Source organism: Achromobacter mucicolens (assembly GCF_902859725.1).
Taxonomy (GTDB): Bacteria; Pseudomonadota; Gammaproteobacteria; order Burkholderiales; family Burkholderiaceae_B; genus Achromobacter; species Achromobacter mucicolens.
In genome coordinates this window covers 1-53,378 of record NZ_CADIJP010000029.1, presented here as the reverse complement: position 1 = coordinate 53,378, position 53,378 = coordinate 1, and the positions used below count along the sequence as shown (strand labels likewise).

At 66.0% G+C, this 53,378-nt stretch carries 44 protein-coding genes and 1 pseudogene; 21 read left to right on the top strand and 24 right to left on the bottom strand.

The features are described 5' to 3' along the window. The 7 genes and pseudogenes from HV786_RS25765 to panD form a co-directional block, all read right to left on the bottom strand. Positions 1–220 (bottom strand): annotated as a pseudogene (locus HV786_RS25765) (hypothetical protein); the annotation flags it as partial. 2 nt (positions 221–222) lie between these two features. Next, positions 223–1,848, bottom strand: a complete 1,626-nt coding sequence (locus HV786_RS25760) for a hypothetical protein (protein WP_128830185.1) — start codon at positions 1,846–1,848, stop codon at positions 223–225. Beyond that, positions 1,845–2,756: a TrbG/VirB9 family P-type conjugative transfer protein gene (locus tag HV786_RS25755; RefSeq protein WP_175212018.1), complete on the bottom strand. Its 912-nt coding sequence runs from the start codon at positions 2,754–2,756 to the stop codon at positions 1,845–1,847. Before HV786_RS25755 ends, HV786_RS25760 begins: the two co-directional genes overlap by 4 nt. Positions 2,757–2,966: 210 nt before the next feature. After that, positions 2,967–4,307 (bottom strand): extracellular solute-binding protein, encoded by a 1,341-nt coding sequence (locus tag HV786_RS25750; RefSeq protein WP_056315647.1) that lies wholly within the window; start codon positions 4,305–4,307, stop codon positions 2,967–2,969. Positions 4,308–4,311: 4 nt separating this feature from the next. After that, positions 4,312–5,568, bottom strand: a complete 1,257-nt coding sequence (locus tag HV786_RS25745) for a D-amino acid dehydrogenase (protein WP_128827931.1) — start codon at positions 5,566–5,568, stop codon at positions 4,312–4,314. Positions 5,569–5,695: 127 nt separating this feature from the next. Beyond that, on the bottom strand, positions 5,696–6,742 hold the full coding sequence (locus HV786_RS25740; protein WP_128827930.1) for a CDP-6-deoxy-delta-3,4-glucoseen reductase: 1,047 nt from the start codon (positions 6,740–6,742) through the stop codon (positions 5,696–5,698). A 69-nt stretch (positions 6,743–6,811) separates the two neighbouring features. Beyond that, positions 6,812–7,180, bottom strand: coding sequence for an aspartate 1-decarboxylase (gene panD, locus HV786_RS25735; protein WP_050446262.1), 369 nt, complete (start codon positions 7,178–7,180; stop codon positions 6,812–6,814). 207 nt (positions 7,181–7,387) lie between these two features. On the opposite strand from panD, the gene sugE reads away from it, so the two are divergent. Next, the gene (gene sugE, locus HV786_RS25730) at positions 7,388–7,705 is read left to right on the top strand and encodes a quaternary ammonium compound efflux SMR transporter SugE (RefSeq protein ID WP_128827929.1); all 318 of its coding nucleotides are present in this window, start codon (positions 7,388–7,390) and stop codon (positions 7,703–7,705) included. A 58-nt stretch (positions 7,706–7,763) separates the two neighbouring features. Here sugE and HV786_RS25725 read toward each other — a convergent pair whose 3' ends face one another. The 6 genes from HV786_RS25725 to HV786_RS25700 all read right to left on the bottom strand — a co-directional run bounded on the left by HV786_RS25725 (position 7,764) and on the right by HV786_RS25700 (position 12,631). Then, a complete protein-coding gene (locus HV786_RS25725; protein WP_128827928.1) occupies positions 7,764–8,636 on the bottom strand; it encodes an MOSC domain-containing protein in 873 nt (290 codons plus the stop codon). Positions 8,637–8,758: 122 nt separating this feature from the next. Beyond that, positions 8,759–9,685 (bottom strand): ectoine hydroxylase, encoded by a 927-nt coding sequence (thpD, locus tag HV786_RS25720; RefSeq protein ID WP_056315639.1) that lies wholly within the window; start codon positions 9,683–9,685, stop codon positions 8,759–8,761. Positions 9,686–9,699: 14 nt separating this feature from the next. Continuing rightward, entirely contained in the window at positions 9,700–10,098 is a 399-nt protein-coding gene (locus HV786_RS25715; protein ID WP_008165124.1) for an ectoine synthase, read from the bottom strand. Continuing rightward, positions 10,095–11,402 carry a diaminobutyrate--2-oxoglutarate transaminase gene (gene ectB, locus HV786_RS25710; protein ID WP_128827927.1) on the bottom strand — a complete coding sequence of 436 codons (1,308 nt, stop codon included), beginning with the start codon at positions 11,400–11,402 and terminating at the stop codon, positions 10,095–10,097. Before ectB ends, HV786_RS25715 begins: the two co-directional genes overlap by 4 nt. A 123-nt stretch (positions 11,403–11,525) precedes the next feature. Then, on the bottom strand, positions 11,526–12,086 hold the full coding sequence (ectA, locus tag HV786_RS25705) for a diaminobutyrate acetyltransferase (RefSeq protein ID WP_056315633.1): 561 nt from the start codon (positions 12,084–12,086) through the stop codon (positions 11,526–11,528). Beyond that, positions 12,083–12,631 carry a MarR family winged helix-turn-helix transcriptional regulator gene (locus HV786_RS25700; protein ID WP_062842049.1) on the bottom strand — a complete coding sequence of 183 codons (549 nt, stop codon included), beginning with the start codon at positions 12,629–12,631 and terminating at the stop codon, positions 12,083–12,085. Before HV786_RS25700 ends, ectA begins: the two co-directional genes overlap by 4 nt. Positions 12,632–12,840: 209 nt before the next feature. Here HV786_RS25700 and HV786_RS25695 point away from each other — a divergent pair, with 209 nt between their 5' ends. Beyond that, complete coding sequence (locus tag HV786_RS25695) at positions 12,841–13,869, top strand: MurR/RpiR family transcriptional regulator (protein ID WP_420809661.1); 1,029 nt, start codon at positions 12,841–12,843, stop codon at positions 13,867–13,869. A gap of 17 nt (positions 13,870–13,886) precedes the next feature. Beyond that, positions 13,887–15,227, top strand: coding sequence for an aspartate aminotransferase family protein (locus HV786_RS25690; protein ID WP_128827926.1), 1,341 nt, complete (start codon positions 13,887–13,889; stop codon positions 15,225–15,227). Between the two features lie 49 nt (positions 15,228–15,276). Here HV786_RS25690 and HV786_RS25685 read toward each other — a convergent pair whose 3' ends face one another. The 4 genes from HV786_RS25685 to parE all read right to left on the bottom strand — a co-directional run bounded on the left by HV786_RS25685 (position 15,277) and on the right by parE (position 21,495). Further along, the gene (locus HV786_RS25685) at positions 15,277–16,479 is read right to left on the bottom strand and encodes a DUF418 domain-containing protein (RefSeq protein ID WP_175212016.1); all 1,203 of its coding nucleotides are present in this window, start codon (positions 16,477–16,479) and stop codon (positions 15,277–15,279) included. A 79-nt stretch (positions 16,480–16,558) separates the two neighbouring features. After that, positions 16,559–18,889, bottom strand: coding sequence for a DNA topoisomerase IV subunit A (gene parC / locus HV786_RS25680; RefSeq protein ID WP_128827925.1), 2,331 nt, complete (start codon positions 18,887–18,889; stop codon positions 16,559–16,561). 45 nt (positions 18,890–18,934) lie between these two features. Continuing rightward, positions 18,935–19,534 (bottom strand): YcxB family protein, encoded by a 600-nt coding sequence (locus HV786_RS25675; protein ID WP_128827924.1) that lies wholly within the window; start codon positions 19,532–19,534, stop codon positions 18,935–18,937. Further along, a complete protein-coding gene (parE, locus tag HV786_RS25670; RefSeq protein ID WP_128827923.1) occupies positions 19,534–21,495 on the bottom strand; it encodes a DNA topoisomerase IV subunit B in 1,962 nt (653 codons plus the stop codon). Before parE ends, HV786_RS25675 begins: the two co-directional genes overlap by 1 nt. A 324-nt stretch (positions 21,496–21,819) precedes the next feature. On the opposite strand from parE, the gene trxA reads away from it, so the two are divergent. Together trxA and rho are read left to right on the top strand one after the other, a co-directional pair. Further along, positions 21,820–22,146, top strand: coding sequence for a thioredoxin TrxA (gene trxA, locus HV786_RS25665; protein WP_056315616.1), 327 nt, complete (start codon positions 21,820–21,822; stop codon positions 22,144–22,146). A 116-nt stretch (positions 22,147–22,262) separates the two neighbouring features. Next, a complete protein-coding gene (gene rho / locus HV786_RS25660; RefSeq protein ID WP_043541410.1) occupies positions 22,263–23,522 on the top strand; it encodes a transcription termination factor Rho in 1,260 nt (419 codons plus the stop codon). A gap of 61 nt (positions 23,523–23,583) precedes the next feature. Here rho and HV786_RS25655 read toward each other — a convergent pair whose 3' ends face one another. Further along, positions 23,584–27,219: a YhdP family protein gene (locus tag HV786_RS25655; protein WP_128827922.1), complete on the bottom strand. Its 3,636-nt coding sequence runs from the start codon at positions 27,217–27,219 to the stop codon at positions 23,584–23,586. Between the two features lie 103 nt (positions 27,220–27,322). Here HV786_RS25655 and glnE point away from each other — a divergent pair, with 103 nt between their 5' ends. Together glnE and HV786_RS25645 are read left to right on the top strand one after the other, a co-directional pair. Next, complete coding sequence (gene glnE / locus HV786_RS25650; protein ID WP_175212015.1) at positions 27,323–30,100, top strand: bifunctional [glutamate--ammonia ligase]-adenylyl-L-tyrosine phosphorylase/[glutamate--ammonia-ligase] adenylyltransferase; 2,778 nt, start codon at positions 27,323–27,325, stop codon at positions 30,098–30,100. Positions 30,101–30,148: 48 nt separating this feature from the next. Then, entirely contained in the window at positions 30,149–30,823 is a 675-nt protein-coding gene (locus HV786_RS25645) for an epoxyqueuosine reductase QueH (RefSeq protein WP_128827921.1), read from the top strand. 109 nt (positions 30,824–30,932) lie between these two features. Here HV786_RS25645 and HV786_RS25640 read toward each other — a convergent pair whose 3' ends face one another. After that, the gene (locus tag HV786_RS25640; RefSeq protein ID WP_128827920.1) at positions 30,933–31,922 is read right to left on the bottom strand and encodes a quinone oxidoreductase family protein; all 990 of its coding nucleotides are present in this window, start codon (positions 31,920–31,922) and stop codon (positions 30,933–30,935) included. 50 nt (positions 31,923–31,972) lie between these two features. Beyond that, entirely contained in the window at positions 31,973–32,950 is a 978-nt protein-coding gene (locus HV786_RS25635) for a DMT family transporter (protein ID WP_128827919.1), read from the bottom strand. A 69-nt stretch (positions 32,951–33,019) separates the two neighbouring features. Between HV786_RS25635 and HV786_RS25630 the strand changes: the two genes are divergently transcribed. The 5 genes from HV786_RS25630 (at position 33,020) to HV786_RS25610 (ending at position 38,798) form a co-directional block, all read left to right on the top strand. Beyond that, positions 33,020–33,907 carry a DMT family transporter gene (locus HV786_RS25630; RefSeq protein WP_128828390.1) on the top strand — a complete coding sequence of 296 codons (888 nt, stop codon included), beginning with the start codon at positions 33,020–33,022 and terminating at the stop codon, positions 33,905–33,907. Between the two features lie 31 nt (positions 33,908–33,938). Continuing rightward, entirely contained in the window at positions 33,939–34,463 is a 525-nt protein-coding gene (locus tag HV786_RS25625) for a MarR family winged helix-turn-helix transcriptional regulator (RefSeq protein WP_128827918.1), read from the top strand. Positions 34,464–34,557: 94 nt separating this feature from the next. Next, entirely contained in the window at positions 34,558–35,973 is a 1,416-nt protein-coding gene (locus tag HV786_RS25620; RefSeq protein WP_175212014.1) for an efflux transporter outer membrane subunit, read from the top strand. A gap of 21 nt (positions 35,974–35,994) precedes the next feature. Further along, on the top strand, positions 35,995–37,188 hold the full coding sequence (locus HV786_RS25615; RefSeq protein WP_175212013.1) for an HlyD/EmrA/EmrK family protein: 1,194 nt from the start codon (positions 35,995–35,997) through the stop codon (positions 37,186–37,188). Continuing rightward, on the top strand, positions 37,185–38,798 hold the full coding sequence (locus tag HV786_RS25610) for a DHA2 family efflux MFS transporter permease subunit (RefSeq protein ID WP_254599519.1): 1,614 nt from the start codon (positions 37,185–37,187) through the stop codon (positions 38,796–38,798). The genes HV786_RS25615 and HV786_RS25610 overlap by 4 nt, the downstream gene beginning before the upstream one ends. Positions 38,799–38,861: 63 nt before the next feature. Here HV786_RS25610 and HV786_RS25605 read toward each other — a convergent pair whose 3' ends face one another. The 3 genes from HV786_RS25605 to HV786_RS25595 form a co-directional block, all read right to left on the bottom strand. Continuing rightward, complete coding sequence (locus HV786_RS25605; protein WP_128827916.1) at positions 38,862–39,821, bottom strand: hypothetical protein; 960 nt, start codon at positions 39,819–39,821, stop codon at positions 38,862–38,864. A gap of 33 nt (positions 39,822–39,854) precedes the next feature. Then, complete coding sequence (locus HV786_RS25600; protein ID WP_056315592.1) at positions 39,855–40,922, bottom strand: tartrate dehydrogenase; 1,068 nt, start codon at positions 40,920–40,922, stop codon at positions 39,855–39,857. Positions 40,923–41,053: 131 nt separating this feature from the next. Continuing rightward, positions 41,054–42,592 (bottom strand): helicase HerA-like C-terminal domain-containing protein, encoded by a 1,539-nt coding sequence (locus HV786_RS25595; RefSeq protein WP_175212012.1) that lies wholly within the window; start codon positions 42,590–42,592, stop codon positions 41,054–41,056. Positions 42,593–42,751: 159 nt separating this feature from the next. On the opposite strand from HV786_RS25595, the gene HV786_RS25590 reads away from it, so the two are divergent. From HV786_RS25590 to HV786_RS25560, 7 genes are all read left to right on the top strand, one after another. After that, entirely contained in the window at positions 42,752–43,483 is a 732-nt protein-coding gene (locus HV786_RS25590; protein ID WP_063956957.1) for a YebC/PmpR family DNA-binding transcriptional regulator, read from the top strand. 63 nt (positions 43,484–43,546) lie between these two features. Beyond that, a complete protein-coding gene (gene purD / locus HV786_RS25585; RefSeq protein ID WP_175212011.1) occupies positions 43,547–44,854 on the top strand; it encodes a phosphoribosylamine--glycine ligase in 1,308 nt (435 codons plus the stop codon). A 12-nt stretch (positions 44,855–44,866) separates the two neighbouring features. Further along, positions 44,867–45,778, top strand: coding sequence for an oxygen-dependent coproporphyrinogen oxidase (gene hemF / locus HV786_RS25580; protein ID WP_128827914.1), 912 nt, complete (start codon positions 44,867–44,869; stop codon positions 45,776–45,778). Continuing rightward, positions 45,775–46,362 (top strand): nicotinate (nicotinamide) nucleotide adenylyltransferase, encoded by a 588-nt coding sequence (gene nadD, locus HV786_RS25575; RefSeq protein WP_128827913.1) that lies wholly within the window; start codon positions 45,775–45,777, stop codon positions 46,360–46,362. Before hemF ends, nadD begins: the two co-directional genes overlap by 4 nt. A 64-nt stretch (positions 46,363–46,426) precedes the next feature. Continuing rightward, positions 46,427–46,837 carry a ribosome silencing factor gene (rsfS, locus tag HV786_RS25570; RefSeq protein ID WP_056315579.1) on the top strand — a complete coding sequence of 137 codons (411 nt, stop codon included), beginning with the start codon at positions 46,427–46,429 and terminating at the stop codon, positions 46,835–46,837. A gap of 7 nt (positions 46,838–46,844) precedes the next feature. After that, positions 46,845–47,315, top strand: coding sequence for a 23S rRNA (pseudouridine(1915)-N(3))-methyltransferase RlmH (rlmH, locus tag HV786_RS25565; RefSeq protein WP_128827912.1), 471 nt, complete (start codon positions 46,845–46,847; stop codon positions 47,313–47,315). A gap of 31 nt (positions 47,316–47,346) precedes the next feature. Further along, a complete protein-coding gene (locus tag HV786_RS25560) occupies positions 47,347–47,973 on the top strand; it encodes a Maf family protein (protein WP_175212010.1) in 627 nt (208 codons plus the stop codon). Between the two features lie 133 nt (positions 47,974–48,106). On the opposite strand, the gene HV786_RS25555 is transcribed toward HV786_RS25560, so the two are convergent. Next, positions 48,107–49,447, bottom strand: a complete 1,341-nt coding sequence (locus HV786_RS25555) for a dicarboxylate/amino acid:cation symporter (RefSeq protein ID WP_128827910.1) — start codon at positions 49,445–49,447, stop codon at positions 48,107–48,109. 294 nt (positions 49,448–49,741) lie between these two features. On the opposite strand from HV786_RS25555, the gene HV786_RS25550 reads away from it, so the two are divergent. After that, positions 49,742–51,676, top strand: a complete 1,935-nt coding sequence (locus HV786_RS25550; protein WP_252870075.1) for a sensor histidine kinase — start codon at positions 49,742–49,744, stop codon at positions 51,674–51,676. Between the two features lie 50 nt (positions 51,677–51,726). After that, positions 51,727–53,097: a sigma-54-dependent transcriptional regulator gene (locus tag HV786_RS25545; protein ID WP_128828387.1), complete on the top strand. Its 1,371-nt coding sequence runs from the start codon at positions 51,727–51,729 to the stop codon at positions 53,095–53,097. Positions 53,098–53,378: the final 281 nt, after the last annotated feature.

The window sequence follows — 53,378 nt, the reverse complement described above, 5'->3', positions numbered from 1 at the left end:
AGGGCCGCGCCGCCCGCAGGCCCGGCCGCGCCCGCCCATACCCCGCGACCATCGCCGGCGAGCCGCCCACGACGTAGTGCGTGGCGCGCAGGCGGCGCCCGCGGGATCGCGCGAGCTTGGGGACGTTGGAGCCGATGAGCGCAAACCAACGCAGGCCGAACGCCAGCATGCGGTCCGCACCAGGGCATTCGATCAGCAGAAATTGAGGGGCCCGGTTCACGATCAATACCCTTCCTCGACCTGGGCTGTCACAAGGATGAGGGTGGTATGGCGTTCGGTGGCCGCGCTGTCCAGCCCGCCGGCCACGAGCGGCAAGCCGGGCGCCAGCCGTTGGCGATCATGCTGATCCTGCTTGCGGTCAAAGCCGGCCACGATCATGGGTTGCCCCGGGCGCAGTTCGATCTGCTGCACCGTGCCACTGCCATCGATGGTGATCTGCTGCACCTGAACCTGATTGGCGCTTTCACCGAATGTGATCGTCTTCAGGGGCTGCGCGACCGCGTTGTCATATGCGATCGAAAGCAGGATCTGCCCGTCTTCCTGGATGTCCGGCACCAGCGTGAGGAATGAACCGACGGTTTCTTCCTTTTGGCTGATGGACACCGCAGGCAGCGACCCATTTGCGCCAGTGGACGTCATGCCGGGCATTGCCGTGCTCTGCACGCGATCGATGTACGAGAACGTGGTCCGCACGGCGTGCGAGACCGGCCGGCGGTTCAAGGTAAGAACCGGGATCTTGCTGTGCCGCACGACCGCCCCCATTGTGCTGAGCGCGGAGACGATGGCCTGCGATCCCTGGAATGGCCCTTGGGCCGATGCGGCCTGAAGCAGGCCTGCGCCGGTGACGGGCACGCCCGGCATGGCCAGTCGTGCCGTTGCGCCCGCGGCCGCATACAGCACGTTCCAGTCCAGGCCGCCGGCGGCCTCGGAGCTGGCAATGAGGGTGATCTCCTCGAAAAGGAGGCGGACGCGGCGGGTCAGCGCCTTGTTTTCGCGGTCGAGGTAGCGCGCGACCCGGTCCAGCGCGTCGGGCGTATCGGTGACCACCAGCGCAGCCGCGCCTTCCACTGGCTCTGCGATCACGCCGGATCGCGTGAGGAATGGCAGGATGTTTGCGCGCAGGATGGCGAGCGCGTTGTGCTCGCCTGCGGATAGCGTGGTGTTGGATGTGCTTTCGAATCCCTCGCCTTCCGCGCTGCCAGACCGGCCGAGCCGCACGTCGACCTTGCTGGCCAACGTTAGCGCGCGCAGGTCGAAGACGCGCGTTTCGGTGCGGTAGAACTCGAGCGCGTTGTGTTCGTAACGCCAGTGCACCGAGAAGCGTGCGGCCAGCGCATCGAGCAGATCGGCGAGCGGTTGCGGATCCGCGCGCACTTCGATGCGCGCGGGCGCGGCCAAGGCCACTGAGCCGCTGACGGCCAGACGTGGCAGGAAATGGTCTGGGGCAAGCAACGCGTCCGGACGCACGCGCACTGCGATGCCGGTAGCGGCGGTCAGGCGCTGAGCCAGCGTGGGCAGGTCCGCGTCGTCAGCCAGCATGAGCGTGGTTTTCACGTTTTCACGCAATGCGGGCGGTAGCACGACCTCGCGCGCAAGCGGTTGCGGCTTGCCCGCAAGCCAGGGTGTGGCGACTTCCTGTGCGGCGATGCGGGCCTGACGATCGGTCAAGCCATCGGCATAGGCCGCGTGTCGGGACGCTGCATCCGCATGCTGGGCGCTGGCCGCGCGCCGCATGTCCGTGACCCGTTCAGATACCGAGCATCCGGCGAGGACGCACGAGAGAGACACGCAAGCGAGAGCCCGGCATTTGCGCAAACGAGCGGTGCGGGCACACAGGCTGAGGATCATGCCGCGGCTCCTTTAGGCGTGGCCGCGCGCGAGCACGATTGCGCAAGCGGCACCACACGCAGAACGCGGTTGCCGTAGAAGCAAGGTTGCAGGGGCCGGTCCGCCAGTTCGGTTGCGCCAAGCAGGCCGCGCACGGCGGTCTTGAAGTCACCGGGAAATTCGGCCGTGGCAGCCAGCGGAATGTCGACGTCCACCGCCCAATGCTGCGGTTGGAACGTCCAACCGGCCGAATCGGCCCAGCGCGCAAGGACGGCGCGCAGCGTGGCATCGGGCGGCGCCGCGCGGAACGGGGCCGCGTGCGGGGACACCTGTGCGCCGGCGTTCCCGGCCTCGTGCGCGGTCGGCGGCGCGATGCCCACGGCTTGGGAATTCTGCGTCTGCGGGCCGGCCGGCACGTGCCCGTCCGATCGCGCGGGCGTGTCCGCCGAAAGTGTGATGGACGCGCTGGCATCGCGCGGCAGACGCTGCGATTGATCGGGTCCTGCCGCCGTGGCCAGCGCCAGGCGGGAGGCGGATGCCGGTTCGCGCGCCGGGTTGGCCGCGGCATGCGCGCGCCGCGCCCGCGCGGTCAACCTGCCGCCGCGAAAGGAAAGCCCTTTCCATGCGCCAGCAACCACGACGTAGGGGTCGCGCCGTACGTACGACAAGGGGTGCTCGCCCCCGTCGCCCATGCCGAAGATGGCCGGCAACGGTTGGCCCGGCAAGAACTGCAACCAGGTCTCGCGGCCGTCGTCGAAGACCTGTAGCGGCGCAACGGCGGGATCGCCGGACAGTTGCCAATCGAAGCGGAACCCCTGAGAAGACGGGATGCCGGACTGCCAGGAAGATCCGCCCGCCGGACCGGGGCCCGACCACGAGCATGCGCCAAGGCAAGACAGCCCGGCCGCCAGGAAAAAGATTCGTACCATGCCTCACCGCGAACAAAGGGCGCATCGGAAGCGACACGCATGAGCGGCATGGTGGCCGAGCGCGGAAGGCGCCGCCAGACTGGCATGTACGTAGGGATGGATTCATCCGCCCGTCGGGGCTACGAATTCAGGCGCAAAAAAAACCCGGTCCGAAGACCGGGCTTTGCTTGCTGCGCGTGGCGTGCGGCTTTGCTTGCCGCACGGTTGCGATCAGCGCTGCGTGGCGATGGTGCGGGCCTGCGCGGCAGCGTTGTTCAGTGCGGCAACGGGCGGCACCTTGCCGTCAAAGGCGTCGGTAAGCTCCTTGTTCAGCACGGGCTCGATGCGATCGTAGTTGGCCATGCGGAAGCCGCGGCTGTTCTGGACGGGCTTGGCGCTCATCGAGGCGACAACAGCCTGCGCGCCCGGGATCTTGCTGTAGAACGACACGTCGGAAGCGCGGAACGCGGCTTCCGTCAGCGGCAGGTAACCCGTGCGCTGGTGCCATTCGGCTGCGACGACCGGCTTGGAAAGCCATGCCAGGAACTGCGCGGTGGCTTTTTCCTGCGCCTGCGGGTGGCCTTCCAGCGCCCACAATGCCGAACCGCTGACGAACGGCTTGCCGCCTTCCTTGGTGACTTGCTCGTAGTAGGGCAGCGGCGCGACGCCGAAGTTCAGCGACTTGGTGGCCAGGAACTGGCCAAACGCGCCCGAATTGGCCGTCAGCACTGCGCATTCGCCCTTGGCGAACAGCTTGTCGTTGGTGTTGTCGCCGGAGTAGGCAGTGAACAGCAGCGAACGCTTCCAGCTCACCATCAGCGAGATGTGGCGCATGTACAGCGTGTCGAACTGCATGGCGGGGGCAGCGGACTTCTTGGTGACCGCATCCAGGCCGTTGTTGTTGCTTGTGAACTGCTGGTTGTTGATGGGCGCCAGGTTTTCAAGGTGGACCGCGACCTGGTCGCTGGACGCGTAGGGGCAGTCGATGTCGGCCACGTCGCGCAGCTTCAGCAGTTCAGCCTGCAGCGCGGTCCACGTGCGCGCCGGCTTGTTGGGATCGAGACCGGCCTTCTTGTAGGCGGCGGTGTTGTAGAACATCACGGGCACTTCGGCCATCCAGGGGAAAGCCAGCAGACGGCCCTTGCTGTCGCGCGTGAAATTGCTGGTGGCCGGGATGAACCAGTTCAGGTCCTTGATCGGATACTTGGCCAGCAGTTCGTACAGCGGCAGCACCGCCTTGTGCTGAGCCACGATCTCGGGCGAATGGTTATCGGACAGTTGCAGCAGGTTCGGGCCCTTCTTGGCCTTTACCGCGGACACGGCCTCTTGTTCCAGGGCGGACGGCGAGGCGAAGCCGCGCAGCGTCACTTTGACGTCGTCCTGTTCCTTGTTGTATTGCTTGGCGAGCTTTTCGAACTCGGCCTTGTTTGCGTCTGTCAGGGTGTGCCAGACCTGGATCTCGACGGGTGCGGCATTTGCCACGCCGGCCATCGCCATCGCGGCGCCAAACACCCATGCACGCCGGCTGGCGAACATCGCGCGGGCAACGCCCGCCAATTGCAGTTTCTTCATAGGTTCACAGACCAAGAAAAGGGAATTCCGGTTCTGGCCGCCGTCCACTGATCAGATCGGCCAATGCCCGGCCCGAGCCAACACCCATCGTCCAGCCAAGCGTACCGTGTCCTGTATTGATATACAAATTCGGAATGCGGCTGCGGCCAATGATGGGTACGTTCGAGGGGGTGGACGGGCGCAAGCCCGACCAATAGCTGACGCGCCCGAAATCGAGCGCGTCGGGAAAGAGTTCTTTGGCGAGGCGGGTCAAGGCCTCGCAACGGCCGGTATTCAGACTGCGGGAATAGCCGGACAGTTCCGCCGTGCCCGCCATGCGCAGCCGATCGCCCAAGCGCGAGAAGACGATCTTGTGGCTGCTGTCGGTCAGGCTGACAGTGGGGGTGGCAGCCGGGTTCAGCACCGGAAAGGTGGCCGAATAGCCCTTTGCCGGATAAACGTTGCATGGGATTCCGAGGGGTCGCAGCATCGCGGGGCTGAAGCTGCCCATGGCGACGACATAGGCGTCGGCCGACAGGCTGCCATAGCGGCCGTCGGGTTCGATGAGCTCGACGCCGGTGACGGCGCCGCCGGTGGTCAGGAGCCGGGTTGCGCGTGTGCTGTAGCGGAATTCGACGCCGGCGCGCTCGCAATGCTGGGCGAGCGCGACGGTAAAGAGGTGTACGTCCCCGCTTTCGTCCTCGGGGGTGTAATCGCCGCCCACGATGGTGGCGCGATGCGGCGCCAGCGCGGGCTCGATGGCGATGACTTCGTCGGTAGTCACGACACGGCGTTCCACGCCGAAGTCGCGCATCAGGCCGGCGGCGCGCTGCGAGTTTTCGAATTCGTGGGGATCGCGGTAGAAATTCAGGATGCCGCGCTCGAGGTGGTCGTACTGGATGCCGAGTTCGGCGCGCATCCCACGCAGCGTGGCGCGGCTGTATTCGGCCATGCGAACCATCGCCCGGATGTTGGGAGCGAGCCGGCTGGGAAGGCATTCGCGCAGGAAAGCCAGCCCCCACATCCATTGCCGCCAGTCGAGTTGCGGGCGGAACAGCAGCGGCGCGTCGTCGCGGAACATCCACCTGAGCAGCTTCATCGGCGCCTGGGGATTGGCCCAGGGTTCGGCGTAGGACACGGAAATCTGCGCGCCATTGGCAAGGCTGGTTTCCTGTGCGGGACCGGTGCAGCGGTCAATGACCACGACGTCATGACCCGCCTGGCTGAGCCACCAGGCGCTGGAGATGCCGATAATGCCGCTACCCAATACCGCTACTTTCATGCCTGCATCGCTCCTTGCATGCCGGTTGCGTGCGCGGACCCGATGTCCGCGTACCCCCGGCAGGCCGCTGCCAAAGCAGTTTACCTTGCCGTTTTGCAGCCGCCTAAGTAATAAAAAAACATATTACTTACGACCCGGCCTTCGCCAGATCGGCCTCGGACGTGAACGCGTCCGCGTAGAACTCTTCGGGTGGCAGGCCGTTCTGCGCGCTGAACTCACGGCGCGCGGCATCGACCATCAGCGGGGTGCCGCAGGCATAGACCTGATGCCCGGACAGGTCCGCGATGTCTTGCATCACGGCTTCGTGGACAAAGCCGGTGCGGCCGGTCCAATTGTCTTCCTGCAGCGAGTTGGACACCACCGGGACGTAACGCAAGTTCGGCAGCTGGGCCGACCAGGACTGCGCCAGCGCGTCCATGTAGAGGTCTTGCGGACGGCGGCCGCCCCAATACAGCGCGACGGGCCGGGTGATGTTCTTGTGGATCATGTGTTCGACGATCGCCTTGACCGGCGCAAAGCCCGTGCCGCTGGCCAGCAGCACGATGGGCTTGTCGCTGTCTTCGCGCAGGAAGAACGATCCGAAGGGCCCTTCCAGGCGCAGGATCTCGCGTTCCTTCATCTGCGTGTCGCCGGCGCCGAAGACGTGATCGGTGAAGAGCCCGCCCGGCATGTGCCGGATGTGCAGCTCCAGCGGGCTGCCGGTGTGCGGCGCGCCGGCCATCGAATAGCTACGGCGGCGGCCGTCCTTCAGAATGATTTCGACGTACTGCCCGGCGTAGTAGCGGAACTGCTCGGAGGCCGGCAGTTGCAGCTTCAGCACCGTGACGTCCGGCGCCACGCGCTCCATGCTCTGGACACGCGACGGCAGCTTGCGGATCTGGATGTCGCTGGCCAGCCGGACTTCGGTGGACTCGACCACGAGGTCGGACTCGGGACGAGCCTGGCAGAACAGCGTGTAGCCGTCGGCCAGTTCCTCGGGCGACAGGATCTGCGCGGGGTACTGGCCGGCGTCGAACTCCCCGGAAACCACTTTGCCCTTGCACGTGGAGCACGCGCCGTTGCGACAGCTGTAAGGCAGGACGATGCCCGCCGCCAATGCGGCGTCGAGCACGGTCTGGCCGGGCTCGACCGGGAATTGATGCTTGCTGGGTTGAATGATGACCTGGAAGCTCATGATGAAACGGTTCAGAGGCGACGAAGCGCTATCCGGGTATGCCGGAAAGGCGCCTCGCCCGGCCCGGCGTCATGCCGGGAACTTGCGGATTTCCTTGACGCGGTTGGCGTCGTCCACCAGCACCACCTGGGGCTTGTGCGTGGCCGAATCTTCTTCGGACATGGGGCCGTACGTGCAGATGATCAGCAGGTCGCCCACCTGTGCCCGGCGCGCCGCCGCGCCGTTCAGCGAGATGGCGCCGCTGCCGCGCGCGGCCTTGATGATGTAGGTGTCGAAGCGTTCGCCATTCGTCACGTTGTAGAGTTCGATGCGTTCGAACTCGCGCATGCCGGCAGCGTCGAGGAGGTCTTCGTCGATGCCGCAAGACCCTTCGTAGTGAAGGTCGGCTTCGGTGACCGTGACGCGGTGCAGCTTTGCCCGCAGCATGATGCGTTGCATAAAAAATTCCTGGTTCCGCGGCCCGGACCGCGAAGTGTTGCATGGTTGATGCCCGGCATCCGGATTTGCCGTCGAAAGCCGGTATTCTATAATTTTTGCCGCAACGGGACGGCCCGTTGCTGCGCACAGTCAAACGGCTGGCGCGTTTTCCGGGGACGACCCCATTTATGCCGGCGGCTTGCCGGCAGCGTAACTTGGGAGTCGTGAATGACCTGGATCATCCTGGTATTGGCCGGCCTGTTCGAAATCGTCTGGGCCGTCGGCTTGAAATACACGCACGGATTCACCCGGCTGTGGCCGTCCGTTGGCACCGTGGCCGGCATGCTGGCCAGTTTCTGGCTGCTGGCCTTGGCCATGAAAACCCTGCCCCTGGGCACCGCCTACGCGGTATGGGTAGGGATCGGCACGATCGGCGCCTTCGTGGCAGGCATCGTGCTGTTCGGGGAATCGGCGAGCTGGCTGCGCATTGCCAGCGTCGCGTTGATCGTGCTGGGTCTGGTTGGCCTGAAGCTGTCCACGCCATAAGGCTCGGGCCGCTCAAGGCATAAGGCCTGGCCTGGCGCAGGCCCCTCGGGGCGGCGCGTCAGAAATCCAGTTCGATCTCGACCGCGTCGCCCACCTTCAGCCGCGCGCCCGCCGGCGCATCCAGAATGGCGTTCTGGCCGAACACCACGCCGATGTCCAGATTGCGGTAACCCGCCAACGTGCGGCCCGGCTCCTCGTATTGCTTGGCCGTGCGCTGGTCGATGTCGGGAATCGAGCAACGCGTGCACGGCTTGACGAACGCCATGCGCACGCCAGCCGCCGTGATCATGGCGGTGTGGTCTTCCTCGAAGGCTTCCCATTCGCCTTCGACCACGATATTGGGACGGAAGCGGTCCATCGGCACCGGATCTGCCCCCTTGGCCTTCAGGCGGCCATTCAGGTCGTCCAGCGACGCCTGGTTGGCGATCAGCAGCGGAAACCCGTCGGCAAAACCAAAGCAGTGCTCGCCGACGAAAGCGTCGGCCAGGTCGGGATGCGCATCCACCCAGCGTGACACCCAATCGGGCTTGGCGTCGCGGCGCGCCGCGGCGTCCACCTTGAGCAGGCCGCACGGAGTCTGCAGGAACTGGGACAGCCACTGGGCGGCAGCCTCGCTTTCGCGCCGGGCCGTGGTGGTGTCGCTCCAGACGCCAACCGAGCGTGCCTCGCCGTGCAGACCCGACCCGTCCAGCGCGACGTCCAGGTCTGCCATGCCGGGCGCCGACAGCCGCAGCGCGTGCGCGGTGAGCGCCGTGCGGATGAGCGCCATGGCTGGCCATTGCCGCTGCGTCATGAACTGGCCCGCCGCGTCCACCACCATCCAGCGCCGGTCATTGGCCAGCCCCGCCCGGTCGATCGGCGATTCGGTCAGGTCGATGCCCGCGCAGGATTTGACGGGATAGATATGCAGGCTGAGGATACGTGCGGACATGGCGGCGATGGATCAACGGGTGACGGATGCCGCAGAGAATACAAGAAATGCGGCACGCCGGGCCGCCTGAAAGAGACAAAAAAAGCCCGGGACAAGCCCGGGCCAGATCAGGTGGCGGTTGCTCAGCCGCCCACCAGCTTCAAGGTGTCAAGCGGCGTCACCGCCTTGAACCCCTTGCGCGTCGCGATGTGCTCGGGACGCGGGGTCAGCCCGTACTTGGGCGGATTCAGGGTGTTCTCCATGCTGTTGTAGACCATGAAGACGTTGGACCGCGGCCACGGCGAGATGTTGCTGTTCGAGCCGTGCATGGTGTTGCAGTCAAAGAACACCACCGAACCGGCCTTGGCCGTCATCGTGCGGATGCCGCCCTGCTCCACCAGCAGTTGCAGGCTGACGGGATCCGGCACCCCGTACTCCTGCTTCTTCAGGGACTGCTTGTAGTGCTCATTCGGCGTCTCGCCGACGCACGAAATGAACTGGCGATGCGAGCCGGGCACCAGCATCAGCGGGCCGTTGCACTCGTTGTTGTCGGTCAGCAGCACCGAGCAGCTGAGCGCGCGCATCGACGGCATGCCGTCCTCGACGTGCCAGGTCTCGAAGTCGGAGTGCCAATAGAACTCCTTGCCCTTGAAGCCCGGCTTCATGTTGGCGCGCGACTGGTGAATGTAGACCTCGGAACCGAGAATCTGGCGCGCCACGTTGACCAGGCGCGGATCCCGCACCAGGCGGGCCAGCATGGGATTGAGCACGTGCACCATGAAGATGGAACGCACGGCGTTGCTGCCCGGCTCGGTGATGGCCTCTTCGCGACGCACGATGGACGGGTCGCGCGTCATGCGCTCGACCTCGGCCGAGAGCGCACGCACCTCGGCCTCCGAGAACAGGTCTTCCAGCAGCAGGAAACCGTCGCGGTCGTACTGGCCCACCTGTTCGGTGGTCAGTGCGCTGGCGTACTTGCCGTCTTCATAGACGACGGGGTCCTGGCGGGAAATGATGGCGGAACTGCGATCCGTACGGGAGGCGTACGGATCCTGCGCGGGAGAGATCATGCGTACCTCCTTGTTCAGGCCGCGACCGCATCGGGTAGCGCGTAGACACCTTCCTTGTCGTGCACTTCCTGGCCGGTCAGCGGCGGGTTGAAGACGCAGATGACGCGCAGCGGCTCCTTGCCGCCGCACAGCCAGTGCTCGTCGTGTTCGTTCAGGGCGTAGACCACGCCGGGGCCCAGGTCGTACTTCTTGCCGTCGGCAATGGTCTCGATCGAACCGTCGCCCTCGATGCACCACACGGCCTCGAGGTGGTTCTTGTAGTGGATGTGCGTGCGGCCGCCCGGAAAAATGGTGGTCTCATGGAACGAGAATCCCATGCCATCCTTCTTCAGCAGCACGCGGCGGCTGACCCAGGTGTCGGTACGGACTTCGTCGGCGGTGCCGATCACATCTTTGACATTACGTACGATCATTGACGTTTTCCTCCAAATTTCAGGATGCGGGCGGACTGCCCCTCATCGGCCAGCGCTTCTGCCACGCTCGCCTCGATCAGATCCAGGCCCTTGGCCAACAGCTCTTCCTCGATCGTCAGCGCGGGCAGCAGCTTGAGCACCTCATCGTGCGCGCCCGACGTTTCGATCACGACGCCCTTCTTGAAGGCGCATTGGGCGATGCGGTTGGACAGCGCCGGATTGCCGTTGGAAACCAGACCCTGGATCAGGCCGCGGCCGCGAGCCGACAGGCCGGCGTTGGGGTAGCTGTGCACCAGGTTTTCCAGCCAGTCGCCCACCAGGCGTTCCTTGCGCTGAATGTCAGCGGTGAACGCGGCGTTGGTCCAGTAGGTTTCCAGCGCCTGGGTCGCGGTGACGAACGCGAGGTTGTTGCCGCGGAAGGTGCCGCTGTGGGCGCCGGGCTTCCAGATATCCAGCTCGGGCTTCATCAGCACCAGCGACATCGGCAGGCCGAAACCGGATAGCGACTTGGACAGCGTGATGATGTCCGGACGGATGCCGGCGGTCTCGAAGCTGAAGAACGTGCCGGTACGGCCGCAGCCGACCTGGATGTCGTCCACGATCAGCAGCATGTCGTGGCGCTTGCACAGCTTTTCCAGTTCCTTGAGCCAGCGCAGCGTGGCCACGTTGACGCCGCCCTCGCCCTGCACCGTTTCCACGATGACGGCGGCCGGCTTGTCCATGCCGCTGCTCGGGTCTTCCAGCATGCGCTCCATGTAGGCCATGGTGTCCACGTCCGGACCGAAGTATCCGTCGTAGGGCATGAACGTCGTGTTGCCCAGCGCGTAGCCGGCGGCGTCACGGAACTTCATGTTGGCGGTGGCGGCAAGCGAGCCGCCGCTCACGCCGTGAAAACCGTGCGTGAACGAGATCACGTTGGGACGGCCCTTGACCTGGCGCGCGATCTTCAGCGCGGCTTCGACGGCGTTGGTGCCGGTCGGGCCGGTGAATTGCAGCGTGTATTGCCAGTTGCGCGGCTTGAGCAGCACGCGATCCACCGTCTCCAGGAAACGCTTCTTCGCGCTGGTGGCCATGTCCAGGCCGTGGACGACACCGTCCGCCTGCACATACTCCAGCAGCTTTTCCTTGAGAACAGGATTGTTGTGGCCGTAGTTCAGCGTGCCTGCGCCGCTGAAGAAGTCGATGTATTCGGCGCCATCCTCATCGATGAGCGTCGAGCCCCGGGCCTGATTGAATATCACGGGAAACGACCGGATGTAGCCCCGCACCTCAGACTCCATACGGTCAAAGATCTTCAAGTCCATGATTAATCCTCCCTTTTCATCTCATAAATTGACGGACGGCCTGATCCAACCGGGTGCGGCAAGCGCGCCCGGACAGCAGAATCGTCCCGGTAAACCGATAAGACCGTCAGGCCTGTACCACCCCTACGGGGATGGCAAGGCGAACGGGCCTATCCTCAAGAGCATCTCGTCGTCGTGATCCGCGCCGCCGAACAATTGCCGGTCGAAGAACGGCTGTTCGGAAACGTGGGCGCCCACCTCGGCGGCCAAGCCGGCGAAGGTGCGGCGCGAAGCCTGGTTGTCAGGCCCCACCGTGGTTTCAAGATAGCGGACATGCGCCAGGTTCTTGCGCTGCAAGAGTTCCCGGAGCATGGCGCGGCCAAGGCGTTGGCCGCGTGCGCGGGCGTGCACCGCAACCTGCCAGACGAACAGAACGTCGGGGCGGGACGGGTCCACATAGGCGGAAATAAAACCGTTGATACGTCCTCCGGCGCTTTCAGCCAGGACGCAGGTGTCGCGAAAGTGCTCGCACAGGAGCAGGTACGCGTAGAGGGAATTCAGGTCGAGTGGCGGGCACTCGGAAATGAGGCGGTGGATCGCGGCGCCGTCTTTGCGGTCGGGCAGACGCATGGTATGAGTCTGCGCGCTGACCGCCGGCGCCACGGCACTTGAGAGTGTGGGGGTGTCCAGTTCGTTTTTCTTCATGCGACGATTCCCGATTCTGGTGGTGCCCCGCCCGTGGGCACTTCTAGGATGGGCGACGACACGTCTCCATGCGTGTCGACTGCGGCCTGACCCTCCTGTTCCATGAGCGTCACGATGCGCTCCAGGGACAGGGTGATGGTGGCCTGTTCCAATTCCGGCAAGGCATTGAGCGCGTCGGCCAGATGCTTTTGCAGCGGCGACGGCGCGCCTTGCGCCAATTCACGTCCCGCCTCCGTGGCGGTGACAAATACGATGCGGCGGTCTTCACGGCCCCGCTCGCGGCGGATCAGCGCCTTGTCTTCCAGCCGATCCAGGATGCCGACCACCGTGCTGGGGCTGACGTGCATCTCGCGGCTGATCGCCGTGGCCGTCATGGGGCCATTGGCGATCACGGTGCGCAGGCACATCAGCTGCGGCGCAGTAATGTGGCTGACCGCGGACAACTGTCGCGAATGCAGCGCGATCGAACGCGTGATGCGGCGCAGGGCTCGCAAAATGCGCAGGTCGTACTGCTGAGATGTTTCGGATTTCGCGGCGTCAGTCATGGGTTGCGATGGGTTTGGACAAAATCATTTCTACACGAATGATATGCGCCCGATTTATTCGAGTCAAACAAAAACCCCGGCACGATGTAAATAAATGAACGCTGATTTGGCGAGGATGACGGCACTATGACTGGACTTGCCGTGCGGCGGATCCAGCGTGGATGCGGCTCAGCGCGCGGTCGGCCCTAGGTCTTACCCGGATAAAAAACATATGTTTTGTTCATGATGTTTTATTTATCATATGTTTTTACGCGAACGAACGACGCTGCCCTCTCATGCCCCTGCCCTCCTCCCTGCTCGCTGCCCTCCAGGAAAAGCTGGAACAACTGCCGCCTGAATTGCAGCGGGCGGCGCAGTGGGTGGTGGCCAATCCCGCGCAGGTGGGGCTGTGGTCCATGCGCCGGCAAGCGCAGGCGCTGGGCGTGGCGCCCGCCACGATGTTGCGATTGGCCCGTGCGGTGGGCTACGCCAGTTACGAGGATTTCCGCCGGCCGTTCCAGGACGCGCTGGCGGGACGCGACGAGCCGGGAATGCGCGACCGCGCCGCCGCCCTGCAGGCCGCGTCAAGCGACAACCCGGAACCGGGTCCGGGCACGTTGACAGACGTGCAAGTCCAGGCCCTGACCTCGGTCTGCGTGCTGAATTCGACGCAAGCGTTCGACGCTGCCGTGCAGACCCTGCTGAATGCGCGTCAGGTGGGCTTCCTGGGCACGCGCTCGGCCTTCGGCATCGCGTTCCAGATGCGGTATGCCTATCAGCTCGTGCGCCGCAACAGCGTCCTCATTGACGGGCTGGGCGGCGCGCCCGCCGAGCAGGCGGACAACCTTGGCGCGAGCGACGCGCTGATCGTCATCTCGCAGGCGCCTTATCCCACGGCCACCGTCCAGCTCGCACGCCAGGCGGCCCGGCGCGGCGTGACGCTGGTGGCGCTGACCGACGATCCGCTCTCGCCGCTTGCGCTGGACGCCCGCCACACCCTGCGGTTTGCCCCGCCCGACCGCGACGGGGTGCGCGCGCAGCCCGCGCGCCAGGGGCCGGGCTCGTTCTTTCACACGACGGCCGGACTCTTGGGGCTGGCCGAACATCTGATCGCCCGCCTGACGGCCCGCGGCGGCCAAGCCGTGCTCGACAGGCTGGCCGAGGTGGAACAGCGCCTGCGGGCCGACAACGTTTACTGGAATGGCGCGCCCGCGCGCCGCCCGGGCCAGGCCTTCGGGCCGGCAACCTCCTCAACCTGACCCAGGAACTTCGCAGCATGAGCCAAACCCACGTCCTGCATCGCTCCCTCCGCCATACGCCTGCTGTCGCCGTGCGCGGCCAGGGTGTCTGGATTCATGACAGCGCCGGCCGCGCGTATCTTGACGGGTCCGGCGGCGCGGCAGTGTCGTGCCTGGGGCACAACCACCCCGACGTCCAGGCCGCGCTGCACGCGCAGGTGGACGCGCTGGCCTATGCCCACACCAGCTTCTTTACGACCGAGGTCGCGGAAAAGCTGGCGGCGCGGCTCGTGGCCGACGCCCCGGCAGGCACATCGCATGCCTACTTCGTGTCCGGCGGATCAGAAGCGGTGGAAGCGGCGCTGAAGATGGCGCGCCAGTATTTCGTCGAAATCGGCCAGCCGCAGCGCCGCCACATCATCGCGCGGCGGCAGAGCTATCACGGCAATACGCTGGGCGCGCTGGCGGTCGGGGGCAATGCGTGGCGGCGCGCGCAGTTCGCGCCGCTGCTCATCGAGGTCGAACACGTGTCGCCCTGCTATGCCTATCGCGACCAGCACAGCGGCGAAACCGCCGACCAGTACGGCGAAAGGCTGGGCGAGGAACTGGAAGCGGCCATCCAGCGCCTCGGCCCTGACTCGGTGATGGCATTCGTGGCGGAACCCGTGGTGGGCGCCACGTCCGGCGCAGTGACGGCCGTACCCGGCTATTTCCGCCGGATCCGCGAGGTCTGCGACCGTCACGGCGTGCTGTTCATCGCCGACGAGGTCATGTGCGGCATGGGCCGGACCGGCACCCTGTATGCCGTCGAACAAGAAGGCGTGACGCCGGATCTCATCACCATTGCCAAGGGCCTGGGCGGCGGATACCAGCCCATCGGCGCGGTCATGGCGCAGCAGCACATCGTGCAGGCCATGCAGCAAGGCAGCGGCTTTTTCCAGCACGGCCACACCTATCTTGGCCATGCGCTGGCCTGCGCGGCCTCGCTGGCGGTGCAGGACGTGATCCGGCGCGACGGGCTGCTGGAACGGGTGCGCGTGCTGGGCGCAGGCCTGGACGAGCGGCTACGCGCGGCGCTGGGCGAACATCCGCACGTCGGGGACATCCGTGGCCGGGGCCTTTTCATGGGCGTGGAACTGGTCCGGGACCGCGCCACCAAACAGACCTTCGATCCCGATCTGGCGCTGCATGCGCGGATCAAGCGCGAGGCCATGGCGCGGGGGCTGATGGTCTACCCCATGGGCGGCACGATTGACGGCCGCCAGGGCGATCACGTGCTGCTTGCGCCGCCCTTCATCATTTCCGAGGACGAATTGGACCAACTGACCGAACGGCTGACCGGCGCCATCGACGCCGCCATCGCGCAATCGGGCGACTAGACGCCGGCCGTTGACGCGGGATCGAAAGACCCGCTTTGCGCAGGTTCGGTCAGCCGGCCGCCGCGCGGCGCCAGGGCGGCCAGGCGCCGATCGTGAGCGCGCGCAGGAACCATTCGACGGGTCCGTAGGCGTGGCGCCGCAACCACCATGCGGACAGCGGCAGCTGAGCGGCAAAGATGGCCACCGCGACCAGGAATGCGGCCAGGGGCGGCACGGCGGCATACAGCCGCAAGCCCCAGGCCGTGAAGAGGAATGCGCAGACGACCGACTGCATCAGGTAATTGCTCAGCGCCATCCGTCCCGCCGGTGCCAGCCACGCCCCCAGGCGCTCGCCCGGCCCCGTGCGCAGCGCCAGCAGAAACGCCGCACCGTACGACAGGCTCAAGAGCGGCGCCGTGAACAGGCCCACGGCCAATCCCGGCAGTTCCCACACCACGCGGGCCTGCGGCAATGCGCTGGTCGCGTAGGCGGCGGCGCCGGCCAGTCCCGGCAAGAGGCCCAGCGCGCAGAGCAGCCCAAGCGCGCGGCGCGAGCGCCACGGGTCCGAGAGCGCATTGCGCCGCCCCAGCGCATATCCGGCCAGGAACATGGCAAAGACGAAAGGCCCCTGCACGAGCAGCACGGTGAACCAGATGGTTTCCGTGAGCTCCTTGATGTGCTGCGCGATCGTGGTGCCGATGGTGCCGCGATACGCCTCGATGGAGGCCAGCGCCTCGGCCTTGTACAGCGCGGCATATCCAGCGGGCGCCGGATCCAGGAATGTCAGCGCGCCCAGGATCGCCCACACCGCCGACGCCAGCACGATCAGCCACAGCGCCACGCGCAGCGCACGGCCCGGATCCATGCGCCGGCACAACAGCAACGCGAAGCCCAGCAAGGCATAGGTCACCAGAATGTCGCCCTGGTAGAACAGGATGGCGTGCGCAAAGCCCAGGACAGCCAGCCCCGCCAGCCTGCGCAGGAAGCGCGGCGCGAAGGCGGCGTCGGCCTGTTCGGCCGCGGCCATCTGCAGTGTGAAGCTGTAGCCGAACAGGAAAGAAAACAGCAGGTAGAACTTGGTCTCGAACAACCAGGCGATCAGCCAGCGCACCGTCACGTCGACCGGGCGCGAATAGACCGGATCGGCCACGCCCCCGCCATAGAACGGAAAGGCGAACACGCCGATGTTGACCACCAGGATGCCGAAGAGCGCAAAGCCGCGCAGGGCATCGACGTGGGCAAGCCGCGGCCGGACGGCGTGGCCGCCGCTCATGCCCGCCCCCGGATCGCGTGCCGGCGGCGCAAGACGCGCGTACCGCCGGGCCTTTGCTGCGTCAGGCGGCGGGCAGGCCTCAACCCAGCACCGGAGACAGCAACGGCTGCTTGGGCCGCACGTCCAGCGCGCGCCCCTTGCGGGCCCGCTTGCCGACGTAGACCGCCAGGTCCGCACCCGCCAGGATGTCCTCGGTCATCTTGTTGCGGTAGATGCCGGTGGCGCGCAGCCCCAACGTGCCGATCGGCACGGTCTGATCGAGCTTGTCCGCGCCGTCCAGCCCCATCAGGATGGTGCCGCGTCCGCCGCCCGCCAGCGACTTGACTTCATCAAGGCCGAAGACCAGGAACTTGCCCTTTTGCGACAGCAGCGCCAGTTGCTGGGCGCCGGCGAACAACGGCACCGGACGCAGCAGTTCGTCGCCCGTCTCAAGGGTGATGAACTGCTTGCCGGCCCGCTGGCGGCTGACCATGTCGGACAGCTTGGCCGCGAACCCGTAGCCGCCGCGCGTTGCCAGCAGCCAGCGGCTGTCGGCGGAGGCAGCGATCGTGTGGACGATGCGCGTGCCCGATTCCAGGTCAATCATCGTGGTGACCGGCTGGCCGTCGCCACGCGCCGACGGCAGGCCGGACACCGGCACGGAATAGACCCTGCCGTTGTCGCCAACTGCGATCAGCGTGTCGGTGGTGCGGCACTCGAAGGCGCCGTACAGATCGTCGCCCTGCTTGAAGCCGAATTGCGCGGCGTCATGGCCGTGGCCCTGACGGGCCCGCAGCCAGCCCTTTTGCGAAACGATCACGGTGACTGGCTCGTCCAGCACCTTGGTTTCAAGCACGGCGCGCTCGGCCGTCTCGATCAGGGTGCGGCGCTCGTCGCCATATTGCTTGGCGTCGGCTTCGATCTCCTTGACCAGCAGGCGCTTGAGCGTCGTGGGGTTGTCCAAAAGTTCTTGCAGCGAGACCTGTTCCTTGCGCTTGTCGGCCAGTTCCTGCTCGATCTTGAAGCCTTCCAGGCGGGCCAGCTGGCGCAAACGCATTTCGAGGATGTCCTCGGCTTGCCGTTCGGACAGCTTGAAGCGTTGCATCAACGCGGCGCGGGGCTCGTCGGATTCGCGGATCGTCTGGATGACCTCGTCCACGTTCAGGTAGACGACCATGCGCCCTTCCAGCACGTGGATGCGGTCAATGACCTTGTCCAGGCGGAAGCGCGTGCGGCGCACCACGGTGTTGGTGCGGAACGCCAGCCATTCGACCAGGATGTCGCGCAGGCCCTTCTGGCGCGGACGGCCGTCGGTGCCGATGCACACCAGGTTGACGCTGGCGCTGCCTTCCATGCTGGTCTGCGCCAGCAGCGTGTTGACGAATTCGTCGCGGTCGACCCGCGAGGTCTTGGGTTCGAAGACCAGACGAACGGCGGCGTCCTTGCCGGATTCGTCGCGTACCGCATCCAGCAGGTTCAGCATGACCGCCTTGGCCTGCGTCTGCTCCGGCGTCAGGCTCTTCTTGCCCGTCTTGACCTTGGGATTGGTGATTTCCTCGATCTCTTCCAGCACCTTCTGGCCCGAGGTGCCAGGCGGCAGCTCGTTGACGACCAGTTGCCACTGGCCACGCGCCAGTTCCTCGAACTGCCAGCGCGCGCGCACCTTCAGGGATCCGCGGCCCACACTGTAGATTTGAGCGATGTCGGCCGCCGGGGTGATGATCTGGCCGCCGCCCGCGAAGTCCGGGCCGGGGATCATGGCGTACAGCTCTTCGTCGGGCAACTGCGGCTGCTTGATGAGCGCCACGCAGGCCTGGGCGACTTCGCGCAGGTTATGCGGGGGGATCTCGGTGGCCATGCCCACGGCGATGCCCGAGGCGCCGTTCAGCAGCATCACGGGCAGGCGCGCCGGCAGCATCTGCGGCTCTTGCTGGCTGCCGTCGTAGTTGGGCACGAAATCCACCGTGCCCTCGTCCAGTTCGTCGAGCAGCAGCTTGGCGATCGGTGTGAGGCGCGCTTCCGTATAACGCATGGCGGCGGCGTTGTCGCCGTCGCGCGAACCGAAGTTGCCCTGGCCGTCGATCAGCGGATAGCGCAGCGAAAAGTCCTGCGCCATGCGGACCATGGCGTCGTACGCCGCCTGGTCGCCATGCGGATGGTACTTACCAAGCACGTCGCCGACGACGCGCGCCGATTTGACGGGCTTGGCGCCGGAGCCCAGCCCCATCGCCTGCATGGCGAAAAGGATGCGGCGCTGCACGGGCTTCTGCCCGTCGCCCACGTCGGGCAGCGCGCGGCCGCGCACCACGGACACCGCGTAGTCCAGATAGGCCTGCTCCGCGTAGCGCGCCAGCGTGATGGCGGCGTTGCCATCGCCGTCGCCGCCGGGCGGATTGGAGTCGAACAGGCCGGGTTGATTGGTGTCGGTCATGTTGTATTCAGGTAGACAATTTCATCGAAACGGCGTCAATGCGCCTCAGGCGGACGGGGCCAGGAACTGCGTGTCGGCAACATGCGCGCGCATCTGGGTGCGCACTGCCTGCAGCGTGGCGGCGTCCTGCCCGCGCTTGGGGATGATCACGCCTTGCAACGTGCCCAGGATGACGTAGAGGTGCTCGGGGGTTTCCTCGACCCGACGCACGTCGGACCACGCCATGTGCCCGGAGGCGGTGGCAGTGGTGTCCGTGACGCCGTCCGTCCCGAAGTCCAGCTCGTGCCGCCCCAGGTAAAGCGTGTCCGGCTGCTTGGCCAGCATGCGGCGCGTGTTCATCTTCACGAGGCCGGGCAGGACGTATTCGTACGCCAGGGCCAGCAACGCGAGGATGCCCAGGCCCACCGCCAGGCCCTGGAAATACACCGGCAGCAGCGCGCCCCAGTTGGGGCCCTTGCCGTCCCAGGTCTGCCAGATCAGGTAGGCCAGCAAGGCCACGATCATCAGGACGCCGAAGCGCAGATGGGACCGGTAACGGCGGCGGCGCAGTTCCGGCCGTTTGTACACATAGGCGGCGAAATCCGCGTAGTCGTCGGCGGTCAGGTCGACGACCATGCGGGCTTGCCCGGGCACGGTGGCGGTCATCAGATGTCGAGCTCCGCCAGGTTGCCCTTTTCCTCGATCCACGCGCGGCGTTGCGAGGACTCGCCCTTGCCCATCAGCATGTCGAACATGCGCGTGGTGTCCTCGGGCGTCTGGTCGCCGTAGCCCACCGGCAGCAGGCGGCGCGTGTCGGGATTCATGGTGGTTTCCCAGAGCTGCTCGGGATTCATTTCGCCCAGGCCCTTGAACCGGCTGACGGCCCATGCGCCTTCGCGCACGCCTTCCTTGCGCAGCTTGTCCTGCGCGGCCTCGAGCTCGCCTTCGTCAAGACAGTAGATCTTGCGGGCGGGGCGCTTGCCCTGCGCCGGCACGTCCAGACGGAACAGCGGCGGCTTGGCGACGTAGACGTTGCCGGCCTCGACGAGCTTGGGAAAGTGGCGGTAGAACAGCGTCAGCAGCAGCACCTGAATGTGCGAGCCGTCGACGTCCGCGTCCGACAGGATGCAGATGCGGCCGTAGCGCAGGCCGGACAGGTCGGGCGTATCGTTGGGACCGTGCGGATCCACGCCGATCGCCACGGAAATGTCGTGGATCTCGTTGTTGGCAAAGAGGCGGTCGCGGTCGACTTCCCAGGAGTTGAGCACCTTGCCGCGCAGCGGCAGGATGGCCTGGAATTCCTTGTCGCGGCCCATCTTGGCCGAGCCGCCGGCCGAATCGCCCTCGACCAGGAATACCTCGGTGCGCGTGGCGTCGCTGGACTCGCAGTCGGTCAGCTTGCCGGGCAGGACCGCCACGCCGGAGCTCTTGCGCTTTTCGACCTTTTGGGCCGAGCGCTGGCGCGCCTGCGCCTGCCGGATGGCCAGTTCGGCAAGCTTCTTGCCGTACTCCACATTGCTGTGCAGCCACAGATCGAGCGCGCTCTTGGAGAACCCGCCGACCAGGCGCACGGCGTCGCGGCTGTTCAGGCGTTCCTTGATCTGGCCCTGGAATTGCGGATCGAGCACCTTGGCCGACAGCACGAAGCTGGCGCGGGCGAACACGTCTTCGGGCAGCAGCTTCACGCCCTTGGGCAGCAGGCTGTGCAGTTCGGCAAACCCCTTCACGGCGCCGAACAGGCCTTCGCGCAGGCCGGACTCGTGCGTGCCGCCTGCCGGCGTGGGAATGAGGTTGACGTAGGACTCGCGCACCGCATTGCCGTCCTCGGTCCAGGCCACGACCCATTGGGCGCCCTCGCCCTCGGCGAAGTTTTCGTGGTCGGCGCCGGCGTATTGAGCGCCTTCGAAGAACGGCACCATCAGTTCGGCGCCCGCCAGGGCCTCGGCCAGGTAGCCGCGCAGGCCGTCCTGGTACTGCCAGGTCTTGGTGTCCCCGGTTTTCTCGTTGACGAGCGTGACCTTCACGCCCGGCAGCAGCACGGCCTTGCTGCGCAATAGGTGGGTGAGCTCGCCCAGCGGAATGTTGGGGCTGTCGAAATACTTGGCGTCCGGCCAGACGCGCACGCGGGTGCCGGACTTCTTGCGGCCGCCCTGGTCGTAGGGTGCCAGGGGCTCGGCGACGTCGCCGCCCTTGAACACCAGGCGGTTCACGGCGTTGTCGCGCCAGACGACGACTTCCAGGCGGGTGGCCAGCGCGTTGGTGACGGACACGCCGACGCCGTGCAGGCCGCCGGAGAAGGCGTACGCGCCGCCGCCGGCCTTGTCGAATTTGCCGCCCGCGTGCAGGCGCGTGAACACGAGTTCGACGACGGGCGCGTTTTCTTCGGGATGCAGGCCGACGGGAATGCCGCGGCCGTCGTCTTCGACGGACACGCTGCCATCGGCGTGCAGCGTGACCTGGATCTGTTTGCCGTAGCCGGCCAAGGCCTCGTCTGCGGCGTTATCTATGACCTCCTGCACGACGTGCAGGGGGTTTTCGGTGCGGGTGTACATGCCCGGGCGCTGCCGCACGGGTTCCAGCCCCTTCAGGACGCGGATGGACGCCTCGTTGTAACGTGGAGTGGCCAAGTTATCCCCAACATCTGTGGAAAAAAACCGACATTTTACGGACAAGCCTAGATTCTGCGCGGCTCCGGGTGGGATGCGCACGACCTGACCAGGTCCGATTTCGGTAGGATGATGACAGTCACAACCGCCGATCCGGACTTTCACCGGCCGGATCGCGACAGCTGCGCCGCAACATCCTACACAAAATCCTGCAAACCCTGTTGTTATTAACAGTGGTATGCCTGTTGTTATTGACAGTGGTATGCTTGAGTCCATTCCACAAACAAGAACAACGGCAAGGCGCGTCTTAACGCGCCTTTTGCTGCCGAACCGAGAATCACCATCATGAGCGACCAAATCAAGAACGTCAGTGACGCCAGCTTCGATGCCGATGTGTTGAAATCCGGCCAGCCGGTGCTGGTGGACTACTGGGCTGCCTGGTGTGGCCCCTGCAAGATGATCGCCCCCATCCTGGAAGAAGTCGCCGCCGAATACGCAGGCCGCTTGACGATCGCCAAGCTGAACGTGGATGAAAACCAGGGCACGGCCACCAAGTACGGCATCCGCGGCATTCCCACCCTTATGCTCTTTAAAGACGGCCAGGCTGCCGCCACCAAGGTTGGCGCGCTGTCGAAGTCGCAACTCACCGCATTCCTGGACGGCGCGTTGTAAATCGCGTGCTGTAACCGAGGGCGCCGCCGCATAGGCGGCGCTCATTCAGTACCGCGCGAGCCCGTCCGTGGCGCGCCGCCAGAGCCCTCCTTTACTTTTCCCCCACACCCACCGCGATGCACCTCAACGAACTGAAGGCGCTGCACGTCTCGCAGCTGCTCGAAATGGCCGCTGGCCTGGAAATCGAAAACGCCAACCGCCTGCGCAAGCAGGAACTGATGTTCGCCATCATGAAGCGGCGCGCCAAGCAAGGCGAGCAGATCTTCGGCGACGGCGTTCTTGAAGTCCTGCCCGACGGCTTCGGTTTCCTGCGCTCGCCGGAAACCTCGTATCTGGCCAGCACCGACGACATCTACATTTCTCCGTCGCAGATCCGCCGCTTCAATCTGCACACCGGCGACTCCATCGAAGGCGAAGTGCGCACCCCCAAGGATGGCGAGCGCTACTTTGCCCTGGTGAAGGTGGACAAGGTCAACGGCGTGGCGCCCGAGGCGATCAAGCATCGCATCATGTTCGAGAACCTGACGCCGCTGCATCCGAACCGCGTCATCCGCCTGGAACGCGACATCAAGAGCGAGGAAAACCTCACTGGCCGGATCCTCGACGTCTTCGCCCCGATCGGCATGGGCCAGCGCGGCCTGATCGTCGCCAGCCCCAAGTCCGGCAAGACGGTGATGATGCAGCACATTGCGCACGCCATCACCACCAACTACCCCGACGCGGTCATGATCGTCCTGCTGGTCGACGAACGCCCGGAAGAAGTGACCGAAATGCAGCGCACGGTGCGCGGTGAAGTCGTGGCCTCGACCTTCGACGAGCCCGCCACCCGTCACGTGCAAGTGGCCGAAATGGTCATCGAAAAGGCCAAGCGCCTGGTCGAAATGAAGAAGGACGTCGTGATCCTGCTGGACTCGATCACCCGTCTGGCCCGCGCCTACAACACCGTCGTGCCGGCCTCCGGCAAGGTGCTGACCGGCGGCGTGGACGCCAACGCCCTGCAGCGCCCCAAGCGCTTCTTCGGCGCGGCGCGCAACCTGGAAGAAGGCGGCTCGCTCACCATCCTTGGCACGGCGCTGATCGAAACCGGCAGCCGCATGGATGAAGTCATCTATGAAGAATTCAAGGGCACCGGCAACTCCGAAGTCCACCTCGAACGCCGCCTGGCCGAAAAGCGCGTCTACCCGTCCATCAACCTGAACAAGTCGGGCACCCGCCGCGAAGAGCTGCTGATCGCCCCCGACCTGCTCCAGAAGGTGTGGGTGCTGCGCAAGTTCATTCACGACATGGACGAAGTCCAGTCCATGGAATTCATCCTGGACAAGATGCGCGCCACCAAGACCAACGCCGAATTCTTCGACATGATGAAGAAGAAGTAAGCGCACCGTCCGCGCCCACGAAAAAGCCGCCCTCGAGGGCGGCTTTTTCGTGGGCGGCAGCTCAGTGCTCGATGAACTCCGGCATCCGGCGCGGCGAGGAATTGGCCGGCCGGGGCGTCTGCTTGTCCGGTTCCTTGCCCGAGGCGTCGATGGGTTCGATGCGCGGGTCGTCCCAGCTTCCCGTGACGGCGTATTCCATCGTCATCGCGCGCGCCAGCGGCTGCTTGAGGAGCCACTGCGTGACGAAGGCGCCCAGGCCGATCAGCGGGTTTACCGCCAGCGCGGTGACCATTGCCGCGCCGCTGGCGTCCAGATTGGGAATCACCACCGCCTTCATGTCCCAGCGTTCCTTGACGAGGTTCACGCCGCCCGCCAGGACGATTGCGGCCACCGGACCGTTGATCTTGTAGCCTTCGGTATTCAGCGTGCCGTCGGCCACCTTGACGTTGCCGCGGATGGTGTCGAACGGAAACCCGTCCCGCAACAGGTTCGTGGGATTGACGTCCAGCCGCGCCAGCCGCTGCAGCGACTGCAGCGACAGCAGTTCCAACAGGCGCGCCGTGCGGGAGTTCACGTGCATGAAGCGGCCGTTGTCCAGGCTGACGACCACATCGCCCACCACGTCGGCGATATCGTGTGTCCACGGCAGGTTGCGCCAGGTCGCCTTGCCCTGGATCGTTCCCTTGCCGTTGGACACGACGTTCTCAAAGCCGATGCGGCTCATGAAGTCGCCGACGTTTTCCAGCTTGAGCACGGCATCGACGGTCAGCCCCCGGTTCGGCCCTTCAAGCCCCCAATTGCCCGTCGCGTTCAAGGCCGCCGAATCATTGGTGATGGACAGCTTGTCCAGCCGCCATTGCCGCCCCCGCTCCAGGTTGGTGCCCGTCACCTGCAGCGCCCCCAGGTTCTTGCCATACAACAAGAATTGATTGGCCTGCAAATCAATCGCGGGAATGTCGGACAGGTCGTTGCCGGAGGCCAGCGCCTTGTCGGCCTGGTTGGAGTCGCCCTCGCCCGCAATGGACAGATGCTTCAGGCGGGCGGTGATCTGCCCGGCGATGGTGCCCTGCGCCTCGCGCCATTCCAGCGTGCCTGCCGCCTGCCGCGATTCCAGTTCGACGCGCCAGCGCGCCGGCGCGGGGCGCGTGGCATACAGCGTCAGGTCATTGAGGGTGTAGCCGCTGGTGTGCAGCGCGCCGGCAGCCAGACTGATGCGCTCGGGCTGCGGCAGGATGGGCTTGGAAGGCGGCCGGCCCTTCGCGGGCGCCACATTGAATCCCTCGGAGACGGCATCCCAGGCGTCCATGTCCAGTTCGGGCAAGCTGGCGTTAAGGCTAAGCCCGCGCTCCGGCAGGCTGGCCGGCCGCCCGATACCCAGCGCGCCGCGCGAAAAGTAGGCGGCCGAGCCCTCTGCGGGGTCCCGTTCGAACAAGACGTTGACGTTATCGCCCAGGCTGGCCGTCAGCCAGCGCCGGTCGCGGGCGCCGCGGTCCTGCGCCGGCGACCATTGCAGCTTCAGCAACTGCGCGGACTTGGCCGGCTTGCCGGCGGGCGCCGGCATGTCGATCGCCATGCCAACCAGGTCGGACTCGGCCGATATGTCGATGGCGCCGCCCTTCAAGTAGAGCAGCCGGCCCTTGTAGGCCGCGCGGCCGGTGAAACGCGACATCGATGCGGCGCGGCTCAACTGCGCCAGCCCGGGCCCCGACAGGGTGCCGTCAAAACGCAACGCGTCCGTTCCCTGCGCCAGCGTGCCGTAGATGTTGACGGGGCCGCCCAGGAATTGCGCCCGGATGCCCTTGGTCTGCACGCCTTTTTCTGAGAACTCCAGATCGCCGTGGATCTGGCTGAGCGGCGGGATCTCGGGCATGAAGGTAAAGGAATTGTCCGAGAAGCGGATACGCCCCTGGACCTGGGTGTCATCGGTATTGAGCAGCGGCACCTTCAGGTCGAGCGGCATGCGCCAGTCGCCGGTGCCGTGGGCCTCGTCCAAGGCCCCGTCCAGCAGTTCGCCCAACGGAGAATTCGCGGCCAGCGCCAGATAGGCCGCCACGGGCCCCGAGGCGTCGCCGGTGACCTGCAGTTCCGAGTCATGCTCCATGTTGGGAATGGCCGCCTTCACGGCGCCCAACGTGACGGTGTGCCCCTTGCCGGTGTGCGCCACCGCGCCGCCCGCGCTGTCCAGCGCCAGGCTCACCTTGTCGATGCGGAAACTGCCCGACAGGTTTTCCAGCATCGGCCAGCCCTTGCGGTTCTCGCCCGCCGGCGCGTAGTCGACCTTCGCGCCGGAATACGCGCCGGCGATGACGAACTCGCCGGTGGCGCCCGGCGCACCGAATGGGAAATCGTCCAGATCCCCCTTGAGCGTGATGGCCGCCGAATGCATCTGGCCGGCAGGCAAACCGGTCGCCAGCCATTCGCGGGCGTCGGCGTTCACCTCGAGCGGCAGATAACGGTGGATGGCGGGCATCGACCCGCGCACCATCGTGCCGCGCACGTCGGCGCTGCCCGCCGCGGTCTTGCCCTCTTTGCGCCACTGGCCTTGCAGACGCACATCCATGTCTTCATTGGCCAGGCGCATCTGGGCCACGTCCACGAACCAGTTGTCCGCATCAGGCCCCTTGACCTGGGCGTCGAGCTCCAGGTCGTCGGCCCGCAGCGTCGGCGACTCGAAGACGCCCGGCAGGGTCACGCGCAACTGATGCACCGCGCCCTTGACCGTCACGTCGGCCGCGCCGGGGCTGCGCGCCATCGGCAGGCCATCGATCGACACGAAATCGCCCGGCAGCGCGGCAATGCGCAACTGGCCCGAACCGCCCTGAAAGGCGGGTCCGTCCGGCGACGCGCGCCAGGACACGCCGCGCGCGGCGAGGTCGCTCGTCAATTTGGTGAGTTTGCCGTGGTCGAGCTGCCACCACGCGCGCGCGGCGATGCGGCCGGCAACCCGGGGCACGTCGATCCAGGGCGCCCAGGCCAGCGGTTCCACGTCATCGACCTGGGCAAAGATCTGGCCGCTCCAGTTGGCGGGCTTCTTGGCGTCGGCGGCAAACAGGCTGCGGTTGAATTCGCCGCGCAGCTCCAGTTTGTGGGCCAGCACCGGCCCCGCGGATGCCTGCAGCACGAACCGATGCGAGAGACTGCCGTTGCGCACCAGGAAGTCGACGCCTTCCAACGTAAGCTCCGGCGCCTGGCGCAATTCGTCCTGCCAGCGCAGCGTGGCGTCGCTGACCCGCAGCTCGCGCTGCGCCGCCAGCCAGCGCAGGCCAGGATGGTTCAGGTCGGAAGCGTGGTCGCTGGCATTCAGGTCGATATTCTGGCCAGCGACCCAAAGATGGTTTGACGTGTCCCGCCGCAGCGTCAGTTCCGGCTTTTCGAGCCGCAGCCGCACCAGGGTGGGCGACAGGGACAGGATGCTGCGCCATGCCACGACCGCGGACACGGACGGCAGGCTCAATACCGGATCCGTCTCGTCGTCGTAGACCTGGACGGCGGCGAGATCGAGCCGGGGATTGAGCCCTTGCCAGTTGGCCTTGATCGCGCCGATCGTGACGCGGGCGCCCAGCGCCTGGCTGGCGTAGGCTTCGATCTGAGGGCGCCACTGATCCACCCGCGGGAGGACCCAATAGCGCACGCCCAGAAACCCGATGGCGACAACGCCATAGACGATCAGCGCGGCCCAGAACAGGCTGCGGAGCACTTTTTTTGGAACAGACACGGATCAGTGGGCAGGAGGAGATGTCTTGCAGTATCGTCCCCACTTATACCTGAAACACGTCCATCCGTCTGCCGCCCTTTGCACCATGTCGAAACCATCACTTATCGCCCCTGCCCTCGCCTGGTCCGGCCATCTGCGCCGCCGTCTGGACGCTCACCCGGATCTGGCCGCGTGGCTGGACGAGGCGGTGAAACAACCCGTCACACCGGCGTTGATGGCGCAATGGCAGAACGAACTGGCCGGCACGGCCGTGACCGGCGCTTTGCCGGTGGATGTCTGCCGCATGGTGCTGCGCAAGTTGCGCGAACGCGTCTTCAGCGTGCTGATCGTGCGCGACCTGTCCGGGCAGGCCCCACTTGAAGAAGTGGTGGGCGCCATGACCACGCTGGCGGACATGGCGGTGGCAGCCGCCTACCGCAGCGTGGCCGCCGAACTGGCTGCCGTGCACGGCGTGCCGCGCGACCCGGCCACGGGCAAGCCCCAGGAAATGCTGATCGTGGGCATGGGCAAGCTGGGCGGGTGCGAGCTGAACGTGTCGTCCGACATCGACCTCATCATGCTCTACGGAGAGGAAGGCGAAACCGACGGCCCCCGCCGCATCAGCCATCACGAGTTCTACGGGCGCCTTACGCGCCGCATGATGCCGGTGCTGTCCGAGGTGGACGCCAACGGCCAGGTGTTCCGCACCGACCTGCGCCTGCGCCCGGACGGCGACGCCGGCCCGTTGGCCTGGAGCCTGGATGCGCTGGAGCACTATCTGATCGGCCAGGGGCGCGAATGGGAGCGCTATGCATGGCTGAAGGCGCGCCTGATGCCGGCGCAGGCCTTCGAAGACAGCGACAGCGCCGCGCAGGCCCGCCAACTGGAAAGCCTGCGCGTGCCCTTCGTCTACCGCAAGTACTTTGACTTCGATGCGCTGGCCGCGCTGCGCGCGCTGCGCGAACGCATCCGACAGGACTGGCAGCGCCGCGCGTCGGCGCGCAATGGCATCGACAGCGCCAACAACATCAAGCTGGGCGACGGCGGCATCCGCGAGATCGAGTTCGTGGTGCAATTGGCGCAGCTGATCCGCGGCGGCCGCATGCCGGCGCTGCAAAAGCGCGGTTTGCTGGAAGCGCTGCATGCCGAGTGCGTGGCCGGCCTGGTGCCGCCAGACGACGCCCGCCGGCTTGAAGAGGCCTACCGGTTCCTGCGCCGCACCGAGCACGCGCTGCAATATCGCGAAGACGAGCAGACCCATCTGCTGCCCGGCGACCCCGCCCTGCGCGCCTCCCTGGCCGAGGCGCTGGGCATGACGCCCGACGCATTCGAGAGCACGCTGGCCGCGCACCGCGGCTTCGTGTCGCAGACCTTCCGCAACGTGTTCCGCATGGTGGGCATGGGCGAGGAAGAAGCGGCGCCTGCCCCCACGCCGGGCGAGGCGCCGGCCCGCCAGGAAGAACCCGACAGCGAAAGCGAGCTTACCGACCAGATCCGCCAGGCGTTTGGCGAGGATGCGGACGACCTGCTGCGCCGGGCCCAGACGCTGTCCGGCAGCCACCGCGTGCGCAGCCTGCCCGAAAGCAGCCGCCGCCGCATGGAGGTCCTGCTTCCGGCCGCGCTACGCGCCGCGCTGCAGACGCCCGCCCCGCGCGAGGCCGCGGTGCGGCTCTTTGACCTCATAGAAAAGATCGCGCAGCGCAGCGCGTACCTGGCGCTGCTGGCCGAATATCCGGACACGCTGGCGCGCGTAGCGCGGATGGTGGCCGCCAGCCCGTGGGCCGCGCAGTACTTGACGCAACACCCATTGCTGCTCGACAGCCTGATCGACTGGCGCACGCTCTTCGAACCGCTCGACTTCGGCCAGATCGCGCGGCAGCTGACGGCGGACCTGGACGCTTGCCGCCTGCCGGACGGCGACCCCGACGTCGAGCGCCAGATGAACCTGATGCGCGACGTGCAGCGCCAGGCCAGCTTCCAACTGCTGGCGCAAGACCTGGAAGGCGAGCTCACCGTTGAAAAGCTGGCCGACCAGTTATCGGCGCTGGCGGACCTGCTGCTGACCGAGACCATCCGCCGCGCCTGGCCGCTCGTGAACAAGATCGAAGGCGCCGAGCCGCACTTTGCCGTCATTGCGTACGGCAAACTGGGCGGCAAGGAGTTGGGCTACGCCTCCGACCTGGACCTGGTTTTCTTGTTCGACGACCCGCGCGACGACGCCGCGGAGGTCTACGCCAAGCTTGGCCGGCGCATGTCGTCCTGGCTGTCGACCATGACCTCGTCGGGGCGGCTGTACGAGACCGACCTGCGCCTGCGGCCCGACGGCGACGCCGGGCTGCTGGCGGTATCGATCGAGGCCTTCGAGGAATACCAGCACAAGCACGCCTGGGCCTGGGAACACCAGGCGCTGACCCGCGCCCGTTTCGCGGCCGGCGACGCCAACGTGGGTGCGCGTTTTGAAAAGATCCGCGAGGACATCCTGGTGCTGCCGCGCGACACGGCGGCGCTGCGCGACGAAGTGCTGGCCATGCGCGAAAAAATCAATGCCGGCCATCCGAACACCTCGGACCGCTTCGACTTGAAGCATGACCGCGGCGGCATGGTCGATGTGGAGTTCGTGACGCAATACCTGGTGCTGTGCCACGCGGGCACGCACCCTGTGCTGGTGCGCAACCTGGGCAACATCACGCTGCTGCGCCTGGCCGCCGAAGCCGGGCTGATCCCGCCCGAGCTGGCGGCGCGGTCGGGCGACGCCTACCGCACCCTGCGGCGCGTGCAGCATCAACTGCGTCTGCAGGGCGTGGAAAAGGCCCGAGTGGCGCCCGATCAGCTCCAGCCGGAACGCGCCGCGGTGCGGGAACTGTGGGCGACAGTGCTGGGGTGACGGCAACTCGTCGTAAAATAAGGGTTTTTCCGCTTTTGCCCCACCGCCATGTCTGAACTCGTCCGCCCCAAACTCGACCTGCCCGCCGGCCGCAGCAAGGTGCTGATGCATTCGTGCTGCGCGCCCTGTTCCGGCGAGGTCATGGAGGCCATGACGGCCTCCGGGATCGATTACGCGATCTACTTCTACAACCCGAACATCCATCCGGTCAAAGAGTACGAAATCCGCAAGCAGGAGAACATCCGCTTCGCGGAGCAACACGGCATCGAATTCATCGACGCCGACTACGACATGGACAACTGGTTCGAGCGCGTCAAGGGCATGGAAGACGCCCCCGAGCGCGGCGAGCGCTGCACGGCGTGCTTTGACATGCGCTTCGAACGCACCGCCCTCTACGCCCACGAGCATGGCTTTGACACCATCACCAGTTCGCTCGGCATTTCGCGGTGGAAGGACATGAACCAGATCAACGGTTGCGGCGAACGCGCCGCCGCGCGTTACGACGATCTGATCTACTGGACCTACAACTGGCGCAAGGGCGGCGGTTCGGCCCGCATGATCGAAATCAGCAAGCGCGAGAACTTCTACCAGCAGGAATACTGCGGCTGCGTCTATTCGCTGCGCGATACCAACCGCCACCGCCGCTCGCAAGGCCGCGAGCGCATCCACATCGGCGTGAAGTTCTACGGCAAGGAAGACCTCATCAACGAGGAAAAGCTCTGATCGGCGGCTGATAAAAAAAGCCTGGAAGACCGCGCATCGCGCGTCCTCCAGGCCTGTCGCGGCGCCCCACGGGGCGCCGCCTTGCTTTGTGGTGCGATCAGTACGGCAATCAGTCCAGCGTCAGCACCGTCGCGCCCGTCGTCTTGCGCGAAGCCAGCGCCGTCTGCGCTTCGCCCGCCTGCTCCAGCGCGAAACGCTGGTCGATGCGGACCTTGATCTTCTTTTTCAGCACCAGGTCGAACAGCTCTTCAGAGGCCGACTGCAGCTTCTCCAGCGTGTTCACGTGGATGCCCAGCGAGGGGCGCGTCACGTACAGGCTGCCCTTCTGGTTCAGCACGGCCAGGTTCACGCCTGCCACGGGACCGGACGCGTTGCCAAAGCTGACCATCAGGCCGCGCGGCTCGATGCAGTCCAGCGAGGTTTCCCACGTGTCCTTGCCCACGCCGTCATACACGACCGGCACCTTCTTGCCGCCCGTCAGTTCCAGCACGCGTTCGACCACGTTTTCGCGCGAATAGTCGATGGTTTCCCAGGCGCCGTTCTCGCGAGCCAGTTCCGCCTTTTCGGGGCTCGACACCGTGCCGATGAGCTTGACGCCCAGGGCCTTGGCCCATTGGCAAGCGATCAGCCCGACGCCGCCGGCTGCGGCATGGAACAGGATGGTTTCGCCACCTTGCAGGCGGTAGGTCTGGCGGAACAGGTACTGCACCGTCAGGCCCTTGAGCATCAGCGCGGCCGCTTCGTCAAAGCCGATGCCCTTGGGCACCTTGACGACCTGCAGGGCCGGCACATTGCGGGCCTTGGCGTACGCACCAATGGGGCTCTGGCCGTAGGCGACACGGTCGCCCTTCTTCAGATGCTTGACGTCGGCGCCCACGGCGGTGACCACGCCCGCGCCTTCAAAACCCAGGCCATGCGGCAGCGGATGGGGATACAAGCCCGTGCGGAAATAGATATCGATGAAATTCAGGCCGGCGGCGTGCTGCTCGATCGTGACTTCGTTGGCGGCCGGCGGCGGCACTTCCACCTCGACCAGCTTCAGGACTTCGGGACCACCGTGCTGCTCGATACGAATTGCCTTGACGAGATTGCTGGCCATGCTGGCCTCCTTTCATTGGAAATAACGCGAATTGACCAAAAATGCAGACTTCACCGGGGGGATTGCCTGCCGTCCTGTGCGGCGGGCGCGCGGGCGGCGCCGCCGCCCATCAACGCAAACACCCCCGCCAGCACCAGGACGGTTCCGCCCATCTGCCACACGGTGATGGGCTCGTCCAGGAACCACGACGCCAGAAACAGCACCGACACCGGCCCCACCATGCCCAGCAGCGACGCGGTAGGCGCCCCGATCAGTGAGACCGCCCACATCAGCATGAACACCGGCACCACCGTATTCAGGGTGGCGTGAATGATCGAGTAACCGTAGACCGCGGCGGGCTGGATCAGCATCGACGGCGGATGCACGACGAAGAACTGGATGATGCAGGCCACGCACGACACGAGCATGGCATAGGCCACCAGCCGCGTCGGGCCAATCCGCTTGATCAGTTCCCCGGAACAGATGAGGTACACAGAATAGCTTGCGGCCGAGCCAAAAACGAACAAAGACCCTAACAGCACCTCGCTGCCCCCGCCGAAGGACAGATCGTGCGCGAACACCAGCACCACGCCCGCGTAGGACAGCACCATGGCCAGCCATTGCCGGCGCTCGATCGGGCGTTTGAACCAAAGGGCCGACAGCAGCACGACGAGCGAGGGAGACAGGAACAGGATCAGGCGTTCGAGGCTGGCGGTGATGTAACGCAGCCCCAGGAAGTCCAGGAAGCTGGACAGGTAATAACCCAGCAGGCCCAGCACGCACACCTGCAGGCGTTCCTTCGCGGTCATCGTCACGATCTCGCCCCGCGCCGCGCGGCGCGACTGGCGCCACGCCACCACCGCGAAGAACGGCATCGCGAACAGCATGCGAAACGCGATCAGCGTGACCGCGTCGATACCGTAGCGGTAGGTGAACTTGACGACGATGGCCTTGGCGGAAAAGAGGATCGCGCCAAGCACCGCCATGGCGATCCCGGCAGCGCGGCTGGACGCCAGCGGGAGCGCCGTAAGCTTGGCAATACGATTCATGCGATGATTTTAAATTCACCGCAAAAATAATTGCACGCCTTCTCTGATGCAATCCGCTTCTTTCGCAGCATGACCCGACACCGCGCGCTCACCTATATCCATCTTGCCGCCGTGCTATTCGGCCTGACCGGCGTGTTCGGCGAACTGATCCAGGCCAGCGCCGCGGTCATCACGTTGGGACGGGCGGCGTTCGCGGTCGTGTCGCTGGGCATCTTCGCGCGGATGCGCCGCAAACCGCTCCTGGGCGTGCTCACCCCGGCCCAGTTGTTCGTGCTGGTGATCGCCGGCGCGCTGCTCGCGGCGCACTGGGTCACTTTCTTCATTTCCGTGAAGGTGGGCGGCATCGCCATCGCGACGCTCGGCTTTGCCAGCTTTCCCGCGTTCATCACGCTGTTCGAAGGACTCCTCTTCCGCGAACGCGTCCGCCTGGCCGAATGGCTGCTGCTGGGCCTGGTGACCGCCGGCCTGGTGCTCGTCACGCCGTCGTTCGACCTTGCCGACCAAGGCACCATCGGGCTGGCGTGGGGCATTCTGTCCGGCCTGACCTTTGCCCTGCTCGCCTTGAGCAACCGACGCTCGGCCTCCGGCATGGACCCGATGCAGGTGGCCTGCTGGCAAAACGTGGTGGTCGCATTGGTGATGGTGCCGTTCGCGGTCGGCCAGTTGCCCGCCGTGCCCGCGCTGGACTGGTTCTGGCTGGCCCTCTTGGGCGTTTTCTGCACCGGGCTGTCCCATTACCTGTTCGTGTCCAGCCTGACCCGCCTGAACGCCCGAAGCGCGGGGCTTGTCATCGCCCTGGAACCGGTCTACGCCATTGCATTCGCCTGGATGCTTTTCAGCCAGCAGCCCACTCCGCGCATGCTGGCCGGCGCCGCGCTGATCGTGGCCGCGATCGTGTGGTCGGGACTGCGCAAGCAGGCGCCGGCCTCTGACCAGGCCACGAAAATACAGCCTTGACAATAACTGACTAGGCAGTAAAATTCGGCGCATGACTGACGCGCCCTCCCAGCCCTCGCCCGTATCCTCCGAGCCATCCGACGATCCCATCCATTACCGCAACGACACGCGGTGCATGGCGGAAGACAACGCGGGCTACCTCATCAAGCTGGTCTATCACTCCCTGACCCGGATGCTAGACCAGGAGATGGCGCCGCTCGATCTCACCGCGATGCAATGGCGTCCCCTGGCCATGGTATTCCTGGGCCGCGCCGACACGCCCGCCGAACTGGCCCGCCTGAACGACATGGACACCGGCGCCATGACCCGCGCGCTGGATCGCCTGGAAGCCAAGGGCCTCCTGCGCCGTAACCGCAGCCAGGAAGACCGCCGGGTGGTCAAGATCGAACTGACCGAACTGGGCGAGGCCAAGGCCCGCCTCATCCCCGCCAACATCGCCCGTGCGCTGAACCACCACCTGCGCGGCTTCTCCACCGACGAAGTTACCCAGCTCATGCACTTCATGCGCCGGATGATCGCCAACGGGTCCGCCTCCGGCGCCGCCCCCGAGCGCTGACGCCATACCCCGCGCGCGAGCCGGGGTTTTTATTTGGCATAATCGTTGCCTAGGCAAATACAGATCAATCAATTACTTTCAGCTAACAGTCAGGATGAAACGCCTTTTATCTATCGCATTGGTGCTCGCCCTCACCGGTTGCGCGCTGATGGAGCCGGCGCCAAAGCCCGTCGCCGAGCTTGACGCCGCCAAACTCGGGCTGACCGGGCAGGCCACCGAATGGCCCGCCGCGCAGTGGTGGGAACGCTACGGCGATTCGCAGCTCAATGCGCTGATGACCGAAGCGCTGGCAAACAGTCCGTCGATGAGCGCCGCGCAGGCGCGCCTGGCCAAGGCCAACGCCGCCGTCGGCATGGCGCGCGCCCCGCTGCTGCCGCGCGTCGACGCCGGCTACACGCTCAATCGCGAACACCTGTCCAAGGACTACATCTACCCCGCGCCGCTGGGCGGCTCGGTCGTCAGCGACAACCGCCTGGCGCTGGATTTCAGCTATGAACTGGACTTCTGGGGCAAGAATCGCTCACGCCTGCAGTCCGCGGTGTCGCAGCAGGAAGCCGCCAGCGCCGATGCGCAGGCCGCTCGCAACTTGCTCGCCAGCGCTACCGTGCGCGCGTACCTGAACCTGCAGAACGCCTTCGCGCAGCGCGACGTGCTGAACCGGGTGATCGCGCAGCGCGCCGAAGTGCTGTCGCTGACGCAGGGCCGCTACTCCGCGGGCCTGGACACCCAGGTCGAGGTCAAGCAGGCGGAATCGTCGCTGGCCTCCGGCAAGGTCGAACTGACCCAGACCGACACGACGATCGCCCAACTGCGTAATCAGGTCGCCGCGCTGGCCGGGGCCGGCCCGCAGCGCGGACAGGATCTGGTTCAGGTGACGCTGACCGCGCCGGCAGGCGCCGTGCCGGCCAGCGTTCCGCTCGACCTGCTGGGGCATCGTCCCGACGTCACGGCCGCCCGCTGGCGCGCCGAGGCGGCGCGGCACACCATCGACGCGGCCAAGGCCGAGTTCTACCCCAACGTGAACCTGGTCGCCTTCGTCGGCTTCCAGGCCATTGGCACCGGCAACCTGCTGGGCGCCGACGCCCGCATGGCCGGCATCGGTCCGGCTATCACGCTGCCCATCTTCCACGGCGGCGAACTCAACGCCAATCTGGCGGGCCGCCGTGCCGACGCGGACCTGGCGGTGTCGGATTACAACCAGACCGTGCTGGACGCCGCGCACCAGGTCGCCGACGCACTGGACGGCCTGCGCCTGCTGGATCAGGAAAGAGCCCAGCAACGCCAGGCGCGCGAGGCCATCGAGGCCGCCTACGCGCTCGCCGTCGACCGCTACAAGGCGGGCATGGGCAACTACATCTCCGTGCTGATCGCCCAGACCGGCGTGCTGACGCAGGCGCGCCTTGACACGGACCTGCGCATCCGCGCCTATCAGCTCGACGCCAACCTGGCCACCGCCCTGGGCGGCGGCTACGCGGCCCCGGCCGAGCCGGCCCCGAACTCCATTCATTGAACGATCCCGGATTCAGACGTCATGAACGCTGCCACCCCCACAACCCATCCCGCCCGTAAACGCCTGCTGCTGCTCGCGACCGGAGCCTTCATCGTCATCGCGATCGCCTACGGCATCTGGTGGGCGTTGTTCGGCGCGCACTTCGAAAACACCGACGACGCCTACGTGCACGGCAACCTGGTGCAGATCACGCCGCAAGTGCCCGGCACCGTGGTCGCCATCGAAGCCGACGATACCGAAACCGTCACTGCCGGCCAGCCGCTGGTCCGCCTCGATCCCGCCGACACCGACGTGGCCCTGCAGCAGGCGCAAGCCAAGCTGGCGCAGACCGTGCGCCAGGTGCAGACCTACTACGTGCAGAACGATGCGCTGGCGGCCGACGTCGACCTGCGCAATGCCGACATCCTGCGCGCCCAGGCCGAGCTGACCCGCGCCCAAAGCGACGTCAAGCGCCGCCAGCAGCTCGCCAAGTCGGGCGGCGTCAGCGGCGAGGAAATCCTGCACGCCGAGGTCGCGCTCAAGTCGGCCCAGTCCGGCGTCGCGCAAGCCAAGGCGGCGCTGGCCGCCGCGCAGGCCAAGCTGGCGACCAACCAGGCCCTGACGCAAGGCACCACGGTGGCGGACCACCCCGACGTGCGCCAGGCGGCCGCCGAGCTGCGCAATGCGTGGCTTGCCCAGTCGCGCACCGTGCTGCCCGCCCCCGTGGGCGGCGTGATCGCGCGCCGCAGCGCGCAGGTCGGCCAGCGCGTTGCCCCCGGCGCCGCGCTGATGACCGTGGTGCCGCTGGACCAGGTCTGGGTCGAGGCCAACTTCAAGGAAGGCCAGTTGCGCAAGATGCGCATCGGCCAGCCGGTCAAGATGGTGGCCGATCTGTACGGCAGCTCGGTCACCTACCACGGCACCGTCGCCGGCCTGGATGCCGGCACGGGCAGCGCCTTCGCCCTGCTTCCCGCCCAAAACGCCACAGGCAACTGGATCAAGGTGGTGCAGCGCGTCCCCGTGCGGATCACGCTGGACCCCGAAGACCTGAAGCAGCATCCGCTTCGCGTGGGCTTGTCGATGGACGTGGAAGTCGACGTGGGCAAGGACGACGGCGCCCCGCTCACGCAAGTGGCGCGCAAGGAACCGGCTTGGTCGACCCGCGCCTTCGAACCCGCCCACAATGAAGTCGATGCGATGATCGCGAAGATCATCGCCGCCAACATCGCATCATGAGCACAGCCGCCCAGCCCGCGGGCGCCGGCGCGCCCCCCGACGCCGCCCGCCCGCCGGGCACCCATCCGCCTCTGGAAGGCGCGACCCGCATCATCGGGTCCATCGCCCTGTCGACCGCGGTCTTCATGAACGTGCTGGACACGTCGATCGCGAACGTCTCCATCCCCACCATCTCGGGCGACCTGGGCGTAAGCACCAGCCAGGGCACCTGGGTGATCACGTCGTTCGCGGTGGCCAACGCCATCACAGTTCCGCTTACCGGCTGGCTCACGCAGCGCTTCGGCCAGGTGCGCCTGTTCCTGATCTCCACGCTGCTCTTCGTGCTGGCCTCCTGGTTGTGCGGCTTCTCGCCTTCGCTTGAGGCGCTGATCGCCTTCCGCGTGTTGCAAGGCGCCGTGGCCGGCCCGATGATCCCGCTGTCGCAGACGCTGATGCTGGCCAGCTTTCCGAAGTCCAAGGCGGGCATGGCGCTGGCGGTCTGGTCCATGACCACACTGGTGGCGCCGGTGGCAGGCCCCCTTCTGGGCGGCTGGATTTCAGACAACTACACCTGGCCCTGGATCTTTTACATCAACGTGCCGGTGGGCCTGTTGGCCGCATGGATCAGCTGGCGCATCTACGGCAACCGGGAATCGGTCACGCGCAAGCTGCCCATCGACAAGCTGGGCCTCGTCCTGCTCGTGGTCTGGGTGGGCGCGCTGCAGATCATGCTGGACAAGGGCAAGGAGCTGGACTGGTTCGCCAGCCCCACCATCATCGCGCTGGCGGCGATCGCCTTCGTGGCCTTCGTCTTCTTCCTGATCTGGGAGCTCACCGACGCGCACCCCGTCGTGGACCTGCGCCTGTTCAAGGTCCGCAACTTCACGGTTGGCGCACTGACGCTGGCGGTGGCCTATGGCGTCTTCTTCGGCAACGTCGTGCTGCTGCCGCTGTGGCTGCAAAGCAATATGGGCTACACGGCAACCTACGCGGGCCTTGTCACCGCCCCCGTGGGGCTCCTGGCGATCCTGCTGACGCCCATCGTGGGCAAGATGCTGGCCACGCGCGATCCGCGGCAACTCGTCACGGTCGCCTTCCTGATCTTTGCGCTGGTCTGCTTCATGCGCTCCGGGTTCAATACCCAAACGGACGTGCGCACGCTGATGATCCCGACGATCATCCAGGGTGCGGCGATGGCGGCGTTCTTCGTGCCGCTCACGTCGATCACCCTCTCGAGCATCGAGCCCTGGCGCATCCCGGCCGCGTCGGGCCTGTCGAACTTCCTGCGGCTGACGGCGGGCGCGTTCGGCACGTCGATCTCCACGACGTTGTGGGAAAACCGAGCGACCATGCACCACGCGCAGCTGACCGAAATCGCCAAACCCGGCCAACAGGCGTTCGACCAGACCATGAACACCTTGCAGAACGGCCTGGGCGTCTCGCACCAGCAGGCGCTCACGATGGTGGACGGGATGATCAACGCGCAGGCCTTCACCATGTCGGCGACGGACGTGTTCTATGCGTCGGCGATCATCTTCCTGCTGCTGACGGGCCTGGTGTGGTTTGCGCGGCCGCGGTCGTCCAAGGCGGGTGGCGGCGGCGCGGCGGAGGCGGCGGCGGGCGCGCACTGATCCGCGCGGCATGCCCCAATGAAAAGGCGCCTCGCGGCGCCTTTTTCAATTGATCCATGCGGCTCAGTCCCTGAGCAGCGTTTGCCAGTCCTTGCGTTCGATGATGTCGGCCGACAGCGCGCTGACCGGAGACAGATTGAACACGGACACCCCGCGCTCGCGCCACAGCGGCGACGCAAAGCGGAATGACGGCTCGATGAACTTCGGAAAGTTGCGCGTCAGCCGGCTGGTCTGCGGCTTGCCACCTTCATCGTAGAAACGCAATCCGCCCTGCACGGTCAGGTCCAGCCCATGCACGTAGACTTCGCGCGCGCCGCCGGACATCAGGACCTGCAGAGCCGCATAGGCCACGGTATCGGCATCAAACACGCCCAGAGACGCATCGAAGCTGTAGCCCAGCCCCTGTTTGGCGTCCAGCAGTTCAACATCAGGTGAGGCGGCGGCAATGCGCTTGAGCACCGCTGGCGCAACGCTGCGCTCGTAGGCGCGCCGGGAGATCAGCTCGATGATGCAGATGCGGCAGCGGATTTGCTCCTGCGGAATGCCCTGCATGATGTAGCGCAGAACCTCGGGAAACACATACAGCGTCAGGTCGCGCCCGACGATGTCGCGCACCAGCTCAATGCGGTCCCGCACGAAGTTCTGGTCGATGATGCAGTAATACTTGAACTGCAGGTCGAACTTGCGCGACAGCGCGATGGAGCCATTGACGCCCATCGCCACGCCGATATCCATGCGGTCATACGGGATCTCGGAGATCGAAGGGCCGCTCAGGATCAGATGCACCACCTTGTCGGCAGGGTCGTAGCCCTGCGACAAGGGAGTGATGCGCAATGAACGGCCGAAAGCACGATAGGCGCTGATTGCGCCATCCTTGTCCCGCCAGATCCGCACGAATGGCCACAGGTGCTGATTGTGCCGCTGCGTGCGCGAACGCAGCATGCGGAAAAGCTTGCGGACAAACCGGTCGGCCCGCCCGCCGCCCACGTGATCGGAGGGAGGAGAAAAAATCGAGTCGTTCATCTACTAACCAGACAGGCCTGCCCGCAACTGCACTTAACCGCCCCGGACCAGCGAAGCAATTGCGTCGCCGACCTCGGCTGTCGAAGCATTGCCTTTCATATCCCGCGTCCGCGGGCCATCGGCCAGCACGGTTTCGATTGCCTTGACCACGGCGGCCGACGCGTCGGGATACCCCAAGAAATCCAGCATCAATGCCCCGCTCCAGATCTGTCCGATGGGGTTGGCGATGCCCTTGCCATAAATGTCCGGCGCAGAGCCATGCACCGGTTCGAAGAGCGACGGAAATTTCCGTTCCGGATTCAGGTTCGCCGACGGCGCAATGCCGATGGTGCCCGTGCAAGCCGGCCCCAGGTCGGACAGGATATCGCCGAACAGGTTGGAAGCCACCACCACATCGAACCAGTCCGGATGCTGCACGAAGTGCGCGCACAGGATGTCGATGTGGTATTTGTCCCAGCGCACATCGGGATAGTTCCCGGCCATGTCGGCAACGCGCTCGTCCCACCAGGGCATCGAGATGGAAATACCGTTGGACTTGGTGGCGGCTGTCAGGTGCTTGCCGCGCTTTTGCGCCAGCTCGAATGCGAACTTCAGCACGCGCTCGGCGCCGATGCGCGTGAAGACGCTTTCCTGGATCACCACTTCGCGGTCGGTGCCCTCGAACAGGCGGCCGCCGCTATTGGAGTATTCGCCTTCCGTGTTCTCGCGCACGATGAAGAAATCGATCTCGCCAGGCTTGCGATCGGCCAGCGGCGAAGGCACGCCGGGCATCAGACGGACCGGACGCAGATTGATGTACTGATCGAATTCACGGCGGAACTTGAACAGCGAGCCCCACAGCGCCTCGTGATCGGGCACCGTGGCGGGCCAGCCGATCGAGCCGAAGAAAATGGCCTCATGCTGGCCGATCTGGTCCTTCCAGTCATCCGGCATCATCTTGCCGTGCTTGGCGTAGTAATCGCAGCTCCAATCGAAATGGTCCCACTGGAAGTCGATTCCGAACCGCGCCGCCACGGCATCCAGCACCTTCAAACCTTCCGGCACGACCTCCTTGCCGATTCCGTCTCCTGGGAGCACTGCAATTTTGTGTTTCTTAGCCACCGTGTCTTCCTTTGGTTTTCATTGATACACCGCCCGCAATCTTAGGCATAAATGTGCGCAACACAAATACCCCGCCCCCAAATGGGTGGCGGGAATGGACGGCGGCATGGGACGATCAGCGTCCATGCGGCTCAGCGCCGGCCCTTCGATCCCAGCAACGATCCCAGGATGCCCCGCGTCAGTTCCCGCGCGATGGACCGGGCCGAGCTTTTGGCGATGGTCTGCACCACGCCGTCGCGCTTGCCGCCGCGCGGTCCGGTCGATCCGAACAGCACGTCCTTCAGGCTGTCCATCAGCCCGCCGCTCTCGGCGGCAGGCGGCTCGCCCGTCTTGGGGGCCGGCTGCCCCGCACGGGCCGGCGCGTCCTGGGCGGCGCCCGGCTCGGCCGGAACCGCCGCGCGGCCCGCCAGGATTTCATAGGCCGACTCCCGGTCGACCGCCTTTTCATACTTGGACGCCAGGGGGTTGCCTTGGCGCAGCGCCTGCCGCTCGGCGTCTGTGGCCGGTCCGATACGGCTGCCCGGCGGCACGATGTACGCTCGCTCGGTCGGCATCGGCCGCCCCTTGGCATCCAGCAGCGACACCAGCGCCTCGCCCACGCCCAGCTCCGTGATGGCGGCTTCGATATCCAGGCCCGGATTAGGGCGCATGGTCTGCGCAGCGGTCTTGACGGCTTTCTGGTCGCGCGGCGTGAACGCCCGCAAGGCATGCTGGACGCGATTGCCCAACTGCCCCAGCACGGTATCGGGGATATCCAGCGGATTCTGCGTCACGAAATAAACGCCCACCCCCTTGGAGCGGACCAGGCGCACGACCTGCTCGATCTTCATCAGGAGCGCCTGCGGGGCATCGTTGAACAGCAGATGCGCCTCGTCGAAAAAGAAGACGAGCTTGGGCTGATCCATGTCGCCCACTTCGGGCAACTTTTCGTAGAGGTCGGCCAGCAGCCACAAGAGGAAGATGGCGTACAGGCGCGGCGCCTGCATCAGCTTGTCGGCCGCCAGCACGTTGACGATGCCGCGGCCCTGCGCGTCCACGCGCATCAGGTCGGCCACGTCCAGCATCGGCTCGCCAAAGAACTTCTCCGCGCCCTGGGATTCCAGCGCCAGCAGGCCGCGCTGGATGGCGCCGACACTGGCCGCGGACACATTGCCGTAGCGGGTCTTGAGCTCGCCGGCCCGGTCGGCCACGTTCTGCAGCATCGCCCGCAAGTCCTTCAGGTCCAGCAGCAGTTGCCCTTCGTCGTCCGCCACCTTGAAAACCAGGGTCAGGACGCCTTCCTGCGTGTCGTTCAATTCCAGGATGCGCGACAGCAGCAACGGCCCCATGTCGGTGATGGTCGCCCGCACGGGCAGCCCCTGCTCGCCAAAGACGTCCCACAGCGCGACGGGGCTGGCGCCCCAGGCGGGTTCCGCCAGGCCCAGGTTCTTCAGGCGTTCCTGCAGCTTGGGGCTGGGCACGCCGGCCTGCGAAATACCGGTCAGATCGCCTTTCACGTCCGCCATGAAGACCGGCGTGCCGATCCGGGAAAAGGACTCGGCCAGCACCTGCAGGGTGACGGTCTTGCCCGTGCCCGTGGCGCCGGTGATGCATCCGTGGCGGTTGGCCAGCGCCGGCAGCAGCGCCAACTCGGTCTGCGCGTTCTTGGCGATGACAAGGGGGGTGGGCATGAGCGGCTCCGGACCAGGGATCAAATGGATGCCCAAGTGTAGAGCCTGCCGCGCGGCTTGTGCGCGTGGCTATATGGACACAAGCGGCCCTCTTGCCGGACGGGAGGGCCGCCGGCACGGTAAAATGCCGTCTTTGCAGACACATTTTCCTGGGAAGCCATGGCCGGACACAGCAAATGGGCCAATATTCAGCACCGCAAAGGGCGCCAAGACGCCAAGCGCGGAAAGCTCTGGACCAAGATCATTCGTGAAATCACCGTGGCGGCGCGCGCCGGCGGCCCCGACCCGGACAGCAACCCCCGTTTGCGCATGGCCTGGGACAAGGCCACCGACGCCAACATGCCCAAGGACAACATCCAGCGCGCCATCCAGCGCGGCGCCGGCGGCGCCGACGGCGAGGCCTACGAAGAAGTCCGCTATGAAGGCTACGGCATCGGCGGCGCGGCGGTCATCGTCGACTGCATGACCGACAACCGCACCCGCACCGTCGCCGAAGTCCGCCACGCGTTCTCCAAGAACGGCGGCAACCTCGGCCAGGAAGGCTCCGTCGCCTTCATGTTCAAGCACTGCGGCCAATTCGTGTTCGCCCCCGGCACCCCCGAAGACAAGGTCATGGAAGCCGCGCTTGAGGCCGGCGCCGAAGACGTCACCACCGACGAAGAAGGCGTGATCGAAGTCGTCTGCGCCCCGTCCGACTACGCGGCCGTGCGCAAGGCCTTCGACGACGCCGGCCTGAAGGCCGAAGTCGACGGCATCGTCATGAAAGCCCTGAACGAAACCGAACTGGCCGGCGACGACGCCGTCAAGATGCAGAAACTGCTCGACGCCCTGGAAAGCCTGGACGACGTGCAGGAAGTCTATACGACCGTCGTTTTCGACGAAGCGCAGTAAATCTCCCTTTCCTGGCGCGCCGGCGGCTCCGCCCGCCTGCGCGCCTCTTCAGACTCACGCAACATGAAACTCCTGGTTATTGGCTCGGGCGGCCGCGAACATGCCCTCGCCTGGCGGCTGGCCCGCTCCCCGCGCGTACACAAGGTGTACGTCGCTCCGGGCAACGGCGGCACGCAACGGGCCGAGCAGATGGAGAACATCCCGCTCACCAATGCCGAGGAACTGGCCGACTTCGTCCAGCGCGAGGGCATCGCCCTGACGGTCGTCGGCCCCGAGGCGCCGCTGGCCGCCGGCGTGGTCGACGTCTTCCGCGCCCGTGGCCTGAAGATCTTCGGCCCCACCAAGGCTGCCGCGCAGCTTGAAAGCTCCAAGGATTACGCCAAGGCCTTCATGGTCCGGCACAACATCCCGACTGCGCGCTACGAAACCTTCACCGACCCGGCCAAGGCCCACGCCTACATCGACCAGGAAGGCGCGCCCATCGTCATCAAGGCCGACGGCCTGGCCGCCGGCAAGGGCGTCGTGGTTGCCGCCACCCTCGAAGAAGCGCACGCCGCCGTCGACGCCATGCTGGGCGACGGCTCCATGGGCGAAGCCGGCGCGCGCGTCGTCATCGAGGAATGCCTGGTTGGCGAAGAAGCCAGCTTCATCGTCATGTGCGACGGCCGCAACGTGCTCGCCCTGGCCACCAGCCAGGACCACAAGCGCCTGCAGGACGGCGACCGCGGTCCCAACACGGGCGGCATGGGCGCCTACTCGCCCGCGCCCATCGTCACCCCCGAACTGCACCATCGCATCATGCGCGAAATCATCCTGCCGACCGTGCAGGGCATGACGCGTGACGGCATTCCGTACACGGGCTTCCTGTACGCCGGCCTGATGATCGCCCCGGGCGACGATCCCGACCGCGAAATCAAGACGCTGGAATTCAACTGCCGCATGGGCGACCCCGAAACCCAGCCCATCATGATGCGCGTCAAAAGCGACCTGCTCGACGCGCTCGAGCACGCCGTCGAAGGCACGCTCGACCAGGCCGACATCGTCTGGGACCGCCGCACCGCCCTGGGCGCCGTGCTGGCCGCCCACAATTACCCCAACACGCCGCGCACCGGCGACGTCATCCGCGGCCTGCCCGCCGACGCCGAAGACTGCATGGTCTTTCACGCCGCGACCCAGCTCGACGGCGAAGACATCAAGACCACCGGCGGCCGCGTGCTGTGCGTCACGGCGCTGGGCGACTCCGTCAAGATGGCGCGCGATCGCGTCTACGAAGCCATCGACCGGATCCACTTCGATGGCCGCCAGTACCGCTCCGACATCGGCTGGCGCGCGCTCAAGCCCTCGCAGCAAAAGCCCAAGTCCAACGCATAACCGGAACCGCCCATGACCGCTCTGCCCGTCTCCGCCGTCCGGGATTACCTCACCGGCCTGCAAGCCCGCATCGTGGGCGCGCTGGAAACGGCCGAAGGCGGCCCCTTCCGCGCCGACGAATGGGTGCGGCCGGAGGGCGGCGGCGGGCTGTCGCGCCTGCTCGAGGGGGGCCAACTCTTCGAGCGCGCCGGCGTGTTGTTCAGCCACGTCAAGGGCTCCAAGCTGCCGCCGTCCGCCAGCGCGCATCGCCCGGAGCTCGCGGGCCGCTCGTGGGAAGCCATGGGCGTGTCCATGGTGCTGCATCCGCGCAATCCGTACGTGCCCACCACGCACATGAACGTGCGCATGTTCGTCGCGGCGGCGCGGCCCGGCCATGACGAGGCCGACGTCTTCTGGTTCGGCGGCGGCATCGACCTCACCCCGTACTATCCGTTCGAAGAAGACGCGCGCCATTTCCACACGGTATGCCGGGACGCGCTGGCGCCCCACGGCCCCGATTACTACCCACGCTACAAGCGCTGGTGCGACGAATATTTCTTCCTCAAGCACCGCAACGAAACCCGCGGCATCGGCGGCGTCTTCTTCGACGACCTGAACGCCCCCGGGTTCGACGCGTCCTTCGCACTGACCCGATCGGTCGGCGACGCCTTTCTGGACAGCTACCTGCCCATCGTCGACAAGCGCCGCGGCATCGCCTACACCGAGCGCGAACGCGATTTCCAGGCCTACCGCCGGGGCCGTTACGTCGAATTCAACCTGGTCTTTGACCGCGGCACGCTGTTTGGCCTGCAATCGGGCGGCCGCACCGAATCGATCCTGCTGTCCATGCCGCCCATCGCGCAGTGGCGCTACGACTGGCAGCCGCAGCCCGGCACGCCCGAGGCCGAACTGGCCGACTACCTCAAGCCGCGGGACTGGGTTTGAAACGCATCGGCCTCTTGGGCGGCAGCTTCGACCCCGTCCACGTCGCGCATATCGCGCTGGCCCAGAACGCCTTGCAGTCGCTCGGGCTGGCCCAGGTGCAGCTCATTCCCGCCGCCAATCCCTGGCAGCGCGCCGCGCTGAACGCCACGGGAGAACAACGCCGCGCCATGCTGGACCTGGCCATCGCCGGCCATCCCGGGCTGGCGGTCAACCCAATCGAAATCGAGCGGGGCGGCGCCACCTATACCATCGACACGCTGCGCTCGCTGCCGCAGGATGCGCGCTACGTGTGGCTGCTGGGCGCCGATCAGCTTGCCAACTTCTGCACCTGGCGCAATTGGCGCGACATCGCCAGCCTGGTCGACCTGGCCGTGGCCACCCGCCCCGGCACAGCCCTCAGCGCACCGCCGGAACTGGCGCAGTGGCTGCGCGAACAGGGTCGCGTCCTGCAGGAACTGCCGTTTCCGCCCATGCCGGTATCCGCTTCCGAGATCCGCCGGCGCCTGTCGCAAGGCGAATCCACCGACGGGCTGCTCGATGCATCCGTCGCCGCTTATATTGCGGCGCACAAACTCTACCGATAAACCCCTTCCCGCCCGGCGCCACCGGCAAGCCGCCGTTGCCACAGCGCGGGTTATATTTGCAGCTATGGATATACAGAAACTCCAACGCGCCGTCATCGACGCCCTCGAAGACGTCAAGGCGCAAGACATCAAGGTCTTCAACACCACGCATCTGACCAGCCTGTTCGATCGCGTCGTGATTGCAAGCGCCACCTCCAACCGCCAGACGCGCGCGCTCGCGTCCAGCGTCGCCGATCGCGGCCGCGCCATGTCGCTCACCGGCATCACCATCGAAGGCGAAGACACCGGCGAATGGGTCGTCGTCGACCTGGGCGATGTCGTCGTGCACATCATGCAGCCGGCCATCCGCCAGTACTACAACCTCGAAGAAATCTGGGGCGGCAAGCCGGTGCGCGTGAAGCTCCTTCCCGAATCGACCCGTCCCGCTCCTGTCGCCAGCGACAGCGGCAACGGTTACGACGACAACGAAGACTGAACGCGCCGTGAAGCTGATCGTCGTGGCGGTGGGCACGCGGATGCCGGACTGGGTGCAGACCGCCTGGGACGACTACGCCAAACGCCTGCCGGCCGACTGCGCGCTGGAGCTGCGCGAAATCAAGCCCGAGCCCCGCACCACTGGCAAGACGCCTGCCCAGATGATGGCGGCCGAAGCCAAACGCATCGAGGCGGCCCTGCCCGCCAATGCGCTGCGACTGGCCCTTGACGAACGCGGCCGCGACCTCACCACGATGGCGCTGTCGCAAAAGCTGGAACAATGGCGCGCCGGGGGACAGGATGTCGCGTTTCTCGTGGGCGGCCCAGACGGGCTGGATCCTACGCTCAAGGCATCCGCCAGCGGGCAGTTGCGTCTGTCTTCCCTCACGCTGCCGCACCCCATGGTGCGTGTGGTTCTGGCCGAACAGCTCTACCGCGCCTGGGCCATCATGACCAACCACCCCTATCACCGCGCCTGACCGCCGCCTCGCGGCGCCTGGCCTGCTCCGCATGACCGACACCGCCCACTCCCCCAGTTCGTCCCCGCGCCTGTATCTCGCCTCCGCCAGCCCGCGCCGTCGCGAGTTGCTGACGCAAATTGGCTTGGCGCACGAAGTCCTGCGCGTGCCCGCCCCGCCCGGCGAGGACGAGCCGCAACACCCCGGCGAAAGCGCCGCCGACTACGTACAGCGCACCGCCCGTGACAAGGCCTTGCGCGGCCGCGATTGGGTGCGCGCGCAAGCGCTGCCCGTGCTGCCGCTGCTCGCGGCCGATACGACCGTCATCCTGGCGGGCGAGGTGCTGGGCAAACCCGCCGACCGCGACGACGCCATCCGCATCCTGCGCGCGCTGTCCGGCGCCGCGCACGAGGTTCATACGGCGGTGGCGGTCTGGAGCGGCGACCGCCTGCTCGAAGCGTTCTCCATCACCCAGGTCCGCATGCGCGCCTTGCAAGAGGACGAAATCGGCCGTTATTGCGACAGCGGCGAGCCCTTCGGCAAGGCAGGCGCCTATGGCATTCAGGGCCTTGCCGGCACCTTCGTCTCGCATATCGCCGGCAGCTACACCGGCGTCATGGGTCTGCCCCTCTTCGAAACGGCCAACCTGCTGCGGGAGGCGGGCATCCAGGTGACCTGATCTCCGCCCGCATCCCCAAGAAAAATCCCCCGTGCCGCGAGGCATCGGGGGATTTCTTTTTGACTCTGCGCACTGCCGCGCGCGGATCAGGCAGGGGCGCGTTGGCGGAAATCCGCACAGCGCGCCCGGGCGATCAGCTTTGCCGCGCAGGCTCGCCAATGGCGACCTGGGGCTGCGGCGCGGCGGGCGTGCCGGCGCTGTCCAGCGCGGCATGCAACTGCTCCTGGTCCAGCTCGCCTTCCCAGCGTGCGACGACCACGGTGGCGGTGGCATTACCCACCAGGTTGGTCAGGGCGCGGCATTCCGACATGAAGCGGTCCACGCCCAGGATCAGCGCCATGCCGGCAACCGGCACCGACGGCACCACCGACAGCGTCGCCGCCAGCGTGATGAAGCCCGCACCGGTCACGCCAGCCGCACCCTTGGAGCTGAGCATCGCCACCAGCAGCAGCAGGATCTGGTCGCCCAGCGAAAGCGGAATGTCGCAGGCCTGCGCAATGAACAGCGCCGCCATCGTCATGTAGATGTTGGTGCCGTCCAGGTTGAACGAATAGCCGGTGGGCACCACCAGGCCGACGACCGACTTCGAACAGCCGGCGCGCTCCATCTTCTGCATCAGCGTGGGCAGCGCCGCTTCCGACGAACTCGTGCCCAGCACCAGCAGCAGTTCTTCGCGAATGTAGCGGACCAGCTTGAGGATCGAGAAGCCGTTGTAGCGGGCAACCAAGCCCAGCACGACCACGACGAACAGCACCGACGTGGCGTAGAACGTGCCCACCAGCATCGCCAGGTTCACGACCGACTTGATGCCGTACTTGCCGATGGTGAACGCCATCGCGCCAAAGGCGCCGATCGGTGCGGCCTTCATCAGGATCGCCACCATCTTGAAGATGGGCTGCGCCAACGCCGTCATGAAGTTCAGGATCGGCTTGCCGCGCTCGCCCACGATGGCCAGCGAAATGCCGAACAGCACCGCCACGAACAGCACCTGCAGGATGTCTCCACCGACGAACGGGCTGAAGATGGTCGTGGGAATCACGTTCATCAGAAAGCCGGTGATGGTCGAGTCATGCGCCTTCGCCACATAGCCGGACACAGCTTTCTGATCGAGCGTCGACGGATCGATGTGCATGCCGGCGCCGGGCTGCACGATATGGCTGACCACCATGCCGACGATCAGCGCCAGCGTCGAGAACACCAGGAAATACAGCATGGCCTTGCCGGCCACGCGCCCGACCTTCTTCAGGTCGCTCATTGCCGCGATGCCCGTGGCCACGGTCAGGAAGATGACCGGCGCGATGATCATCTTCACCAGCTTGATGAACGCATCGCCCAGCGGCTGCATCTGCTGGCCCAGTTCCGGCTTGAACGCGCCAAGCAAGACACCCACCACGATGGCGAAAATCACCTGCACATACAGGATTTGATAGAACTTGAGCTTGCGCGCGGGCGCGCTGTGATCCACTTCGATCATTGGGATTGTCCCCACCAGGGCCCCTTGCTCCGCGCAGCGTGGCGCGTGCGACGTCGGGGCGTTATCTCTTTTATGGCCATGCGATCCTGCCGCCAGCCGATTTCACCGCGGGAGATGCGTCGCGCGGCTTGCCGGTGTATATGCAAGACCCATGCCAGGTGGGGGCAGGCGTCATCGCCGCACATAAGCCATTGAAAATAAATATCTTTTGAAATCGCAACCGGAATATTCGGTCACCTAAAGCGGCGAAACTCCGCACAGAAACCCGCTAAAATGTGCGGAAAACCGCACACCATGACTGGCTCTACTTCCTCCCCCCTTTCCCCGCCCGCTGGACCGCGCAGGTTGGCCTGGCCGTGGCGCGTCGCCCTGACGCTACTGGTTGTCGCCGTGGTCTCGTTCACGCTGCACGCGGCAACGCAGTGGGCGCGTGAGGCCGCGCTTCGCGAGGCCGCCATCCAGGCGCGCAGCACGGGCCAGATCAATGCCGCCCTGTTGCGCAACAACCTCGACAAATTCCGCGCACTGCCCTTCGTGCTGACCCAGGACGTCGACTTGCGCGCCGCACTGCAAGGCGCCAGCGCCAGACAGATCGAGGCCCTGGACGAAAAACTCGAATCCCTGAGCCGCGGCGTCGGCGCTTCCGCCATCTACGTCCTGGACAAGAAAGGTCTGGCCATCGCCGCCAGCAACTGGCGCGAGCCCGCCACCTTCGTCGGAATCGGCTACGAATTCCGCCCTTATTTTCAAGGGTCGGTCGCGCACGGCGCCGCCGAACATTTCGCCCTCGGCACGGTCAGTCACGAAGCCGGACTGTATCTGTCGCGTCGGGTCGACGACGCGCAGGGCGCGATGCTGGGCGTGGTGGTCCTGAAGGTCGACTTCCGGGATCTCGAAGCCGACTGGCGTCAGGCCAACGCCGTCATCTTCGTCACCGACGAGCACGGCGTGGTGCTGCTCGGCAATATTCCAGATTGGCGTTTCAGAGTCCTGTCGCCGCTGCCGCCCGCGCTGACGCAAACGCTGCGCACCAGCCTGCAGTTTGGCGACGCCAAGTTTCAGCCGCTGCCTGTCACGCCGCGCCTGCAAGCCGCCAGCAGCGGGCAGCTCGTCCGCACCGACGACGCCTTGCCCCGTGCCGCCGCTGGCACGCCGTTGCTGCACACCACCCTGCCGGTCACCGAATCGCCCGGCTGGACACTTCACCAGTTGTCCCCCGTCCAGGCGGCCATGAACCAGGCCAGCGCCAACGCCCAACTCGGGGCATTGCTCACCCAATGCGTGATCGCGGCGCTGATCGGCGTGGTGCTGTACCGCCGCCACCGCAACCAGGAGCGGGCCGAGCAGCAAGCAGCCGTCCAGCAACAGCTCGCGGCATTGGTCGACGAGCGCACCGCGCAGCTGCGCGACGTGAACGCCAAGCTAGTCGGCGAAATGGACGAGCGCCAACGCGCCGAAACGCAGCTTCACACCATGAAGGACGAACTGGTGCAGGCCAGCAAACTGGCATTGCTGGGCCAGGTGGCCGCCGGCGTCGCGCACGAAGTCAACCAACCCGTCGCCGCCATACGCGCCTACGCAGACAACGCCACCGAATTTCTGCGGCGCCACGACGAAGGCGCCGTCCGGGAAAACCTCGGCACCATCGCGGCATTGACCGATCGCATCGGCCACATCACCGGAGAGCTACGCGCCTTTTCGCGCAAGGCAGGTGCGACTGTCGGCCCGACGGATCTGATGGAGGCGCTCGAAGGCGCAATCCTGCTCGTCGGCCCGCGTGCCCGGCGCCAGGGCGTCACGCTGCAAAGCCCGCCCCGCAACCACAACTGCCGCGTCCAGGCGAACCGGGTCAGGCTTGAACAGGTGCTGGTCAATCTTCTGCAGAACGGGCTCGAGGCCCTCGAAGGCACGGAAAACGGCCGGATAGTCATCGCCCTGCAAGACCTGGGCGAATCTGTTCAGCTACAGGTTCACGACAACGGTCCCGGACTCTCCGACGAGGCCCGCGCCCGCTTGTTCACCCCGTTTCACACGACCAAACCAGATGGCCTGGGCCTGGGCCTTGTCATCAGCCGCGACATCGTCGCCGAGTTCGGCGGCGAACTGCGCGCCGCGCGCGCAGGCGACGCCAGCTTGTCGTCCCCTCATGCGCCCGGCAGCGGCGCCGTGTTCATCCTGACCCTGCGCAAGGCGCCGGACCAGACCCACCGCACCGAGCACTCAACATGACGCGCGCCCCTGATCTCCAGCTCCCCGCCACGATCGTCACCGACGACCCCATGCAGCGGCCAGTGGCCCCTCACGCCGTCTTCATCGACGACGACGACGAACTGCGCCGCGCCGCGCTCCAAACCCTGAAGCTGCACGGCATCTCGGTGGCGGCCCACGGCAGTGCCCGCGCCGCGTTGCCGGCGTTGGACCGCAACTTTGATGGGGTGGTGGTCACCGACATCCGCATGCCGGACATGGACGGACTTGAACTCTTCCAGCGGCTGCGCCACATTGATGCCGATATCCCGGTCATCCTGATCACCGGCCATGGCGACATCGCCACAGCCGTTCAGTGCATGCGCGAAGGCGCGTATGACTTCCTGTCCAAGCCCTACCCCGCCGACCGCCTGGTCGCCGCCATCAGCCACGCCGCCGAAAAGCGGCGGCTGGTCCTCGAAAACCGCCGTCTCCGCGAAGCCGCTTTCAACGTCGAGGCCGACGACGTGCCGTTCATCGGCACCACCCCCGCCATGCAGCGCATCAAGCAAACCTTGCGCCATATCGCGGACGCCGACGTCGACGTGCTCGTCGAAGGTGAAACCGGCACCGGCAAGGAAGTCGTCGCCACAGCCCTGCACCGCCTCAGCCGCCGCAGGCACCGGGCGCTCGTCGCCATCAACTGCGGCGCCTTGCCAGAAAGCGTCATCGAAAGCGAACTCTTCGGCCACGAGCCCGGCGCTTTCACCGGTGCACAAAAAAAACGCATCGGCCGCATCGAACACGCCAGCGGCGGCACCTTGTTCCTTGACGAGATCGAAAGCATGCCGCTCGCCGTCCAGGTCAAGCTGCTGCGCGTGCTCGAATCCCGCCAGATCACCCCCCTTGGCAGCAACGAAGTCCGCAATCTCGACCTGCGCGTGGTCGCCGCGACCAAAGAAGACCTGGGCAGCCCCGCCATCCGAGCCAAGTTCCGCGAGGACCTGTTCTATCGCCTAAACGTCGTCACGATCCGCCTGCCCCCGCTGCGCGAGCGCCGTGAAGACATCCCGTTGCTCTTCGCACACTATCTCGGCCACGCCGCGCGCCGCTTTCATCGCGACATCCCCGACATGCCTGCCTCGATCCGTCAGCACCTCATGACGCACGACTGGCCCGGCAATGTGCGTGAACTCGCGCACTTCGCAGAACGCTTCGTCCTGGGCGTCCTCAATGGCCCGGCACCTGATACGGCTCCGGCGCCCGCCGGCTCGCTCAGCCTTCCAGAACGCATGGAAAACTACGAGGCACAGATCATCCGCGATGCCCTCGCCGCACACCGCGGCGACATCAAAGCCACGCTCGACACCCTAGGCATACCCCGCAAAACGTTCTACGACAAACTCCAGCGCCACGGCATCGACCGCCAGGAATACGTGGCCGCGCCTCGCGGCGCCGTCTAGCGCAAGCCCCACACCGCAATCACCTTCAAGACCCGCGCCGCGCACAGATCCCTTTACGACACCAAAAACAAAACCCCCTCGCGGCGCCAGCCGCGAGGGGGTTTTTAATTACTTTCCCGATACCGCATTCCCAATACCGCATTTTCAATACTGGAATCGCTACAGTAATCCCGACGCCACAAAGACAAAACCCCGCAGGGGATACCTGCGGGGTTTTGAGCAATAAAAGCCTGACGATGACCTACTTTCACAGACGTCCGTCCACTATCATCGGCGCAAAG

Bases quoted from the DNA above. Each gene is read 5' to 3' on its own strand.
- HV786_RS25625 (WP_128827918.1), top strand. From the start codon at position 33,939: ATGACTGACGCGCCCTCCCAGCCCTCGCCCGTATCCTCCGAGCCATCC.
- HV786_RS25605 (WP_128827916.1), bottom strand. From the start codon at position 39,821: ATGAACGACTCGATTTTTTCTCCTCCCTCCGATCACGTGGGCGGCGGG.
- panD (WP_050446262.1), bottom strand. From the start codon at position 7,180: ATGCAACGCATCATGCTGCGGGCAAAGCTGCACCGCGTCACGGTCACC.
- parC (WP_128827925.1), bottom strand. From the start codon at position 18,889: ATGACCGACACCAATCAACCCGGCCTGTTCGACTCCAATCCGCCCGGC.
- sugE (WP_128827929.1), top strand. From the start codon at position 7,388: ATGACCTGGATCATCCTGGTATTGGCCGGCCTGTTCGAAATCGTCTGG.
- HV786_RS25645 (WP_128827921.1), top strand. From the start codon at position 30,149: ATGTCTGAACTCGTCCGCCCCAAACTCGACCTGCCCGCCGGCCGCAGC.
- HV786_RS25635 (WP_128827919.1), bottom strand. From the start codon at position 32,950: ATGAATCGTATTGCCAAGCTTACGGCGCTCCCGCTGGCGTCCAGCCGC.
- HV786_RS25630 (WP_128828390.1), top strand. From the start codon at position 33,020: ATGACCCGACACCGCGCGCTCACCTATATCCATCTTGCCGCCGTGCTA.
- HV786_RS25755 (WP_175212018.1), bottom strand. From the start codon at position 2,756: ATGGTACGAATCTTTTTCCTGGCGGCCGGGCTGTCTTGCCTTGGCGCA.
- HV786_RS25685 (WP_175212016.1), bottom strand. From the start codon at position 16,479: ATGAGCGGCGGCCACGCCGTCCGGCCGCGGCTTGCCCACGTCGATGCC.
- HV786_RS25615 (WP_175212013.1), top strand. From the start codon at position 35,995: ATGAACGCTGCCACCCCCACAACCCATCCCGCCCGTAAACGCCTGCTG.
- HV786_RS25715 (WP_008165124.1), bottom strand. From the start codon at position 10,098: ATGATCGTACGTAATGTCAAAGATGTGATCGGCACCGCCGACGAAGTC.
- HV786_RS25555 (WP_128827910.1), bottom strand. From the start codon at position 49,447: ATGATCGAAGTGGATCACAGCGCGCCCGCGCGCAAGCTCAAGTTCTAT.
- HV786_RS25550 (WP_252870075.1), top strand. From the start codon at position 49,742: ATGACTGGCTCTACTTCCTCCCCCCTTTCCCCGCCCGCTGGACCGCGC.
- HV786_RS25725 (WP_128827928.1), bottom strand. From the start codon at position 8,636: ATGTCCGCACGTATCCTCAGCCTGCATATCTATCCCGTCAAATCCTGC.
- HV786_RS25750 (WP_056315647.1), bottom strand. From the start codon at position 4,307: ATGAAGAAACTGCAATTGGCGGGCGTTGCCCGCGCGATGTTCGCCAGC.
- HV786_RS25595 (WP_175212012.1), bottom strand. From the start codon at position 42,592: ATGCCCACCCCCCTTGTCATCGCCAAGAACGCGCAGACCGAGTTGGCG.
- HV786_RS25620 (WP_175212014.1), top strand. From the start codon at position 34,558: ATGAAACGCCTTTTATCTATCGCATTGGTGCTCGCCCTCACCGGTTGC.
- glnE (WP_175212015.1), top strand. From the start codon at position 27,323: ATGTCGAAACCATCACTTATCGCCCCTGCCCTCGCCTGGTCCGGCCAT.
- rho (WP_043541410.1), top strand. From the start codon at position 22,263: ATGCACCTCAACGAACTGAAGGCGCTGCACGTCTCGCAGCTGCTCGAA.
- HV786_RS25745 (WP_128827931.1), bottom strand. From the start codon at position 5,568: ATGAAAGTAGCGGTATTGGGTAGCGGCATTATCGGCATCTCCAGCGCC.
- thpD (WP_056315639.1), bottom strand. From the start codon at position 9,685: ATGATCTCTCCCGCGCAGGATCCGTACGCCTCCCGTACGGATCGCAGT.
- HV786_RS25640 (WP_128827920.1), bottom strand. From the start codon at position 31,922: ATGGCCAGCAATCTCGTCAAGGCAATTCGTATCGAGCAGCACGGTGGT.
- HV786_RS25700 (WP_062842049.1), bottom strand. From the start codon at position 12,631: ATGACTGACGCCGCGAAATCCGAAACATCTCAGCAGTACGACCTGCGC.
- ectA (WP_056315633.1), bottom strand. From the start codon at position 12,086: ATGAAGAAAAACGAACTGGACACCCCCACACTCTCAAGTGCCGTGGCG.
- purD (WP_175212011.1), top strand. From the start codon at position 43,547: ATGAAACTCCTGGTTATTGGCTCGGGCGGCCGCGAACATGCCCTCGCC.
- trxA (WP_056315616.1), top strand. From the start codon at position 21,820: ATGAGCGACCAAATCAAGAACGTCAGTGACGCCAGCTTCGATGCCGAT.
- HV786_RS25545 (WP_128828387.1), top strand. From the start codon at position 51,727: ATGCAGCGGCCAGTGGCCCCTCACGCCGTCTTCATCGACGACGACGAC.
- hemF (WP_128827914.1), top strand. From the start codon at position 44,867: ATGACCGCTCTGCCCGTCTCCGCCGTCCGGGATTACCTCACCGGCCTG.
- HV786_RS25560 (WP_175212010.1), top strand. From the start codon at position 47,347: ATGACCGACACCGCCCACTCCCCCAGTTCGTCCCCGCGCCTGTATCTC.
- HV786_RS25740 (WP_128827930.1), bottom strand. From the start codon at position 6,742: ATGAGCTTCCAGGTCATCATTCAACCCAGCAAGCATCAATTCCCGGTC.
- HV786_RS25675 (WP_128827924.1), bottom strand. From the start codon at position 19,534: ATGACCGCCACCGTGCCCGGGCAAGCCCGCATGGTCGTCGACCTGACC.
- HV786_RS25690 (WP_128827926.1), top strand. From the start codon at position 13,887: ATGAGCCAAACCCACGTCCTGCATCGCTCCCTCCGCCATACGCCTGCT.
- HV786_RS25610 (WP_254599519.1), top strand. From the start codon at position 37,185: ATGAGCACAGCCGCCCAGCCCGCGGGCGCCGGCGCGCCCCCCGACGCC.
- ectB (WP_128827927.1), bottom strand. From the start codon at position 11,402: ATGGACTTGAAGATCTTTGACCGTATGGAGTCTGAGGTGCGGGGCTAC.
- HV786_RS25590 (WP_063956957.1), top strand. From the start codon at position 42,752: ATGGCCGGACACAGCAAATGGGCCAATATTCAGCACCGCAAAGGGCGC.
- rsfS (WP_056315579.1), top strand. From the start codon at position 46,427: ATGGATATACAGAAACTCCAACGCGCCGTCATCGACGCCCTCGAAGAC.
- HV786_RS25760 (WP_128830185.1), bottom strand. From the start codon at position 1,848: ATGATCCTCAGCCTGTGTGCCCGCACCGCTCGTTTGCGCAAATGCCGG.